Origin of the sequence: Spirosoma aureum, from assembly GCF_011604685.1 — a bacterium.
GTDB lineage: Bacteria > Bacteroidota > Bacteroidia > Cytophagales > Spirosomataceae > Spirosoma > Spirosoma aureum.
In genome coordinates this window covers 6,055,001-6,112,671 of the sequence record NZ_CP050063.1, presented here as the reverse complement: position 1 = coordinate 6,112,671, position 57,671 = coordinate 6,055,001, and the positions used below count along the sequence as shown (strand labels likewise).

Annotated in this window: 37 protein-coding genes (2 of these 37 running past the window's edge); 14 read left to right on the top strand and 23 right to left on the bottom strand. The window is 48.5% G+C overall.

The features are described 5' to 3' along the window. Positions 1 to 1,334: the beginning of a SusC/RagA family TonB-linked outer membrane protein gene (locus G8759_RS24270; RefSeq protein ID WP_167213892.1), read on the bottom strand. It extends 1,822 nt beyond the left edge of the window; 1,334 of the gene's 3,156 nt are visible here — the first part of the coding sequence; its start codon is at positions 1,332 to 1,334; the stop codon falls past the left edge of the window. Positions 1,335 to 1,731: 397 nt separating this feature from the next. Between G8759_RS24270 and G8759_RS24265 the strand changes: the two genes are divergently transcribed. From G8759_RS24265 to G8759_RS24250, 4 genes are all read left to right on the top strand, one after another. Next, complete coding sequence (locus tag G8759_RS24265; RefSeq protein WP_167213889.1) at positions 1,732 to 2,889, top strand: alginate lyase family protein; 1,158 nt, start codon at positions 1,732 to 1,734, stop codon at positions 2,887 to 2,889. A 45-nt stretch (positions 2,890 to 2,934) separates the two neighbouring features. After that, positions 2,935 to 5,409, top strand: a complete 2,475-nt coding sequence (locus G8759_RS24260) for a glycoside hydrolase family 2 protein (protein ID WP_167213886.1) — start codon at positions 2,935 to 2,937, stop codon at positions 5,407 to 5,409. Positions 5,410 to 5,479: 70 nt separating this feature from the next. Further along, positions 5,480 to 6,652, top strand: coding sequence for an alginate lyase family protein (locus tag G8759_RS24255; protein WP_167213881.1), 1,173 nt, complete (start codon positions 5,480 to 5,482; stop codon positions 6,650 to 6,652). Between the two features lie 79 nt (positions 6,653 to 6,731). Next, positions 6,732 to 7,937 (top strand): glycoside hydrolase family 88 protein, encoded by a 1,206-nt coding sequence (locus G8759_RS24250; protein WP_167213878.1) that lies wholly within the window; start codon positions 6,732 to 6,734, stop codon positions 7,935 to 7,937. A gap of 31 nt (positions 7,938 to 7,968) precedes the next feature. Here the strand turns inward: G8759_RS24250 and G8759_RS24245 are convergent, their stop codons facing one another. The 14 genes from G8759_RS24245 to G8759_RS24180 all read right to left on the bottom strand — a co-directional run bounded on the left by G8759_RS24245 (position 7,969) and on the right by G8759_RS24180 (position 33,470). Further along, on the bottom strand, positions 7,969 to 12,153 hold the full coding sequence (locus G8759_RS24245; protein WP_167213874.1) for a hybrid sensor histidine kinase/response regulator transcription factor: 4,185 nt from the start codon (positions 12,151 to 12,153) through the stop codon (positions 7,969 to 7,971). A gap of 143 nt (positions 12,154 to 12,296) precedes the next feature. After that, positions 12,297 to 13,601 (bottom strand): MFS transporter, encoded by a 1,305-nt coding sequence (locus G8759_RS24240; RefSeq protein WP_167213871.1) that lies wholly within the window; start codon positions 13,599 to 13,601, stop codon positions 12,297 to 12,299. Between the two features lie 52 nt (positions 13,602 to 13,653). Then, positions 13,654 to 14,316, bottom strand: coding sequence for a bifunctional 4-hydroxy-2-oxoglutarate aldolase/2-dehydro-3-deoxy-phosphogluconate aldolase (locus G8759_RS24235; protein WP_167213867.1), 663 nt, complete (start codon positions 14,314 to 14,316; stop codon positions 13,654 to 13,656). Then, positions 14,313 to 15,320 carry a 2-dehydro-3-deoxygalactonokinase gene (locus G8759_RS24230; RefSeq protein ID WP_167213863.1) on the bottom strand — a complete coding sequence of 336 codons (1,008 nt, stop codon included), beginning with the start codon at positions 15,318 to 15,320 and terminating at the stop codon, positions 14,313 to 14,315. Before G8759_RS24230 ends, G8759_RS24235 begins: the two co-directional genes overlap by 4 nt. Positions 15,321 to 15,343: 23 nt before the next feature. Continuing rightward, positions 15,344 to 17,572: an outer membrane protein assembly factor BamB family protein gene (locus G8759_RS24225; protein WP_167213860.1), complete on the bottom strand. Its 2,229-nt coding sequence runs from the start codon at positions 17,570 to 17,572 to the stop codon at positions 15,344 to 15,346. Between the two features lie 84 nt (positions 17,573 to 17,656). Beyond that, a complete protein-coding gene (locus tag G8759_RS24220; protein WP_167213856.1) occupies positions 17,657 to 18,631 on the bottom strand; it encodes a hypothetical protein in 975 nt (324 codons plus the stop codon). Between the two features lie 70 nt (positions 18,632 to 18,701). Continuing rightward, positions 18,702 to 20,174: a RagB/SusD family nutrient uptake outer membrane protein gene (locus tag G8759_RS24215; RefSeq protein ID WP_167213852.1), complete on the bottom strand. Its 1,473-nt coding sequence runs from the start codon at positions 20,172 to 20,174 to the stop codon at positions 18,702 to 18,704. 15 nt (positions 20,175 to 20,189) lie between these two features. Then, entirely contained in the window at positions 20,190 to 23,180 is a 2,991-nt protein-coding gene (locus G8759_RS24210; RefSeq protein ID WP_167213849.1) for a SusC/RagA family TonB-linked outer membrane protein, read from the bottom strand. 94 nt (positions 23,181 to 23,274) lie between these two features. Then, positions 23,275 to 24,522: a galactonate dehydratase gene (gene dgoD, locus G8759_RS24205; RefSeq protein ID WP_167213846.1), complete on the bottom strand. Its 1,248-nt coding sequence runs from the start codon at positions 24,520 to 24,522 to the stop codon at positions 23,275 to 23,277. Positions 24,523 to 24,654: 132 nt separating this feature from the next. Next, on the bottom strand, positions 24,655 to 26,010 hold the full coding sequence (locus G8759_RS24200; protein ID WP_167213841.1) for an enolase C-terminal domain-like protein: 1,356 nt from the start codon (positions 26,008 to 26,010) through the stop codon (positions 24,655 to 24,657). Between the two features lie 161 nt (positions 26,011 to 26,171). Continuing rightward, positions 26,172 to 27,707, bottom strand: a complete 1,536-nt coding sequence (locus tag G8759_RS24195) for a SusD/RagB family nutrient-binding outer membrane lipoprotein (RefSeq protein ID WP_167213838.1) — start codon at positions 27,705 to 27,707, stop codon at positions 26,172 to 26,174. Between the two features lie 96 nt (positions 27,708 to 27,803). Continuing rightward, positions 27,804 to 30,950 carry a SusC/RagA family TonB-linked outer membrane protein gene (locus G8759_RS24190; RefSeq protein ID WP_167213833.1) on the bottom strand — a complete coding sequence of 1,049 codons (3,147 nt, stop codon included), beginning with the start codon at positions 30,948 to 30,950 and terminating at the stop codon, positions 27,804 to 27,806. Positions 30,951 to 31,131: 181 nt separating this feature from the next. Then, the gene (locus G8759_RS24185; protein ID WP_167213830.1) at positions 31,132 to 32,373 is read right to left on the bottom strand and encodes a mandelate racemase/muconate lactonizing enzyme family protein; all 1,242 of its coding nucleotides are present in this window, start codon (positions 32,371 to 32,373) and stop codon (positions 31,132 to 31,134) included. A 56-nt stretch (positions 32,374 to 32,429) separates the two neighbouring features. Beyond that, on the bottom strand, positions 32,430 to 33,470 hold the full coding sequence (locus G8759_RS24180; RefSeq protein WP_167213827.1) for a LacI family DNA-binding transcriptional regulator: 1,041 nt from the start codon (positions 33,468 to 33,470) through the stop codon (positions 32,430 to 32,432). Positions 33,471 to 33,765: 295 nt separating this feature from the next. Between G8759_RS24180 and G8759_RS24175 the strand changes: the two genes are divergently transcribed. Further along, positions 33,766 to 34,641 (top strand): SDR family oxidoreductase, encoded by an 876-nt coding sequence (locus G8759_RS24175; protein ID WP_167213822.1) that lies wholly within the window; start codon positions 33,766 to 33,768, stop codon positions 34,639 to 34,641. A gap of 142 nt (positions 34,642 to 34,783) precedes the next feature. Here the strand turns inward: G8759_RS24175 and G8759_RS24170 are convergent, their stop codons facing one another. Further along, the gene (locus tag G8759_RS24170) at positions 34,784 to 36,484 is read right to left on the bottom strand and encodes a DUF6909 family protein (protein WP_167213819.1); all 1,701 of its coding nucleotides are present in this window, start codon (positions 36,482 to 36,484) and stop codon (positions 34,784 to 34,786) included. A gap of 463 nt (positions 36,485 to 36,947) precedes the next feature. Here G8759_RS24170 and mtgA point away from each other — a divergent pair, with 463 nt between their 5' ends. After that, a complete protein-coding gene (mtgA, locus tag G8759_RS24165) occupies positions 36,948 to 37,781 on the top strand; it encodes a monofunctional biosynthetic peptidoglycan transglycosylase (protein ID WP_167213815.1) in 834 nt (277 codons plus the stop codon). A gap of 92 nt (positions 37,782 to 37,873) precedes the next feature. Here the strand turns inward: mtgA and G8759_RS24160 are convergent, their stop codons facing one another. Then, positions 37,874 to 38,809 carry a carbohydrate kinase family protein gene (locus tag G8759_RS24160; RefSeq protein WP_167213812.1) on the bottom strand — a complete coding sequence of 312 codons (936 nt, stop codon included), beginning with the start codon at positions 38,807 to 38,809 and terminating at the stop codon, positions 37,874 to 37,876. Positions 38,810 to 38,915: 106 nt separating this feature from the next. Continuing rightward, the gene (locus G8759_RS24155; RefSeq protein WP_167213809.1) at positions 38,916 to 40,292 is read right to left on the bottom strand and encodes an MFS transporter; all 1,377 of its coding nucleotides are present in this window, start codon (positions 40,290 to 40,292) and stop codon (positions 38,916 to 38,918) included. Between the two features lie 119 nt (positions 40,293 to 40,411). Here G8759_RS24155 and G8759_RS24150 point away from each other — a divergent pair, with 119 nt between their 5' ends. Both G8759_RS24150 and G8759_RS24145 read left to right on the top strand, forming a co-directional pair. Further along, positions 40,412 to 41,848: a BamA/TamA family outer membrane protein gene (locus G8759_RS24150; protein ID WP_167213805.1), complete on the top strand. Its 1,437-nt coding sequence runs from the start codon at positions 40,412 to 40,414 to the stop codon at positions 41,846 to 41,848. A gap of 262 nt (positions 41,849 to 42,110) precedes the next feature. Beyond that, a complete protein-coding gene (locus tag G8759_RS24145; protein ID WP_167213802.1) occupies positions 42,111 to 44,060 on the top strand; it encodes an SPFH domain-containing protein in 1,950 nt (649 codons plus the stop codon). Positions 44,061 to 44,136: 76 nt separating this feature from the next. Here the strand turns inward: G8759_RS24145 and G8759_RS24140 are convergent, their stop codons facing one another. Further along, positions 44,137 to 45,456 carry an MFS transporter gene (locus G8759_RS24140; RefSeq protein WP_167213797.1) on the bottom strand — a complete coding sequence of 440 codons (1,320 nt, stop codon included), beginning with the start codon at positions 45,454 to 45,456 and terminating at the stop codon, positions 44,137 to 44,139. Positions 45,457 to 45,984: 528 nt separating this feature from the next. Between G8759_RS24140 and G8759_RS24135 the strand changes: the two genes are divergently transcribed. Both G8759_RS24135 and G8759_RS24130 read left to right on the top strand, forming a co-directional pair. Beyond that, positions 45,985 to 47,739, top strand: a complete 1,755-nt coding sequence (locus tag G8759_RS24135) for an ABC transporter ATP-binding protein (RefSeq protein ID WP_167213793.1) — start codon at positions 45,985 to 45,987, stop codon at positions 47,737 to 47,739. Continuing rightward, positions 47,723 to 49,486 (top strand): ABC transporter ATP-binding protein, encoded by a 1,764-nt coding sequence (locus G8759_RS24130; protein ID WP_167213789.1) that lies wholly within the window; start codon positions 47,723 to 47,725, stop codon positions 49,484 to 49,486. The genes G8759_RS24135 and G8759_RS24130 overlap by 17 nt, the downstream gene beginning before the upstream one ends. 22 nt (positions 49,487 to 49,508) lie before the next feature. On the opposite strand, the gene G8759_RS24125 is transcribed toward G8759_RS24130, so the two are convergent. Then, positions 49,509 to 50,441, bottom strand: coding sequence for a sterol desaturase family protein (locus G8759_RS24125; RefSeq protein WP_167213786.1), 933 nt, complete (start codon positions 50,439 to 50,441; stop codon positions 49,509 to 49,511). Between the two features lie 216 nt (positions 50,442 to 50,657). Here G8759_RS24125 and G8759_RS24120 point away from each other — a divergent pair, with 216 nt between their 5' ends. Then, entirely contained in the window at positions 50,658 to 51,242 is a 585-nt protein-coding gene (locus G8759_RS24120) for a hypothetical protein (RefSeq protein WP_167213783.1), read from the top strand. 19 nt (positions 51,243 to 51,261) lie between these two features. On the opposite strand, the gene G8759_RS24115 is transcribed toward G8759_RS24120, so the two are convergent. The 3 genes from G8759_RS24115 to G8759_RS24105 form a co-directional block, all read right to left on the bottom strand. Next, positions 51,262 to 52,410, bottom strand: a complete 1,149-nt coding sequence (locus tag G8759_RS24115) for an energy transducer TonB (RefSeq protein WP_167213780.1) — start codon at positions 52,408 to 52,410, stop codon at positions 51,262 to 51,264. A 251-nt stretch (positions 52,411 to 52,661) separates the two neighbouring features. Further along, entirely contained in the window at positions 52,662 to 53,732 is a 1,071-nt protein-coding gene (locus G8759_RS24110; RefSeq protein WP_167213777.1) for a branched-chain amino acid aminotransferase, read from the bottom strand. Between the two features lie 116 nt (positions 53,733 to 53,848). Next, positions 53,849 to 54,400, bottom strand: coding sequence for a cob(I)yrinic acid a,c-diamide adenosyltransferase (locus tag G8759_RS24105; protein WP_167213774.1), 552 nt, complete (start codon positions 54,398 to 54,400; stop codon positions 53,849 to 53,851). 226 nt (positions 54,401 to 54,626) lie between these two features. On the opposite strand from G8759_RS24105, the gene G8759_RS24100 reads away from it, so the two are divergent. The 3 genes from G8759_RS24100 to tyrS form a co-directional block, all read left to right on the top strand. Next, the gene (locus G8759_RS24100; protein WP_162390238.1) at positions 54,627 to 55,136 is read left to right on the top strand and encodes a hypothetical protein; all 510 of its coding nucleotides are present in this window, start codon (positions 54,627 to 54,629) and stop codon (positions 55,134 to 55,136) included. Then, complete coding sequence (locus G8759_RS24095) at positions 55,129 to 56,358, top strand: S-adenosylmethionine:tRNA ribosyltransferase-isomerase (RefSeq protein WP_167213770.1); 1,230 nt, start codon at positions 55,129 to 55,131, stop codon at positions 56,356 to 56,358. The genes G8759_RS24100 and G8759_RS24095 overlap by 8 nt, the downstream gene beginning before the upstream one ends. Positions 56,359 to 56,471: 113 nt before the next feature. After that, on the top strand, positions 56,472 to 57,671 hold the 5' portion of the coding sequence (gene tyrS, locus G8759_RS24090) for a tyrosine--tRNA ligase (RefSeq protein WP_167213767.1). 102 nt of this gene lie beyond the right edge of the window; 1,200 of the gene's 1,302 nt are visible here — the first part of the coding sequence; the start codon lies at positions 56,472 to 56,474; the stop codon falls past the right edge of the window.

Sequence of the window (57,671 nt, the reverse complement as noted above, 5' to 3'; positions counted from 1 at the left end):
GCCATAATACCCCCGTATTGACCGGTTGTGGGGCTTTGCGGAAGAATTCCGGCAATGGCGTAGCGAATATCATAGCCGTCGGTTCCACTGTAATTGATGAATCCTTCCTGATTGGCGTATTTTTGTTTTGACCATTGGCCATCCATCCGAATGCCCACTTTGATCGCATCCCGCACTTTATAATCGAGGTTAAAGCGCGTATTGTAACGTTTATAATCGTGATTGATCAGGACGCCTAATTCGTCATAAAGGCCCGCCGACAGGTAGAAATTCATACGATCGGTACCACCCGAAGCAGACAGGTTATGGGTTTGAATACGGCCCTGATCGCGCAGGATGACATCCCACCAGTTCGTATTCGGATAATTAGTCGGGTCGATCAACCCTTTGGATAACCAGTCTTCTACGGTTCCATAGCGGAACGTAGTTGACGATGCGCCCGCTCCCGACGCCCGCATATGCATTGTCAGAGCGCGAGGGTAATCTGCGAAATAGTTGTAGAAGTTGGTGGGTTTCGATAAGCCGTAGGTGCCGGTATAACTGATCTGGGCTTTTTTGTTCTGCGATCCATTTTTGGTCGTTATTAACACAACTCCATTGGCAGCCCGTGACCCGTAGATGGACGCTGACGCGGCATCTTTCAAGACCGAAATGCTGGCCACGTCGTTCATGTCGATGCGGTTGATATCGACGTCCGGCATCCCATCGACCACAATCAGTGGTCCCGAATTATTCACTGTTCCGAGGCCGCGAATGATCAGAGCAGCACCACTCCGGCCGGCCTGTCCGGTCGATTGCTGAACGGATAAGCCAGGCACCAGCCCTGATAGCCCCGACGAAACGTTGGCCAGCGACCGGCTCGAAATTTTCTCATCGATCGTTATGGCCGCTACCGATCCGGTCAGGTTTTCTTTTTTCTGAGTGCCATAACCCACAACGACAACCTCGTTCAGGGTTTTGATATCGGGCGCCAGGGTTACGTCGAGGGTTGTTTCGCTGGTAACGGTGGCTTCCTTGGTCAAATAACCAATGGCCGATACGACAAGTGTACCGCCACCGGTAGGAATATTGACTGTGAATTTACCGTCAGCGTCGGAAGTGGTTCCGGTCTTGTCATTGCCCTTTAACACGACAGTCGCACCGGGCAAGCCCGTATTTTTTTCGTCGAGAACCCGACCGCTGAACTTATAGGTAGCGACCTGCCTTGCCGGAACCGCCGACTGGCTATTCCCTGGCGGGATGGCCTGACCAATCAGATCGCCACAGGCCAGCAGGGAGGCTAAACCGCCATGTATCGCCAGGACCAGAAGTCTGGAAGATAAAGGTTTGTACATATCAATATAGGGTTTGATAAAATTGTTTTTGCCGGAAAATTGAATTGATCATTGACAGACAACCTCTTGTGCTGTCTACGCTTATTAATGCATAAGGCCCGCTGCCACACATTCCTGTTCACTACGTTAGGTCAACGGGGAAATGAGCCATTGACTGCTTTTTCGCCCCATCTGACTGTAAGTTGATAGGGCAATATTAGTAGTGATGTGAATAAAAAATAATGGAATAATCTAAAAAGAACGGTTTGTCCACCTCTTTGAACGCTTTTGGAACGCACCGAACGGTTTGTCCACCTTATTGATCTATACGCATAACTAGACAAAAGGCATACTCCCCTAAACTTGCATGGTCTAAACGAGGCTATTCCTAATCAATAAATTCCTAAACACGAAACGTATGAATCGCACTGGAAATGGTACAACACAATTGCTTGGTAGTTTCCTGATAACCGCCTTCCTTCTGCCGGGATGTATGAATGATCAGGGCATAAGCACTGACAGGAAAGTGATCGATAAAACCAGCGGTGCCCGAATCGATAATAATCAGTTCGTTCACCCTGGTGTGCTGAACAGTAGAGCCAGTCTGGATTTGATCCGTTCGCAGGCGAATAGTGGGGATGCGGCTCGCCTGGATGGGTATTCGAAAGTGACCGAATTTGTCGATGCGAACTCCGTACCGACTTCATTTCCGGCAACAGTTTATGTGAAAGGATCGGGGAGTACACCAACCGAAAATCAGATCAAAACGGACGCTATTCTCTCGTATGCGCTGGCGCTGCGCTGGGCCAAAACGGGGAATGCAACCTATGCGACGCAGGCCATCAGCATTTTGAATGGCTGGGCAACTAATTTCCAGCGATTGCTGCCCGATGCCGGTACCGATACCCGACAGACGTATCTGGAAGCATCCTGGTTTACCCCAACATTTGTAGCTGCCGCGGAAATCGTCCGGTATTACACCGTAAACGGAAATTCGGCCGGATGGAGCAACACAGGCATCAGCAAATTCCAGGATTTTCTGAATAATCTGAAGGATAATTACATCAACAGGCTGATTAACGAAGTCAATTATGACAATAACTGGGAAGTGTCAGCAGGTTACGCAAAAATGGCCGTTGGTGTTTTTCTGAATAGCAGCAATGTTTACAACGGCGGTTATGACTATCTGATGCAGAACATTCCCGTGATTATCAGTTCGTCTGGTGAAGTAAAAGAACATTGTTCGCGCGATTGCTGGCATCCGCAATACAGCCTGACGGGCTTCGCCTATGCCGCCGAAATTGCCCGGATTCAGGGCGATAATACCGTATTCCCGGCTTACTCCAGCCGGATCGCTAAGGGCTTTGAGTACATGGAAGATTCGTTTCAGGGAGCAATTGGCTGTCGGAGTTGCGCGGGACAGGCCGTTTTTCCAGGGGCCGAAGTCGCGTCGAACTACTACAATACATCTGCCAAAATTACCAGCCTTCGAAACCGTCAGGACCCCTATGGAGCCACTGGTGATAAAACATTTCTGGGCTTTACAACCTACACGCACCGAACTATCGGGCGGTAGTCTACTCCTTGCTTTTACTTGCCAATTTTTACCGTTTGTTGACTCATGCTTCGACTAGTCATTTCCTTTTTTATTGTTCTATTTTTAGCCATCCCCGCACTGTTTGCCCAGAAAAGTGTCCGACTGTTAGCGAACTGGCAGTATATGCAAAGTGATTTGGGGGGCAGTTGGGAAGCCGTACGGCCAGTCGGAGAAGGAAGCCCGGAAAGCGTTCCGGTGTGGCAGGATGTAACCCTGCCACACTGCTTCAACGCCCGCGACGCCGTTGATCCGGCAGGTAATTATTATCGGGGACCGGGCTGGTATCGTACCCAGCTGACCATCCAGAATCCGTACCGTCAGGGACGAACATTACTACACTTCGAAGGGGCGGGCCAGAAGACTGACGTATATGTATATACGACGAAGGTTGGTTCACACGTAGGCGGCTATGATGAGTGGACAGTAGACATTACTGCGGCTGTTGAGGACTTTAAAAAGACGGATGTTTTTACGAAACAGTTTAAAGGAAAAGTGCCAGTCGTTATTCGGTGCGACAATTCGCGCGATCTGGAAATGATTCCTTCCGGTATGTCTGATTTCAACGTTTACGGTGGTTTGTACCGATACGTGAATCTGACTTACGTGCCAACGGTTTCGCTCGATAAAGTCTTTGTCAATGCCGACGTTGATCCGGCGGGGCAGGCTGGTAAACTAACCGTCGGTGGTCGTTTTCGTCATGCTGCCGAACAATCGGTGGCTACCGTTTCTATTCGTCTGCTTGATCCGCAAGGTAAACCGGTTGATCAGACGATAAAACCACTGAATGATCTGACAGGTGATGTATCCTTGTGGCAGACTAATCTTCGAAAGCCCCGGTTGTGGTCGCCTGATTCACCCGAACGATACACGGTCGTCATAAAAGTGATGACTGCCACCGACACAACATCCTATACCGAAAAAGTAGGTTTTCAAAATTTTGAATTTGCTGAAAATGGGCCGTTTAAGCTTAATGGGAAGCGATTGCTGCTCAACGGAACGCACCGCCACGAAGATCATGCGGGCGTTGGCGCGGCCATGACCGAATCCATGATTCGTAGGGAGATGATCATGATGAAAGAAATGGGCGTCAATTTCATTCGGCTTGGCCATTACCAGCAATCCCGAATCGTACTGGATCTGTGCGACAGCCTGGGTATTCTTGTCTGGGAAGAAATTCCCTGGTGTCGGGGTGGTCTGGGCGGGGATCTTTACAAAGAACAGGCCCGCCGAATGCTGACCAGCATGATCGAACAGCATTACAATCATCCGGCGGTTATTATCTGGGGGTTGGGTAATGAAAACGACTGGCCCGGTGATTTTCAGGAATTCGACAAAGAAAAGATCCGGTTGTTCATGCGCGAGTTAAATGACCTGTCGCACCGGCTTGATCCCCGGCGCAAAACGGCTATCCGCCGGTGTGATTTCTGCAAAGATATAGTCGATGTGTATTCGCCGTCGATCTGGGCCGGTTGGTATCGGGGGCGTTATACCGAATATAAATCCGTCAGTGAACAGGAGTTTGGCAAAGTAAACCACTTTCTGCATGTAGAGTGGGGGGGCGACAGCCACGCCCGTCGTCATGCTGAGGAGCCTGATCAGGCCGTGGCAAATGTCACAACCGGAAAAGGCGTCGATGAGCGAACCGGGGACGCTTCGCTCCACGGTGGTTCGACCCGTATGTCGAAAGACGGCGACTGGAGCGAATCCTATATCGTGAATCTAATCGACTGGCATTTGAAAGAGCAGGAAACAATGCCGTGGCTCACGGGAACGGCTTATTGGCCATTTAAAGATTTCTCTACGCCCCTTCGCCCAGAAAACCCAGTTCCTTTCGTCAATCAGAAAGGTGTGGTTGAGCGTGATTTGACGCCCAAAGAATCGTACTACGTTTTTCAGTCGTATTGGGCCGAAAAGCCAATGGTACATATATATGGGCATTCATGGCCGGTTCGGTGGGGAACTGCGGGAGCACAGAAACTTGTGAAAGTGTATTCCAACTGTGCCGAAGCGGAGTTGTTTGTCAATGGCAAAAGCCAGGGCGTTCGTAAGCGGAATAGTCAGGATTTTCCGGCCGCTGGATTGCGGTGGCAGGTACCGTTCAACGCAGGCAGCAATCAGATCCGGGTGGTGGCCCGGCAAGGAAGCAAGACGGTCTTGGATGAAGTAACGATGCAGTACCAAACTGAAAAATGGGACAAACCAGCTCAACTCATTCTGGAAAAAATAGGCGAAGAGAATGGCGTCTCTACGATTCAGGCCCGACTGGTGGACGATCGGGGAATTGCCTGCCTCGATGCTGCCAATTACATCAGTTTTAGCCTGGCTGGCGATGGTCGTCTGCTGGATAACCTGGGGACATCGACCGGATCGCGTACTGTTCAGGCTTACAATGGCCGGGCACTCATTCGGGTCGAATCGGGAGCTGGCAAAGCCGTTGTGGGCGTGCAGTCGCCCGGTTTGCCAACGGCATTATTGACCATTCAGCCCCTGAAGCAATGAGTTCTGGCGTGACACGACTAATGGTGCCGATCTTCACACAAACCATAAAGGCAAATCAGTTTTTATACGTATGCAAAGACAAGTAGTGTTCGTTGTAGCAATAGTGGGCCAATTTTTAGCCGGGATTTCCTATGGACAGTCGGCTGAGCGGACTACTGTTATCGCTACGTTAAAGCCACACATTCTGTCTGAAGCCCGCTGGGCTATGCAACAGCAGCCGGTTACCGTTACGGCGCAGACATCACCCCGAAGTGCAGGAAGCAAACACGATTTCTTTTCAGAAGGTGATTACTGGTGGCCAGATTCGGCTAACCCACAGGGGCCCTATATTCAGCGGGATGGAATGACCAATCCCGACAACTTTGTCGCACACCGACAGGCGATGATTCGATTTAGTCGGATTGTCGGTGCCTTAGCCTCCGCGTATGTACTGACTCAGGATGAGATGTACGTTCGGCAGGCATTTCGGCATCTGAACGCGTGGTTCGTGGATTCGGATACCCGAATGAATCCGTCGCTGTTGTATGCGCAGGCAATCAAAGGACGTGCGACGGGGCGAGGCATCGGCATTATCGATACCATTCACTTTATGGAAGTTGCTCAGGGGCTGCGTGTTATGGAAAAGGCGAGAGTTGCCGATAAGCAGGCCGTAGCATCCATTCGACGGTGGTTTGCGGATTACCTCAACTGGCTGACAACGCATTCATACGGCACCGATGAGATGAACGCCAAAAATAATCATGGCACCTGCTGGGTGATGCAGGTTGCCGCTTTTGCCCGGCTGACAAACAACGACTCGCTGATGAACGCCTGTCGGAACCGCTACAAAACGGTGTTGTTGCCCGATCAGATGGCTACCGATGGCAGTTTTCCACTGGAACTTCGTCGAACCAAACCTTACGGTTATTCGCTGTTCAATCTGGATGCAATGGCGACCATTTGCCAGATTTTATCCACGCCTGCCAACAACTTATGGACCTATCAAACGGCGGATGGTCGCAGCATCCGGAAGGGTATTGCGTATCTGTATCCGTTTGTTGCCGACAAATCGAGCTGGCCTTTGAAGCCCGACGTGATGTACTGGAACGACTGGCCCGTAGCTCAACCTTTCCTGGTATTTGGTGCTCTGCAATTTAACCAGAACGAATGGCTCTCTACCTGGAAAAAACTGGATCATGACCCGCAGGTGGAGGAGGTGCTGCGCAATTTACCGATTCGTAATCCGGTCATCTGGCTGGATTGATGACGGTACTTTTCGCGCCAACAGCAAGACAATAAATGAATATGTCTACAGACAAATTTGACCTTGTATAAACGAACGAATGCAAACGACTAAACTACTCACTGCATCGCTGGCAACCGCAGTACTTCTGACAGCCTTTGTCCCCGATACGCTTATCAAAACGGCGTTCAAACAGGCGGAGCAACAGGCGCAACTGATGCTTAGCGACGTGGCGCTTGCCGCTACCAAACCGGCTGGCAATAAACCCGCATTAGTGTCGCCACGTACGCTTGATAAGAGTGGCGATTTACAACTGGTGCCTGCCCGCGACTGGACCAGCGGCTTTTTTCCCGGTGAACTTTGGTATCTCTTTGAATACACCGACAAGCCTGAGTGGAAGAAACAGGCACAACTGTTGACTGCTAAGCTGGAAAATGAAAAGATGAATGCCGGAACGCACGATATGGGATTTAAGATCTATTGTAGCTACGGGAACGGCTATCGGCTGACGCGTGATCCGGCCTATCGTGACGTACTCATTCAGGCAGCCCGAACGTTAACGAAACGCTTTAAACCCGCTGCGGGAATCATTCGGTCGTGGGATCACCATAAGGAGGTTTGGCAATGTCCGGTCATTATCGACAACATGATGAACCTGGAATTGCTGTTTGCCGCTACCCGGCTGACGGGTGATTCGACTTTCTACAGAATTGCCTTTACACACGCCCGCACGACGATGAAAAACCATTATCGGCCCGATTACAGCTCGTACCACGTTGTTGATTACGATACGCTGACGGGAAAAGTGCTGAAGAAAAACACGCATCAGGGATTCAGTGACGAATCGGCCTGGGCGCGCGGACAGGCGTGGGGTTTGTATGGCTATACTTTGTGCTATCGCGAAACGAAAGACCCTCAATTTCTGAAGCAGGCCGAAGCAATAGCCCACTTTATGCTCAACCATCCACACATGCCTGCTGATCTGGTGCCGTATTACGATTTCGATGCACCGGGCATCCCCAATGAACCCCGTGATGTTTCGGCGGCTGCGGTCATGGCGTCGGCACTGTATGAACTAAGCACTTACAAGTCGGATTCGCCATACCGCGCCAAAGCCGACCACATAATTACTAGTCTGGCTAAACAGTATGCATCGCCAGTTGGGAAAAATCATGGATTTCTCCTGCTGCACAGTACAGGGGCAAAAACCACAGAGATCGATATGCCACTTATTTATGCGGACTATTATTATCTGGAAGCCCTGCTACGATCGAAAAAGCTGAATGAGAAGAAATCGTTGTTTTAAAGGATGGTCATGGTAGAAATTGTTTTTTTAATCATGACATTAGTTCTGCTGCATGTTCGGCGGGCTGATTGCTGTATTCAGTTGGGGTTACACCAAACTGGGCACGGAAGGCCCGGCTGAAATACTTCGGATCACTGAAGCCGACGGCAAATGCAACTTCTGATACGCTTGCCTTTTTCTGCCTGAGCAATAGTTCTGCTTTTTTTAGACGAGTGGTTCGCAGCAGATCGATAACAGATAAACCCGTCAGCATTTTCACCTTGCGGAACAAGACCGGGCGACTCATACCTATTTCGTTGACCAGACTGGTTACGTTGAAGTCGGCTTCGTTAAGGTGCGTATCCAATACTGTCATTAAGTGATTGAGAAATTTAGCATCGGGATGATCAAGCTCCTGCGCCTGTGGCTGAAGCGTAACAATTCTGTGGTATTTCGTTTTCAATTGATCCCGTAAGAGGAGCAGATTACGAACGCGTGCCTGAAGCAGCAGCGGGTGAAAAGGCTTGGTCAGATAATCGTCGGCACCGGTCTGTAGCCCTGTCAGCTGATAGTCCATTGTATCTTTGGCCGTGAGCATAATGACTGGAATATGGTTGGTTCGCAGATCCGATTTGACGCGGTGCGTGAGGGCAAACCCATCCATAACCGGCATCGCCACATCCGTTATGATCAGATCGGGTAATAGATGAGCCGCTTTCTCCCAGGCAACTGAGCCGTTAGCCGCTTCAATCACCTGATGGGTCGCTGCAAACAAATCCCGAATGTATTCCCGAATATCGTCCTGATCTTCGACAACCAGAATAAGCGGTTTTCCTGAATTTGACAGTTCTTCTTCACTAATCGACATTTCAGCCGAATAGGTCAATTCGATTGGCTCCAGCCGAAGTGATGTAAGTTCCTGTTTAGGTGAATGATCGTCCGAAATCAGTTCTGCCGATTCGGGAACGTTCAAGGGAAGAGTGATTGTAAACCGGGTGAAGCCAGCCCGATGAGGCTCCGCTTCCCGACTTTCGACGGAGATTTGTCCATTGTGCTGATCGATAATGCTTTTACTGAGTGCTAAACCCAGTCCAAATCCAGAATCTCGGGTTTTAAATTGACCCGCCTGATAAAACCGGTCGAAAATATGGTCCAGGTCGCTGGCCGGAATACCGCTGCCCGTATCCTCGACAATAAGAACGGCATTATCGGTAGCGACATCTGTCGTGAAATCACGTTGTAGGCGGACAAAAATGGACCCACCTGCCGGAGTAAACTTAAATGCATTCAGCAAGAGGTTATAGACCACTTTCTCGATTTCTCCGGCGTCGATCCAGGCTGGCAACGCATCTATTTCCGACTCATTAATCAGCGTTACCTGACACGACCGGGCATGTTCCAGAAACGAGTCAGTTACAGTATGTAAAAACGTCACCAGGTCTGTTTCTCGTAATTCAAGCTGAATATTGCCGGTTTCGTGCTTTCTAAAATCCAAAAGCTGGTTAAGCAACCGCAGTAGCCGGTCCGTACTGCCCCGCATAATGGATAGCTGTTTGCGGATAAACGGGTCCTCTACATAATGATTGGTTAAGACTTCGATTGGGCCAATTACCAACGTAAGCGGAGTTCTGATCTCATGGGCAATCTCGGTAAAGAAATTCAGTTTTGTCTGATGAAGCTCCTGTTGCCTGGTTTTTTCGAGATGTTCAACCCGTAGGTCATGAGCGAGTTGCAGCCGATTGCGATTGAACCGAGACCAAAGCCGTAACAAACCAAGAAAAACTAGCGCATAGAACAGATATGCCCAGTATGTTTTCCAGAAAGGAGGCAACACTGTGATAGTCAACGCAAGCGGTTTCAGATTCCAGACATCGTCGTTGTTTGTGCCTTTCACCTGGAGCACATAATCGCCCGGATCGAGATTTGTATACATCGCTCGGGGTTCATCGACGTATGTCCAGGTATCATCGAAACCCAGCAACTTATAGGCATACCGGTTCTTGGCGGAGTTGATGTAATTGAAAGCTGCAAAATCGACCGAAAACACATTCTGCCGATGTGTGAATGTAAGCCCTTTTGAGTAATCGATGCCCTGATCGTCGTTGGGCGAAAGTCGCGTTACGGGATGATTAAACAGGCGTAACTGGCTGAAAGCCAGTTGAGGAGGTATATTGTTTTGGCGGATACTGTCTGGATGAAACCGAACAATGCCGTTGTAGCCGCCAAAGTATAGGTATCCATGTGAATCCTGATAGGTGGCATTGGGTGTAAATTCCTTGCAAACCAGACCGTCGTGCCGATTATAGGAAATAAACGTCTGCCGGCCCGGTTCAAGCTGTGCCAGACCTTTGTCGGTGCTAATCCACAAACGGCCCCGGTTGTCTTCCTGAATGCCAAAAATCGTATTGCTGGGTAAGCCCTGTGCCGTTGTAAAATGGCGGAATGAGCGCTGATCGGGGAGTAGTAGATTGACCCCGCCGTCGCGTGTGCCAATCCAGAGCCGATGCTGTCGGTCTTCCAGAAGGCAGTTAATGTGATTACTGCTGATCGACGCGGAGTCCTTTACATTGCGAAAAAAGCGGTCGAACGTATCCTGATCCGCTATTTTTCGGTTTAAGCCGCTCGTCGTACCAACCCATAATTGCCCTTGTGAATCGAAAAGTAAACAAGTGGCATTGTTGGTGCTTAAAGTCGTTTCATTATCAGGATCATGACTCACCCGTTCGAATGAATTCGTCTTTGGTATAAACCGACAAAGGCCACCCAGATTTGTTACAATCCAGAGTGTTCCCTGGCGGTCGCGTTTGAGATCATAAATGCGATCATTAGGCAATGAATGCGGATTGTTTGGCTCGTGCAGATAACGGGTAATGGTTTGCCGACGCAAATCCAGATAATTCAGCCCCTTGATGGTTCCGACCCAAAGCCCATTGGTTCCATCAGCCAGCAGGCATTTTACTTTATCGTTGGAAAGCGACTGGCTGTTTTTAGAGTCATGGGCAAAATGCCGGGCAATGGTATTGTCTGGATTGAGCAGAAATAAGCCCCGGTCTTCAGTGCCCAGCCAGAGCCGGTGTGAAGCGCTGGCCGGTAGCATCGGTCCCGCAATTTTAAACGGTACCCCGCCACGATGGTCGAGCGGCCGGAAGGAGCCAAACTGCCGGGCCAACGGGCTGTACATGTCCACTCCTCCGTAGAACGTACCCACCCAGACCGACCCATCCCGGTCGCTAAAGATGGATCGTACCGAGTTATCACTCAGTGAGCCGGGGTCGGTTGGCTGATTAACCAGTGTTCTGAATCGGCTGCCATCCTGGGCGACAATATAAAGGCCCGACATGGTGCCAATCCAGAAATTACCTTTGCTGTCGGGGTGAATCGTTCGGATTATCTGCGTACTCAAATCAAGGTGAGGTACGGCGTTCCACGAAACCACCTTACCCTGCCCTTTGTCGAACAGGGCAATTCCGTTTCGTTCAGTACCGAGCCAGAGCTGCCCTGCCTGATCTTCGGCAATGGTATTGATGCCGTTAGACGAATTGTGGTAGACCGAATCCGTCGGCTCCAGAAAATAATTTGTCAGTTGAAACTTCCCCGATCGCGTTGGTCGAAGCCGCGCCAGGCCGCCTGATGTACCGATCCAGAGATTCCGGTCGTGGTCTTCATAGATTGCCCTGATGTAGTCATTGCTAAGTTTCGTTTGACGTTGAAGCAGATCGGCCAAACGCTCATAACGATGTGGATTCGTCGCTTTTAGTCGATATAAGCCGTGCAGCGTACCCACCCAAATAGCTTGCCGACTATCCTGAAACAGGCTGATTATGGTCGAATCCGGGGCATTCCCCGTCATTGGTTTGTCAAATGAAAATCGCAGGAAATCATCCTGTTGCGGCTGGTGGAGGGCTAGCCCTTTTGTCGTACCAACCCATAGCCGTCCCTGCCTGTCCATCAGCAGGCTATTGATGGTGTTCGATGCGAGGCTATTTTTGTTACCACTCTGGTTCTGGTAAACGACCATATGGCGGGAATCGTAGCGGTTCAGACCGTCGCGGGTGCCGAACCACATGAACCCTTTCGTATCCTGCGTAATGGCATAAACACTGCTCTGTGATAGACCCTCCTCAACGCTTATATGGCTAAACGTTTGCCCATCAGGCTGACAAATAGCTAGCGGCAGGAGCCTGATACAGTAGAATATGCACAGCCATAGAAGATAACACTGTTTGCTATGAATCATTTTAGCCCCTTAACAAACCCGCTAATGGATTGGTCAGATACGGGACTTGAAAATACTACATTATTGGTTTTTTACTCGAAAATACTCGAATTATTCTAGATTGTTCTGCGAAATGAGGTATACAATATTGCTTTTGTACAACATTATAGCAAACGCTCGATCTCAATTTTAGGAGCTTTTCTGGTGAGAAGATGAATGATTGACCAGGCAATCAGGTAGGTAAATGCGCAAATAGTGAACAGGACGTTATAACCTCCGGCCAGATTTCCAGCTGCTTTATATTCGTCGAGCAAACTACCGACCAGAATTGGGAAAAGTATGCCGCCAATCGCGCCCGCTGTCCCGGCAATGCCGACCACTGAGCTGACAGCCTGTTTGGGAAATAGGTCTGAGGCAAGGGTAAATACGTTTGTAGCCCAAGCCTGGTGCACCGCCACGGCCACGCTTAACAAGCCAACCGCTACCCAGACATCGGTAACAAATTGGGCCAGCATAATTGAAATTTCAATGACGGCAAATGCAAACAGCACAGTTTTTCGGGCTTTTACAGTTGCCCAGCCCCGTTTAATCAGGCTGGAGGACAAATACCCGCCACCGATGCTACCAAGCGTAGTGGCCGTATAAATCAGCATCAGTTCCAGGCTTGGTTTCTTCAAATCCAGATTAAAGGTGGACGAAAAGTAGGAGGGGAGCCAGAAGAGGAAAAACCAGTAAATAGGGTCGATCAGCCCTTTGCCCGTAATCATGGCCCAGGTTTGGGGAAACGTGAACAACTTGAACCATTTGATCGAACTCTTGTCGGCGGCTTCATCCGTAACGGCCTCCTGCCCACTGGCAATGTATTGATATTCTTCGGCGGTTAACCGCGACTGTTTTGTCGGGATGTCGTAGAAAATTAACCAGAAAATAAGCCAGACGAATCCCAGCGCTCCCGTAATCCAGAAAACCTCGTGCCAGCCGTAGTTATTTAATATCCAGGGAACTACCAAAACGGCAACGACAACGCCAATACTGGTTCCCGCATTGAACAACCCCGTTGCGAGCCCGCGTTCTTTTTGGGGAAACCACTCGGCTACCGTTTTAACGGCCGCCGGATAGTTTCCCGCTTCGCCAATGCCTAGTCCAATTCGAGCCAGGCTAAAACCGAAAACACTCCGGGCAATGGCGTGAAGCATACCCGCCACACTCCAGATGATGATGGTAATGGAGTAACCTACTTTGGTGCCAATTTTATCGATAATCCAGCCAAAGAGTAACAAACCGACGGCATAGGCAGCCGTAAACGCCATCACAATATGGGCAAAATCAGTTTCGCTCCAGCTAAATTCTTTCTCTAGAATTGGCTTTAATAAACCAATGATTTGCCGGTCAAGGTAATTGATTGTTGTGGCCGTGAATAGCAGAATAACAATGATCCATCGGTAATTTTTCAGTTTACTGGTTGACATAAAAGTGAAGTTTACTCTGGCTGATTTTGGTAAGGTCAACGGTGAAACAGGCTCATTTTCTGCTGGAAGAGGCATTTACTTGTTCGGCAAATTGCTGGAAATGGTTTTTTAAACCGGCCCAGTTTTTTTGCCTGATAAAGGTTTTATCGAAAAGATGACCTCCGACTCCCAGGCCATCGGCTCCTGCCTGAAAATAGGCTGCCATATTCTCCAGATTAATGCCGCCGGTTGGCACTAATTTTAGTTGATTGAGCGGTGCTTTCACATCTTTAATATAATCCGGACCCAATGATGTTGCCGGATAGACTTTAACCATGGAGGCTCCTAATGACCAGGCCGTATAAATTTCGGATGGTGTGAATGCACCGGGAAAAATGGGAACCCCATGCTTTACACACGCTTTAATGACTTTCTTGTTGATGATGGGAGTTACAATAAATTGCGCCCCTGCGTCCAGCGCTTTGTCCAGGTCGTCTTTCGTGCATACGGTTCCGGCTCCAATATTGAGGCCATCGCTGTATGTTTCCAAAGCGTACCGGATCATATCCTCTGCACCGGGCGTATTCATAGTGATCTCTATAGTAGTAAGCCCTGCCTCCCGGTAAATGGGTAGTATCTGGCTGATTTCCTCAAAGGATAAGCCTCGAATGATGCCAATTAATGGCGCTTTTGCGAATAAATCCCAGGAGAACATACGTTGACTTGAACTGTTCATTTGTTTAAGGGTAATAGCTGGTTCTGAACTATTTTTACTTGTCCGGCAATGGTAGCCTTGTCGATCAGATCGGCAGAAATCGTAATGGTCCGTTCAGACAGATGGAGCTCTTCAATAGCGAGTTTATACAACTCATATAGATTTGTGCCACTGCATAGGATCAATTGCCAGTTTTTCTGATCAATCAGCGCTTTTAGTTCAGCCCCGATCAGCAATCCACTTAAATAAAGGGTATTTTGTTGTTTTGTTAATTGCTCAAATAGCTGATTCGTTCGTACCCGAAATAAGCTATTTAGGGTCGATGAAGAATTTGACGCTTTAATGCCTGCTTTGAATCCCTCCAATTCAATTTCAGAAAACGTAATTAGTTCTATGGCTTCTACTGAGTCTTTTAAAATGCTATACTGCGACATGAGATTGAATACTTCTCCTGTCATAAAAGTTTGAAAATCAATAACCTGCTGATTCTGGATGTAGATATGTTTGGAGTGTGTACCGGGAAAGATAAGAATAGCATCGTTGACGGTTTGGTGTAACGTGTCCAGTAAAGCCAGAAGGCCAATTAGCTGCGTTTCTTCGCCCCGCATCACATCATGGGTTGTCCGAACACCGGAAATCAGCATAATATCGTGCGGAAAATCGGGTTGTGCATCGATGCGCCTGATACTGGCCAGACTGCCATCTACGGGGAAGGGCAATGTGGCATAGGGCACCTCATCCATGCCAATGGATGAAGACGCCATTCCTGAAATCACAACCGAAATCGTGTTCAGATTCAAGGCCACTTTTTTGGCCAGAATATCAATCTGTCGTTTGAGTTGCTGTCGAAAAAAATGCTCCCGGGATACGCGGTTCGTTTCGATATGGGTCTTCCAGGCAGTAAATGTACTGGCAACACCTTCCTGCGAAGTAATCTCGCCAATAACTTGAAGTTCAGGTACATTTATTAGCCGTAGCCGGAAAGAAGACGTTCCCCAGTCACAACCTAATAGATAGTTTCTCATAAATTCTAGGTTTTAGTATTATCTTACGGCAATGCAAATGCGACATACGATCCTCCAGGTTTTAAGCCATATCGGGTGCCACCTGCGGCAATGGCGATATATTGCTTTCCATTGACCATATACGTTATCGGCGTAGCAAAACCGCCGGCTGGCAACTTATATTCCCACACAATCTTGCCCGTCTTTTTGTCGAAGGCGCGCAACTTTTCGTCGTATGTCGCAGCTATGAACACCAGGCCCCCCGCCGTTACAATGGGGCCACCGTGATTTTCCGTACCCGTGGGCGGAACACCTTTCTTGCTTAATTCAGGGAATTCGCCCAGCGGAACCTGCCAGAGGTAGTCACCCGTATTTAGATCGATAGCGTTGAGCGTTCCCCAGGGCGGTTTGATGGCTGGGTAATTATCCTGATCCCGGAACTGTGTGTTGCCGTTATTCAAATAAGGCGGAATGTAAGGGAAATCAGCCCCTTCGGGAACGGGCGTCGTTACAACCGAACTATGCTGATCATTGGTTGCCATACTTGCTGAAGCCGGTTTCGCATCCAGTTTTAGCAAATAATTGACCAGCGCATCGCGATCATCTTTGGCCAGGTGGCCGAATGAGGGCATGCGCCCGCGCCCAGTCGATAAAATACTGTTGATCTGCTCTTTTGACAATCGCTTACCCACATCGGTGAGATCAGGATAAGCCTGAGCCGTTTTACTCGCATCGGTGGTTTTGCCGCTTGTTGCATGACAAACCGCACAGTTGGCCGCAAACAATGTGCCTCCCCGCGTAAGAGCTGCTCCGTTTGCCTGTGCACGGAGGTCACGCATTTTCAGCCACCAGAGCATTGTGTTGGCATTCTGATACAGGATTCCATCAGGATCGGCTGCATTGCCGCCCCATTCGGCTCCTCCGCCAAAGCCAAAAAACAACGATCCTTCTTCGCTAGGTGGCATATATTTGCTCCCATGTCGGCTGTTTTTAAAACGATCCAGTACAAAGGCATGTGCTTCGGGAGTGCGGACCGTAATCTCATCCTCGGTTAATTCCTGCCGCACAAACGGAGCGGGTTTTGTCGGAATGGGTTGCGTAGGCCACGGCTGTTCTCCCGGTAGTGCGGGTGAGGTTGGAACGGGTACTTCATTGACCGGGAAAAGGGGTTTCCCGGTATCACGATCGAACACAAAAACGTATCCATCTTTAGTGGCCTGCGCTACGGCGTCGATCATTTTGCCGTTGTGCTTAACCGTTATGAGGTTAGGTTGGCAGGGGAGGTCACGGTCCCACAAATCATGATGTACGGTCTGATAATGCCAGATGCGTTTTCCTGTCTGGGCATTGATGGCAATCACGCAGTTGGCAAACAGGTTTTGACCAGGCCGGGCTCCGCCGTAAAAATCGACCGAAGGCGAACCGGTTCCTGCGTACACGACTCCTCGTTTTTCATCGATGACCATACCGGCCCAGCAGTTAGCACCGCCTAGCCTTTTGTATGAATCTTTGCCCCATGTTTCATAGCCATATTCGCCGGGTAAGGGAATTGTGCGGAACACCCAGGCCAGTTTGCCGGTACGTACGTTGAACGCACGAATGTAGCCCGGAGGAGCGTCGCCCCCTTCCGAAACAGCCGATCCGGTTATGAGTAAGTCTTTGTAGATGACACCCGGTGTTGTGGATCGGATGGAAAAATTTGCCACATCATAGCCCAGCGTTTCCTTGTCGCCAAGCCCTTCGTGCAGATCGACAGCGCCGTTCTGGCCGAAACTGTCAATCAACTTGCCCGTTGTTGCATTAACGGCATACAGAAAGGCTCCAACGGAATATAAAATCCGTTTATCCGATCCGTCAGCCCAGTACACAACACCCCGAACCGGATGGAACCGGGGCTTCTTATCGGGGTCGGCAAAGGGATTAAACTGCCAGAGCTGCTTACCCGTTGCGGCATCAACCGCAAACAGTTTTAGCCGTGGAGACGTACCATACAGTACACCATCCACCACAATCGGCTGACACTGGATGTCCATGCCGCGCTGACTGGCATTGGTATTATCGCCGGTTTCGTACGACCAGGCCAGTCGCAGATTTTTTACATTTTCTTTATTGATCTGGGTTAACGGAGAATATCGGTTGCCTGCACTATTTCCGCCGTAGGTTGGCCAGTCGTTACTTGAAGGCTGTAGGCTCTCTGCCTGTTTTTCCCAGCACAAGGGTAACGTACCTCCCAGAATCAGCATTCCGAAGAAGGATTTAAGCACTAAATTCATTGGTTGGTTGAGTCAGTTAAAGAGTAGTTATTTTTAGTCTACAGCAGGCAGTTTACAGTGGGCAGTCTGCTGTAGACTAAAAACCTATTTCGTTTTTTCGTAGAATTCGTACGCAATTTTCCACTTTATTTCCTGACCGGGAGCCGCTTCGAGCCGGATGTATGGCTCTGGGCAGGAAGTGGTGGCGCAGGCCCAATAAACTAATTTTTCCATGGGCTGATCGCTGGTAATGTGCACACCTGCTCCTGTTTTTAGGTTCTCGATCCGAATGTCATACGCACTGGAAGTAGAAGTAAAGCCTTGTAAACCAGCACTGTAGACTTGTTCTTTTTTCTCCAGATCGCGGGCGTAATTCAGTTGTTTACCCTGGGCCAGAATAACGCTCCCAAAGCCCTTTCCCTCTGCTTTTACATCAAATGGAAACTGAACCTGGATTTCAGGACCCGTCGGTTGTTTATCCATTACAAAAAAGTTGTGGTCATACACGCTCGTCTTTATCGGGTTTTTACCCGTGTTTTTGAGACTATGCTCCAGCACCAGTTCCGGCTTTCCCTGAACGAGCCTGACCGTTTTCCGGTAGACATAACCGTAGCCTGCTTGATCCGTCAGTTCGTGTGTAAACTCAACCCGATCTTTCTGTCGGTTGACCTTCCAGTTCCCATAATCGGCTACGTCATAATACCTGGCAAAAGCATAGGGTTTTTCATCGGCTTTTCGGAGTAATCCCACGCCTATTTTTACAAACGTTTCACCGGGTTTGGCTTCAGCGTAGTTCAGGGGAGTAAATTCCTCAACGGGCCCGTTTATAGCATCATGCAGTTTGGGGTCATAGGTTTCAAACCACTGATCAACGAAACTATGGCCTTTGTAAGTGAGCGTTTTGAAGGCCCCTGACCAATCGAATCGAGTACCCTGATAATAGCCCTGTTGTTTATCGGGTAGGTACAGAGTCGTTTGAATGACGCCATTCGACAGCTCAGCCTGTGGCCATTCTGCCTGTGGTAGGGTGCTACCACACAAACTGAAAAATACAAGTGAAGCGATAGCTACCTTTTTCAACGTCGTTCGCGTTTTGAAGACCTGAAGACCTATAAGGTTTTGAAGCCTTATAGGTCTAGATTACAGACTATTACAAATTCGGGTTGATCGATGTATCCGTATAAGGCAGCGTAAACCAGTAATTTGCCTTGGTGATTGGCTTGATCGGTTGCAGATCGTCGGGGCTTTTGGCGGCATTGGCTTCCTCCACTTTTTCAAGCCGGATCAGGTCAAACCAACGGGTACGCTCGCAGGCAAATTCCCAGGCTCGTTCCTGCACTACCGCATCGGCAAATTGAGCGGCAGTAAGCCCATCGCCGGGTGAAAGTGCTTTAGCTCCTGCTGGTAAACCCCGTAGACGAACCTGATTCAGTGCATCATAGGCAGCCTGGTCAGGTCCACCCGTACCACGCGCTTTGGCTTCTGCATAGATGGTTAACACATGAGGGTAGCGCATCATGACAGATGGCAGCGAGATACTTGACGTAACGACATTGCCTTTGATGTACCATTTTTTGTAGTACGGATGTTTCGTCAGGCTTTGCTCCCAGGGAATTGTGGTAGCACCCAAACCGAACTGAGTCCGGAACGTAGCATCTTTGCGTGGACCTGCTGGGAAGTTTTTGAAGAAATTAAGCTCGGCAAACATATCGTCCCAGCCACCTTCTTCGCCCGGCATTGTGGTGTTGCCATAGGTTGCGTTGGCCGTACCGCTGCCACCCGTAAATCCATTGATCTGAAACACCGATTCCGGAATAATGGCCACCGCCGGATCATTGTCGAAAACAGCCGCGAACGTCGGCATCAACTGAAATCCGTATTTAGTCCGATTGTCGATTACCTCTTTGGCTTTAGCCGCAGCCAGATCGTATTTATCAGCTTGTTTCAGTGGCCAGCCCGCCATGGTCAGATACACATCCGCCAGGAAAGCCTTGGCAGCTCCAGCATTGGGCCGACCTGGATCGCGACGGGTGTCGGGTAGCATCGTTTCGGCTTTTTTAAGGTCCTCAACGATCAGAGCGTATACCTCGGCTGGTGTCGATTTTTTGATGGTGAGCAGATCCGCCGAATATTCACCCGCCAGCACCAGCGGAATGTTGCCATAAAAGCGGGTTAACCAGTAGTAGGAAAACCCACGAATGAAAAAAGCTTCACCTGCAATAATGTCGATCGTTGCTTTGGTTCCGACTGTTTTTGCGTAGTTATTGATTACGTTGTTTGCACCCTGAATCGCTTTATAACAACCATTATAGACCGCACCCGACCGCTGATTCGTGGTTGATACGTTAAACTGATCGAATTCGCGCCAGTCGGCTTTATTACTGGCTGGGTGCGTCGTTACGTCGTCGCTGCCAATGGTAGCGGCATTGGCCGATGGGTGCAGGAACCCGTAGGTCCATTGGTTACCCAGGCCCCGGTAGGCTCCGGTCAGGGCCGATTCCAGTCCGTCCTGGGTCGAAAGAACGTTTCCACCGTATAATAGCCCCGTAGTATCTTCTTCGAGGTAACCTTTACAGCCTGCCGTGAGCATGGCCGCCATTCCAATTATTAATAATTTTTTCATGATTCATCAAAGAGTTTAGAAGCCCAGGTTGATACCGAGAGTATATTGTTTGGCGTTTGGATAAGAGCCATAGTCAATACCGATGGCGGTATCGGTGTTCGAACCTACCCGAGCCGATTCTGGATCTGGACCTTTGTATTTTGTGATCGTAAACAGGTTCGTGGCGCTGGCAAATACCCGGATGTTGGCTTTGTTTTTAAGGAAACCCGTTGGTAAATTGTACGACAGACTTACGTTTTTCAGGCGAACGAAGCTACCATCTTCCAGGAACCGGCTCGACTGCGTGAAGGGCTGATACGTTTTGGTAAACGCTGGTACGTTCGACGTTTCATTGCCTGGCCGGTAGTAATCCCGGATCTCCGACAGAATGAACTGCCGTGCATCGCCAGAACCCGACAGGGCAGCCGCCCGGGTGTAGTTAAGCTTATCGACACCAAATACGCCGTTGAAGAATACGTTCAGGGTCAGTCCTTTATACGTAAACGTGTTGTTCCATCCGCCCGTTGCTTTCGGGAAAGCCCGGCCAATAATCTGAAAGTCATCCGTAGTAATTGCGTTGTCGCCATTGAGATCCTGGTAATGCGGATCACCCGGTACGCGCCCCTGCTTGGCTGCAGCATCGGCTTCGTTTGGCTTCCAGGTTCCCAGATAATTCAGGCCCCAATAGGAACCCAGTGGCTCACCCGGTATAAGCATAAACTCGTTGGTCGTAGACATACCCGCGCCGACGCCCGTACCCTGACCTAGTCGTGGCAGACCACCTAAACTGATCACCTGATTTTTTAAGGTAGAGAAATTCAGATTTGTCTCCCAACGGAAGCTACCAGCTGCCAGTGGCGTGCCACCGATCGAAAATTCAAATCCCTGGTTCTCAACTTCACCTACGTTCCGGGCTTGCGTACCACCACCGGCATAGCTTGGAATCGCTACGTTCAGGAGCAGATCAGTTGTGTTCTTCTTGAAGTAATCGGCTTCAATACGTAGTCGACCATTCAGGAATTCCATTTCCAGACCAACATCGACCTGCTTGGTTGTTTCCCATTTGAGATCCGGGTTACCGGGGTTACCCAGCAGTACCCCGGCCGTAGCCGCCGAGTTGTTGAATGCTGAAACTGCTGTACTATACGTTGAAATAGTAGCGTAGGGGTTAATGGCCTGGCTACCCGTCATACCCCAGCTTCCCCGTAGTTTCAGGTTATTGAATACGTTAAGTTTTTTGATAAACTCTTCTTCGGATAACCGCCATCCCAAAGCTACCGACGGGAAAACACTGTACTTATTATCCTTACCAAACTTGGATGATCCATCGCGCCGGACAGCCGCTGATACCAGGTATTTGTCTTTGTATCCGTAGTTTACACGCCCCAGCAACGACAGCAATGTCCATTTCTGGTAACTCGAAGCCACGGTTGCAGCTGTATTACCGCCGATGTTGTCATAACCTAATTGCGGAAACCGCAGCCCTGACGCACTGGCAGTAAAGTCTCTATTGGTGAATTGCTGTGTCTCCAGAACGGCAACGGCGTTAATCGAGTGATTGCCGATTTTGACGTCGTAATTCAAATTGTTCGTGTTTTGGAGTGTCACCTGCTCCGCCGAATACCGGCTTGCCGTCGGTACGTTGTTCGAGAGCCGCTTACCGTTTAAATTCAGGTTTTGCGCATTCAGGTAATTGACGGCGTACTGCAAATCGATCGTCAGACCTTTGATGGGAAGTTTATAGTTTAACCCACCATTGATGTTGATACCACTACGGTTCGCATCGACTGATTGATCATAGAGGTAATCCAGCGGATTACGATAAACGGAGCCAATTGGGTCCGTAAACGTCGGCTGACCATCGGCACCGTAGGCCGGTGTTGTCGGTGCCCAGGCCAGTGCCTGAACAATGGCGCCACCGTCGAGCGTGTTGTGATTTTGCGACCGCGTACCCCACAGATTCAAGCGAAACGAAAGCTTATCGTTGATCTGCGTATTTATGTTGGTCCGCAGGTTATACCGCTTAAACCCACTGTTATTGACGATACCATTTTGATTCAAATAGTTTCCCGATACCAGAAAGGTTGTTTTATCACTACCACCCGACAGTGTAATCTGGTGTTGCTGGCCACTCCCATTCCGAAACACAAGGCTCTGCCAGTCGGTGCCGCCATTTTGTTTGAACTGGGCGATCTGATCGCTTGTGAATGGCAGGTTGGAGCCAGTAGCCGTAGCCCGGGCATTAACGATTTCGGCAAATTCACCGGCCGGTAATACATCGTATTTTTTGATGACCTCCGACGTACTGAACTGACCTTCATAGTTGACTTTGAGACCTTTCGATCCTTTTTTGGTCGTAATGATCACGACGCCATTCGCCCCGCGACTACCATAAATGGACGTCGATGCGGCATCTTTCAATATCTGAATGGTTTCAATGTCATTGGGGTTGACGAAGTTAAAATCAGCACCAACGAACCCGTCGACGACATAGAGTGGATTGTTACTACCCAATACCGAATTGGCTCCCCTGATTCTGATTCGGGCATCGCCACCCGGAGCCCCATTGGTCTGACTGACCTGCACACCCGCAGCCCGCCCCTGCAACACCTGATCCAGACGGGTAACGGGTTGCTGGGCAAATTCTTTGGTTGAAATAGCCGTCAATGCGCCCGTTACATCGGTTTTGCGCTGTGTACCATAACCAACGACAACCACTTCGTTGAGTGTTTTTAAATCTTCGGCCAACTGGACGTTGATTGCAGTGCGGCCGTTTACCGGAACCGTTTGGCTCACATAGCCAATATTTGAAAAGACCAGGGAGGCATTTCCCGCTGCATTCAGCGAAAAGTTGCCCGAGGCATCGGTGGCTGTACCGAGTGAGGTACCACTAACCTGCACGTTTACGCCCGGTAGCCCCTGATTGTCGGGGCCGGTGACTTTACCAGTCACTCTGGTATTCTGGGCAAAAGCATAGCTCTGGCTCAGAAGCAGCAGAAAAACGAAAAATTTTAGAGTTCTTTCCATGGTAAGGAATTCATTGAATACTGGGAAATAAAGGTTTAACTGTGTTTAAAAAAAGAATAGGTTTTATGGTAAGAGGCTTGTAATCAGGGTAATATTACCAATCCACTACTGATCCGTCGAGGGCATTGTATGTTTCGGGATTTTTCCAGTCGTGGCCGATTTTGTCTTTCATCAGCGCTTCGTCCAGTTCGACGCCCAGACCCGGTCCTTTCGGAATGAGAACTGTGCCGTCGCTTTGTAATTTGAAGGGATTCTTGAGATAGCCTTCACCCAGGGAGACCTGCTCCTGTACCAGAAAATTGGGTACACTGGCTGCCAGATTCAACCCAACTGCCAGAGAAATTGGCCCCATCGGGTTATGCGGAGCAATGGGAACGTAGTATGCTTCGGCCATACCCGCGATCAGGCGTCCTTCCGTAATACCACCGGCATGGCAGAGGTCAGGCTGTACGATGCTAGCAGCTCCTTTTTCCAGAATTTCGCGGAATCCCCATTTCGTGAAAATGCGTTCGCCGGTAGCGATTGGCAAATGCGTCCCTCTGGCAATGTCGACCATCGTGTCTACGTTCTGGGCCTGACAGGGTTCCTCAACGAACATAGGTTGGAACGGCTCCAGCTGTTTGATGAGCACTTTTGCCGTTTGGGGCGAAATGGACCCGTGAAAGTCAATGGCTATGTCCATTTCGGGGCCACCCGCTTCGCGTAATGATGCAAAATTGTCGACAGCGTATTTAATGAATTGCGGATTTTCGACAATGTTGGCGGGGTTCTTTTTGGCAACACCTGTCTTAATCACCGTGTATCCTTCGGCCTTCCGCTTCTTCATGTCTTCAGCATTGCTGGCCCGGCCATAAACCCGAACTCGGTCGCGGGTGGGACCCCCAAGCAGTTCATAAACAGGTACGTTCAACAGTTTGCCTTTAATATCCCAGAGCGCGTGGTCGATGCCACTCAGGGCACTCGTCAGGATGGGGCCACCGCGGTAGAATGCATGACGATAGATAGCCTGCCAATGGTGAACAACCTGCCGGGGGTCTTTGCCGATCAAATAAGGTTCGACTTCCTTAATGGCGGTCTGGATGGTTAGTGCCCGGCCTTCCAGAAGCGGTTCGCCTAACCCATAAACGCCAACATCGGTATGGATTTTCAGGAAAATCCAACGGGGTTTGACCAGAAAGGTCTCAAGTTTTGTAATCTTTACTTTGCTGTAATCGACAAAGTGTCCGGGACTGGCGGCATATGACGTCTGAGGAAGTACCATCGACCCCATACCTGCTACACCCAGTACCGACTGTATGGCCGAACGGCGGGATATGCCTGATTTCTTGTTTGGTGATTTCATTGTTTATTGGGTAAAGGTGTAGCTCATTTAATCGTTTAAGCAAATAGTCAAAACTGAAGGGCTAATAGGAGTAATGTGAAGTGGATTCACTTTGGGCTGAAATCACAGCCCAAAGTGAATCCCGGAAATAAGTTACGGTCTGATAATAGTGCCATCCATCTTGCGCACCTGCCAGTTCGACTTGGTGCTGATGGGATACTTGGCAGCCTCCTTCTCGTTGATGTCCACCCCCAAACCCGGCACCTCATTGACCGACATGTACCCCTTGTTCATCGTCGGACAGCCACTGAAGACCGACTGCGTCTTCTCCGAAAACTGCACCGCTTCCTGAATCCCAAAATTCCACACCGCCAGATCGATGTGCGCATGGGCCGCATGACCCACCGGCGAAACATCCCCCGGTCCATGCCAGGCCGTGCGGATGTTGAACCATTCCCCCAACCGGGCTACCTTCATGGCCGGGCTGATGCCCCCGATCTGGGAAACGTGGATCCGGATGAAATCAAACCATTGATTGACCATCGGCTCCTTGAACTCGTTGATGTTGTTGAACAATTCCCCCATAGCAATGGGCACCGAGGTGGCCTGCCGCAACTGGGCAAACCACTTCATGTTCTCGGGCGAGAAGGGATCTTCGATGAAGAACGGCCGGAACTCCTCTACCCGCTTGATCATATTGATGGCATCGATGGGCTGCACCCGCTCGTGGATGTCATGCAACAGCTCGATCTCCTCGCCACACTCCTTACGAACCACCTCAAACATCTTGGGCACCGATTTCAGGTAGAGCCGCTCATTCATGTAGTTGTCGGTCTCGCCCCCGAAGTTGGCCACTTTGAAATCGGGTTTATCGGCCGTAGCGCCGACGGCACCATAGCCACCCTGCTGGATGCGGATGTATTTGAAGCCATCGGCCATGAATTTTTTGACGCTGTCGGCGGCTGCTTCGGGGGTATTGCCTCCGGCATGGGTGTAACAGGGGATGGCGAACCGGACTTTACCCCCCAGGAGCTGGTAGACGGGCATACCGGCTCGTTTTCCTTTGATGTCCCACAGGGCCTGATCGAGTCCGGAGAGGGCATTGTTGAGGACGGGTCCGTTTCGCCAGTAGGAGCTGACGTAGGCCGCCTGCCACATATCCTCGATGTTATCGACGTCTTTACCGACGCAGAATTCGTTGAGGTAGGTGTTGATGGCGACGATGACGGTAGCGGCTCGTTGGGTGAAGGTGGCGCAACCGAGCCCATAGAGACCGGGTTCGGTGGTTTCGACCTTAACGACGATGAGGTTGGAGCCTTGTGGGGCGGTGGCGATGGCTTTGACGGCTTTGATTTTGACGGGTGCTGCCCCCACGGCGTATCGTGGGGTGGCTAGTTGTTCGCGAGCCTGGGCCGTGGAGAGTCCACCGAACAGGCTGAGGAGTCCGGCGGAGGAGCCCATACCCAACATTTTCAGCGTATCCCGGCGACTTTGATCAAGTTGATTCATAAAGAGAAAAGTAAGAGTTAAAGACTGTGTTCTTGCCGTAGAATTCCGCCCGGAGGTACACCGACGACAAAGGTTCTCTACAGAATTAGTTATCGGTGGGTGTCTACGATGTGTAAGCGCACCCCCAGGCAGCCTTCTGCGGCAAGAAGTTAAAGAGCTGTTTATTTTTTATCCCACCATACGCGCGTATCGAGTGTATTGGGCCCCTGCCGTGTAATCGCTTCGTTCAGGCTGCCCGAGTTAACGACAATCTCACTGTCGGGGTAAGGCATGCGTCGAATGAAATCACCTTTCACTTCAGAGCCGGGATAAGGGTTTTTCTTCAACGCGGGAAAGCCACTGCGCCGGAAATTGGCAAAGGCTTCATTGCCATCTAAGAAACTGGCCACCCAGTATTGAGTATTAATAAGGTCGAGGGCTTTGGCCATATCCAGCGGGTGAGCATCTAAATACGCTTTTATAGTTGCTTCCGGTATGGTTGACCCATAGGACGCCATTTGCTCAAGATTGGCACGAACGCCCTTCGCAAAATAGTCGGCAGCGGTTCCCGACACCCATCCCCGAACAGCCGCTTCTGCCAGCAACAGTTGAACCTGTGCGTAGGTGATATGAAATTCAGGAGCATCGAGCTTCAATACTGTGGTGAGGTTAACCTGCGAGAAATCCCAGAGACTGGCCACGCCATTCTGGGCCAGTACCGTTGTAATCGATACGTCGTTATAGCCCATCGGCATCCCGATCTGTTGCTTCGGATCGGAGGTAGCGCGTGCGTCGACTTGTTCCTGGCCCCCTTTGGCACCTACGTAGCGCACGGCGAAAATAGGCAGTCGGGGGTCGTTGTTTTCTTTCAGGTAATTCACAAAGGGAGCTGCGAGGTAGAAATTGGTTTTTTCGCGGGCGGCTAAGTGATTGGCAATGTAGTTGTTATAGATTGCCGTATGCCGAAGGGTCGAATTGTCGGCGTTGGATTGAAATACGCCACCTGCCACGGCTTTTTTGACATAACTTTCTGCCGTTGCCGGATCAACTTTCGTCAGGCGCATACCTGCCCGTAGCATAAAAGAATATCCTAGTTTTTTCCACTTTGCTACGTCGCCACCGTACAGAATATCGGTAACTACCGGAGTTTGTGTAGTGGTCAGAGCCGCCGAAGCTTCATCGAGTTCCTTCAGAATGTCTTTATAAATATCCTGCTGAGCATCGTATTTAGGCGTGATAATCTCTGTCGTGTAACCCTGTCCTGCCTGAAAGTAGGGGATATCGCCATAGGTATCGGTCAGAATCATGAACACATAGGCTTTCCAGATACGAGCCGCGTTGTAAGTATTCGACTGGAGCGGTTCACCCTTGGTTTGCTCCAGTACAGCCACGAGTTGCTTAAGCACATTGCGGTAAAAATTGGTCCAGACTAAAGGTGTATTGCTACCGTTTACCTGATCGTAATTGGCACCCGACAGCGAGCTGCCATAGGGCGTAATGATCTGCTGAACAATGCCGAAGTTGTAGGTCAGCATACCCAGCGTACCAAACCCATCGAGGTAGTTGGTATTGATAATGGCCTTATTGAGAACCATAGACGGGGCCAGAAATGTAGGGTCTACCTTATTGGTATTTACCTCATCAAAGCCATTATCGCAGCCTGTAAGCAGGCTCAGCGAGAAGACCAGTGCGAGTGTATATTTCAGATATGGTTTCATGATTTGTATCGTTTTTTGTCTTTGTCATTCCGGTGTAGGATAACTATTGAGGGTTGGCCTGCTTTACGATTCCTACCTGAACGGCCTGATAAAAAATTAAAATCTGACATTTAAGTTAAAACCAATGCTGCGGGTAGGTGGCAGACCCGGCCAGAAGTCCAGTCCTACGGCATTGTCTGACGAAACCAGCGCTTCTTCGGGGTCCATATTTTCAGTCCATTTCTTGATAACCAGGACATTATTGGCCACCGCATTAAGTTTCAGCCCTTTGATGAAAAGACGCTGGGGAAGCAGTTTGCTGAAATCATAGCCCAGTGAAATCTGCCGCAGTTTCCAGAATCCGGCATTGAACACAAAATCTTCATTGATACCCAGTGGGTTAATGGATTCGTAGAAAGGCTGTACTGCAGCTTTGGTCTGATTAATTTCCCCATTCGGATTGACCCCGTTGCCAATTACATAACCCACATCCCGGCCGGGCAGCGTCCGTTTCGACAAACCATGACGCATGTAGTTTATGTTACGACCGGCAATCATTTTATGACCCAGCTTGAAGTCAATCAGGGCCGATAGTGATAGCCCACGATAGGTGAACGTATTGGTAATACCGCCGAAGTAAGTTGGGAGGGCATTCCCTACGTTTACCAGGTTGTTGTTGCGGAGCGGCATACCGCTATTCTGGTCAAACACCTGCCGTCCCTGCGCATCCCGCAGATAAGTGAAAGTGTAGAGTTGACCGATAGGCTTGCCAACTACCTGATTCAGTGTCCGGCCACCACCACTGCTTACCGTAATGACGGTATCATTGGGCGACAGACCTAAACGCAGAACTTTCGAGGTATTGTAGGAAACGTTGGCGCTCACATCCCACCGAAAAGCGGGTGTGTTTACGGGCGAAAAGGTCAGCAACATCTCAAGGCCCTGATTCATACTCCTGCCCACGTTGATCAGTTTGCTGGTATACGATGAAGCATCTGAAATCTGAGCGGCCAGTATCTGATCGTCGGTCGTTTTGTGGTAATATGTGAAATCAAAGCCGACCCTGTTGTCAAACAGCTTCAATTCCAGGCCAACTTCGGCTTCCTGAATACGAAGCGGGCGTAGGTTTTTATTTGGAACGACCGTTGCGTTTATACCACCCACCGGCACGAGTTGACCAGCGGGATTGGGGAATGAATTGTTGTCGACAGCGTAGTAGAGCGCGTTTGAATAAGGATCAACGTTATCGGAACCCACCTGTGCGTAGGCTGCCCGTAACTTACCAAACGACAGCCAGGCGGGTAGTTTTTCAAACGCCTGCGAGAACACAAAGCTACCTGTAACGGATGGGTACAGAATGCTCCGGTTAGAGGGGGCCAGCGTCGAAAACCAGTCATTGCGGGCCGTTACGTTCAGGAACAGATAATCCCGGTAAGAGAAGGTTGCGGCTCCAAACAGGGAATTGATTTTTTTCTCGGAAAGGGCATAGATTGGATTTTTGATCCGGCCATTAGCAACCGTATATAGACCCGGATTTACGAAATCCTGCACCGTTACGCTGTTGTAGTCATTACGGGCATAGCGTGCGTTACCCCCTAAGGTTATATCCACGCCAAACTTTCCGAACGTTTTATTGCCACCAAGAATAAAGTCTAAATTTCGTTCGGTATTCTGACGTACATCCTGTGTATATGAGCCATTTACGAAGCCAACCGGGGCTTTGGCAATTGGAGCGTATCCATTGGGAATATTATAATCCTGATTGCGGATGAAAAAATCCTGGGCAACCCTTGCCTGTAGATACAGCCAGTCGGTAAACTGGTATTTCAGGGCCACATTGCCGAACAGACGGTCGCGCCGGATGTTCTCAAAGTGGCGGCTCATGGAATAGTACGGGTTATTGCGTACCAGAAAGCGCGAAAACACAAACTCATCGCCGTTGGCCTCGGTCTGATTATCCCGCAGGGCCTGGAAAGGCATGGAGTTGGCCAGTGTGAAAACCACCGTCGATACTGAAAAGTCCTGCGTATTCAGCTGGGGTGGGTTGATGTTATTCTCCTTTGAGTAATTAATGTTTCCAGAAGCGGTCAGCTTACTCGTGATATTCTGGCTGAAGCCCAGATTGATCACTTTGCGGTTGAAGGTATTGTTCTCCATAATCCCCCGGTTGTCGGTGTTACCAAACGAGAGGCTGAAACCACCGTTTTGGCCGTTATTTGCCACGGTTACGGTGTTGGTGAAGTTGGTGCCTACACGGTAGAACTGCTTCACCCGATTGTATACCGGCTCATAGGGATAGGTTTTGTTATCGAACAGCACCTGCGTCATGCCCGGTTGAAACTTCTCCCCAAAACTCCACACGCCCGATGTTGGCCTGGTGGTGGTTGGCCGTTTCCCTCCTTCGCCCTGACCGTATTCGTACTGAAAATCAGTAAAATCCAATGGCGTATCGGTGGTGAAGTTCGTGTTGTATGTTACACCAAATCCTTTACCAGCCCCCCGGCTTTTGGTCGTAATCATGACAACGCCGTCTTTGGCGCGTGATCCATAAAGGGCTGCGGCCGTGGCTCCTTTCAACACGGTCATGGTTTCAATATCATCGGGATTAATGCTGGAAAGGCCGTCGCCCCCATCTGAACTGTTGTTGGGGAGGCCCGTTGTGGTACGAGGCCCAAAATCACCACCAAGGGAAGAGTTGGAATTGTCGATCGGAACGCCGTTCACAACGATAAGCGGATTGTTCTGGCCGCTAAAGGACGACTGACCGCGAATCCGGATCTTGGCCGTTCCGGCTGGCCCCGTTCCCATGGTAGTGATGTTTACACCCGCCATTTTCCCTTGTAGACCGCTCACGAAATTGGGTGTTCGGTTGACGGAAATCTGTTCGGCATTGACAGTGGCTGTTGCATAACCCAGTGTTTTGGCCTCTCTCTTGATACCTAATGCCGTAACGACTACTTCATCAATGGCTTTTGAATCCTCGGCCAGTTGCACATTAACTATCGATCGATTATTGATCGGAATGGTCTGTGTTACATAGCTGATGTACGAAAAAACCAATGAGCCAGTGCCAGGGGCATTAATTGAATAACTTCCTGTTGCATCTGTTGCCGTACCTACAGCCGTACCTTCCACCAGGACGTTAACACCTGGTAGCCCCTGACTGTCGGGACCAGTCACTTTGCCGGTTATTCTGTTTGTCTGAGCCAGGGCAATGCCACTGCTCAGAAGCAGAAAAAAAAGAAATACTAGAGCTTTGTTCATGTGTAGTAGAGATTGAGGTTAAAGGAAAAGGGTAAAAATCATCCACTTATATCAATGATAAATATTGATATAGTTCAAAATTTTAAAGGCTCTAAAAACAGCTACCTGGCCCAACTAAGGCGTTGGGTTTCAGTAGCTATTTACTTTTCTTTTTCAGGTTGTCGTTAAGCGTACTATACGGTTACCAATTGTGGATGGCTCCGTCGGGGCTTTTTAGAACAGGATGGGGGAACTGAGTTTTGGCAGTAACCTCCATAACAAACGTTGCTTTCTTGGGGTCGAACTTGACACCCAGTCCTGGTTCTGGATTCAGGTATAATTTACCGTTTTTGAAGTTGACGAAATCCTCGTTGAAGTAGGCAGGACGTTCTGGTTCTCCGCCACCCAGTTCCATCAGACAGCGGGTTGGGCTGCTGGAACCAAGTACATGCACCAGCGTGGCCGTTGAGAGCGGGCCGGTAAAGTGCGGAATCATGCCAACGTAGTGCGTTTCGCACATAGACGCCAGTTTCTTAAATTCAGATATACCGCCCGTATTGGGAATCGTGAAGCGAGTATAATCGATTAAGCGTTGCTCAATGAAGGTATTACTGTCCCATCGATCGCCGAATTGTTCACCAACGGCAATGGGTACTGTGGTCATCTGCCGGACGGTTTTGTAAACGTCCGGATTTTCGGAGCGTACAATGTCTTCGACGAAATAAGGCTCCAGATTCTCGAGGGCTTTGCAGATTTTTATGCCTTCGGTGGTGTCAAACCGGGTGTGCAGATCAATAGCCCATTTACCACCTCCCCCAACAGCCGCATCGATTCGTTTGCATAGCTCAATGGTCTTTTTAGCATTATCGTAGAAATCGAACGGGGTTTCGCCGTTTCCGCCCGTTGGTCCGATCCGGTAGGCTCGCAACCCTGCTTCTATACAATCTCTTGCCCGTTCTTCTTCCGTTTTTGCTTTCGATGCCCGAAAACCAGTCGCGTAGCATTCGACATAGTCTCGTGTGGCTCCTCCCAGTAGTTCATAGACCGGAACTCCTAAGGCTTTACCTTTAATGTCCCACAAAGCCATTTCCAGCGCACCGAGTGCATGTAATTTCTCACGGCCCGGTGGGTAAAACATACCCCGATAGACACTCTGCCAGATATGCTCGATGCGGAATGGATCTTCGCCAATGATCATTTGAGCGCATTGCTCGATCATATCTTTTGAGCCACCTTCGCCAATACCGATGATGCCGCCATCGGTTTGAATCTCAACAATGCCACGTGCCTGATTGAAAAGCGGTTTGTTATAACCCGGTGCACTGTAGTACCGAATCTTGGTAATTTTTAATTTGGGTGCACTCTGAGCCAAACTTGCTGGCAGACCAGCCCACACGGCAGTTGAGCCTACTAAAGCAGATTTAAGAAAAGATCTTCGTTGCATAGGAGGGATTAGGAATTTATTGTCAATGGCTTAATCGTTTAAGCAAATGGGTAAATTTAAGTCGAGACAACAGGTTTAGCCGTTGAAGACGCGCGTTCTACTAATTCGGCTTTCATTAGTATTTGTGCGGGTTCGTTTAGGTTGTTTTTCAATTTTTTGACCAATAGTTCAACGGCTGTCTGGCCCAGCAAGACAATTGGCTGTTTGAGGTAAGTGATCGGGCAATAGTATAATTCAAATACTTCTGCCTGCCCAAAACTGACAATAGCCAAATCGGCTGGTACGTTCAAACGCAATTCGTTAATATATTTTAATCCATTGATTGCCAGGCTATAAGTGGCAAATAGGATCGCATCAACCGGGCGATCTGTTGCCAGCATTTCATCAATGGCTGCTTTTACTCCATTTTCAATTGTATTGATTCGAACTTCCTTTAACCAGGACTTTTGAAAGTGTCGGTTATTATCTCTCAGCGAATCCTTATAGCCCCGTATCCGTTCCTGCATGTGGAACATCTGCGAGTCGTAGGCAATCATTCCGATGCGTTGATAGCCATTCCGAATCAAATGGGAACACGCTTCATACGACGCTTTATAATGATCCGTAGATACAAAATCAGTGGGTATCTCCGGGAAATATCGATCTAAAAGAACAAATGGTATATTCTTGTCTTTGAGGTAATGAATCTGTTCCTCAGAATTTTCGGCGGAAACTATAATAAAGCCATCAACCTGTCTATTGATCAACACATTCAATAAATCCCGCGATTTACCTGCGTTTTCGTCGGAACTACCAATAATGACCGTATAGCCATTGTGCTTTGCTTCATCTTCAACCACCCTGGCTATGTTGGCGAAGAAGGGGTTCGATATATCGGCGATAATGAGGCCGATGGTATGCGTTTTCCCGCTTCGTAAACTTTTGGCAAGGTGATTAGGCTGGTAATTCAATTCGGCCGCGATCTTCTTGATCTTTTGGGCAATTTCATGACCAACCCGGCTCTCTTTCTCCTTTCCATTCAGAACATAGGACACTAGAGCGGTAGAAACCCCTGCTTTTTGTGCTATATCCTTTAACGAAGTTTTTTTAGTACTCATTTAGTTTTTACGGCTTTCAAATCTATGCTTAATCCTTTAAACAAAAAAGAAATGAGTGGAATTTTTTAATATATATTTAATTAATAGCACTATTAGTATTCGTCTGACGATGAACCTGACGACTAGAGAAAGTCAGTTGCTCCTGACTTTTGGTGCGTAACGTTTCACGAGCTGTTCCTGACGCTTCCCGATTGTTTTTAGCAGCCTCACGATTTCTGCCCTTTCGATCAGGGGTTGTAGCACCCCAATTTTGGCCTGTTGAACCAAAAATCTTTTTTAATCAGGAACAGTCTGTATGAAAACTTTAGTAATTGGAGGAACAGGAACCGTAGGGAGCCAGGTAGTAGCAGAACTTGTACGTAAACAGGTATCTGTGCGGGTATTAATTACTTCACCCGAAAAAGCAGCTTTATTGCCGGAAGGGGTCGAATTTGTGGTTGGGAACATGGATGAGCCCGGTACGTTGCCCAAAGCGTTTGCCGACATTGAAACCGTATTTTTATTGAACCGTCAGAGCAATACAGAAGCCGCTCAGGGCCAATATGCTATAGCCTCGGCCAAGCGGGCAGGGGTGCGCAAGGTCGTTTATCAGAGTATCCACGATGTTCGTAGAGCACCGCACGTACCGCATTTTCAGCCTAAAATAACCATCGAAAATGTACTGAAGCAATCGGGACTACAGTACGTGTTCGTTAGTCCCAATAATTTTTATCAGAACGATTTTTGGTTTAGCAAGGCCATTTCCGACTACGGAATCTACCCACAACCCATCGGTGATCGGGGGTTGAGCCGGGTCGATGTACGTGACATCGCCGAAGCTGCGGCAAACGTTTTACTGACTGATGCGTATGACGGACAAACCATTCCGCTGGTAGGGCCAACGGTGTTGACGAGTGCCGAAACCGTCAATATCCTGAGCGAGCAGCTTGGTTATGAAATTCGCTATGCCGGTAATAATCTTGATAGCTGGGCAGCGGAAGCCAGAAAGTCTTTGCCTGCCTGGATAGTTGAGGACTGGAAAAAAATGTATCAGTTCTTTCAGGATGAAGGCCTGGCCGCTTCTGCTGAAGATATTGCATTGATTACCCGTGTTTTAGGTAGATCACCGCGTAGTTACGAAGATTTTATTGCCGAACACGCCAGTGTGTTCGCACAACCGGTTGTTGCCTGACAGTCAGGAATATCGCATCTCCGGTCAGTGAGGTAAGTTGTATTGTTTTCAACTTGTCTCACTGACCGGAGTACTTTATTTTTTTAAGTAGATCAAGGTAATGCCATAGTGGAGTAGCGATCTGTACAAAAGATCGCCTAGGCTATGTCAGCACTTTTTCTAGACACTTCACCGTGATGAGGTAGGTTGGCTTTACGCCTAAGGTGCCCAGACTGCCAGATGCCAGCGTCGCCCCTGTAAGCAACGGATTATCAGATGCATAGTAAGCGTAGCGAACTTTAACATTCGTCGGAACACTATCTCGTATCTGTGACTGTGCCTGAATGGCTTTCTGATAATGAGCGCCTTCCATTTCAAGGCCGATCGCTTTCCAGGAGGAGTTTTTAAAGTAACTAAGCACGTCTTTATTCTGCAAGGATGTGCCCAGTACGGTAATCATTGCTCCTTCATACACACCCAAACCGTGACCTTCAAAATCCTCTTTGCAAAAATCATTTTTTAACGGATAGTTGTCGGCGGTACCTTCAAAAATGTGTGCGGTTGGAATCATCAGATCTCCTTTTTCGCCAGTCAGAATTCCGGCCTTCCCAATAATGGAAATCGAGGCCACATTCAACGGAAACGTTTCATCTCCTCGCTCAAAGGGTTTTAGTAATTCGTCCATTGTTTCAAACGCCTGCTCGCCGAAGGCATAATCCATAACCAGCAATAGTGGCTGTGTCTTCCGGATATGCTCCGGATCATGGGTAAGCTCCGATGAAAGCGTTGAGGTATTCAGCTGTGCTGTGTCAATGATCTGTACCAGCAGGCTGGTTCCGGCAATATCTTCCAGCAAGTGCATCCCATGTTCAGCGGCATAGCTAACGACCTGTTTTCGCAGTTCCCGCTGGGTTGGCTGACTTAATTTCAGCGCCAGATCGTATAGATTATCCCAGGTGGTAACATCAGCCAATGCGCCGGGTGCATACAGGCAATTCATGACACTGTGTGGATTGGCACTTATGATATGAATGGGGCGCTCCTGGAGGTTATGTTCCCAGATGTATTGTTTAATGCGCGTTGCCCAGCGTTCGCCATAGAGGTGCTGGCCAATCCGCTCGCGGAGCATAGGCGTAAAGTTGATCTCACGGGCTGTATTCGACTCGCGAATTTCCCGTACCGACACGCTGCCTAAGCCATAGACGATCTGGAACAGACCGTTGTTGGTACCGCTGTTTTCGGCAAACCGCTGATAGGCATGCTGTGTTTCCTCAAACGTTCTGCCAAGAATGGAGCTGAGGTACATTAAGGCCAGCTCGCGCTCATCGTCATTAACCGTTCCGCCCGACTGTATAATGGCTTCCAGTTTCTCCCATTCCCGTGTTCGGCTTCCCCGTTCCTGAAAAGCATTCCGCCTGATTTTATCGGCTTCCATGAACATGAATGTCAGGTGCGTCAGAATGTCATAGATTTCGCTGCGACCATTGGTAACTTCAATGACCATCTGCTCACTGTCGATCCGGTAACAATTGCGACGACGCTTGGCGGGAACCAGCACCGGGAAATGAGAATGTTCAAATCCCTCTCTGGAGGCTAGTGAAATAACCCGGCAGGATTCGATGCCTTTAGGGAGCCGATCCATGACATAAACAAGACCGTCTAATTCAACCCGTTGCGGGTCGCCAACCAATCCATAAATTTCGGGTTGAAGGATCAATAAAGCCCGACGAATTTCCTCGCCGGATACACCCGATGGCTTATAAAACCCCCGGTTAAACAAATGACGCATGGTAATGTACAACCGCTCAATGGCAACGCGCGACTCCTGAGCGCGGGTAAGTGGGGGAGAAGGAATTAGATCCATGAAAATGTGGCTAACGTAAGTTGGTTGCAAGTTACAGCGACTGCTTGGGTCATCCTGCATTATAGTTGAGAGGAGTAACAGGATTGACCGGATTTAAGTTGGCCTATTAATCATTCCGCTTATAGTTGGCCGTTTGCTAGAAGCTTTGATCGATTGAAAAGACGAGTTACACTGGCTAATTGGAAGCCGGTTCCCAAAACGACGATCAACCATTTAAACGGGCATGAACTCCGGTGATGCCTGCCAAAAGTTGGTTTGATGACCGAGTCAGTTACCGTACTAAAACAATTAGTAAACTGAGTGTCAATTAATAAAATGTCAAAGGCCTATTTCACGTTAAACCGGAGCAGGGCAGCGGAGTCTAAACAAGACTTGATGAATTAGGGGGCTTGATGAATAAAAGCACAATAATTCATCCACGCTACTGGAAAAATCTTCATTTTCGCGTAACAGACTCGCTTTTATGAATCCTCCTCAGCGCCCTGCTAATACATTCAGGACGGCTACTCAGCAACCCCGGCCAAAATTGGGCCATTCATCGGCACAACGTCTCCAGAAAGGTGGACGCTGGCAGCAGGCGCGTCGTTTTATTCGTGATCGACCCTTGCTGGAACGCGCTTACCTGTTCTGTATCAGAGTTTTACTCTGGTTATTTTTCGGTTCGCTTGGTTACGTGATCGCACTGAAATACGTGCCTGTTTTGATCACGCCTTTGGTGATTTCGCGCTGGATGGATACGATCGGAACGGATGAAAGTAGCCATGTTTATAAAAAATGGCGGTCTTACGATGAGATCAACAAAGAGGTTGCGCTCGCTGTCGTTTCGTCCGAAGACCAGGCTTTTCCCACACATTGGGGATTCGACTTCGATGAGATCCAGGATGCGATCAAAGAAAATCAGACTCGTAAACGTCCGCGCGGAGCCAGTACTATTTCACAGCAGGTTGCCAAAAATGTTTTTCTATGGAATGGTCGCAGCTACATTCGGAAAGGATTGGAAGTGTATTTTACGGCGCTTATTGAGTTGATATGGGGCAAAAAACGCATACTGGAAGTTTATCTGAACGTGGCAGAAACAGGCCCGATGACCTTTGGCGTAGAAGCTGCCTCAGAACGATTTTATGGGCACTCAGCCGCAACGCTCTCGCGCAATGAAGCCGCCCGAATTGCTGCGGTATTACCGAATCCGCGCCTGTTCTCCATAAAAAATCCATCGAATTACGTCCAGCGTCGAACGAAGCAGATTGCCCGGCAGATGCGCTACCTGGGCGGTCAGAAATATATCCGAAATTTGTAGTGGGTTTATCCTAGTCGGTTCGCTAACATATGAAGGGTAGTTGAAACGGAAAACCTCAACTACTCAACGGCAAATCGGACACTATAAACTGCCTATCGGTAAAGCAGCTTTCGGTCAATCTGACCGGGGAGTGGCCCCTGGCGAGTTAGTTTCATCTGGGCCAACGCAGCTCCCGACCGGGCGCACTGTTCAGGATCGAGACCATCGATAAACGCGGTCAGAAAGCCCGCCCAGTAGGCATCTCCAGCCCCCGTAACATCAACAACATCGACTTTTTTGCCCGGTACTCTGGCCTGTTGAGAACCGTTATCATAAGATACCAGACTACCATTTGGCCCCATTGTGAAACAGATGGTTGATGCACCCATTTTATGGAAATCACTCAGTATGCGTTCCGTTGGCTGTGTTTCACCATACAGCCGGACTGCATCATCTTCACTGAGTTTAACTAAAGCACCAGCCGAGCAGTAATCTGTTAGAACCCGCCATGCCTGTTCACGATCTGGCCAGATGCTGGGGGCATAGTTCGCGTCGATAGTAACCTGACAGCCAGCAGCCTGAGCGCGTTTGGCCGCATCTACAATGGCATCCTGAGCTGGTTGCCGGCTTAAAGCGAAGCAGGTTGTATGAAATAGTTGTGCCTGTGCCAGCAGGGAGTCGGGTATCTGTTCAGGTGTGATCTGGCAATCTGCATGACGATAGGCAACAAAATCGGGTGTGCCGGCCGTTCGTGAAACCAATACGATGGTTGTTGGTTCCAGTGGGTCACGAGTAATGAATTGAACGTCAACTCCAGCTTCGGCAACCTCGCGGGTGAGAAATCGTCCTATATTATCGTTCCCAACACAGGCGACCATGGCCGTTTTATTCCCAAGACGGGCCATGTTGGCGGCCATGTTTGCCGGACTTCCACCCTGATACCGCCTAAAGTCCAGGGAGTCGAGAAGGCTGGATGAAACATGATGGCCGATAAAATCGGCTAACAATTCGCCAACGGCGAGGAGCGTATAGGGGCGGGGAGTCGTCATAACGTGTTCTTAATAGGCAGTAGGCAGTAGACAGTCTTCAGTTAGCAGTTAACTTGTGTTACGACATTCTGTACTGTCTGCCAACTGAAGACTACCTACTGCCAAGTTAATTTCCCCCTGGATGAATTGGAAGAGCCGCTTCCTCACTCAGTTTATTTTCTTTGACCAGAAAACAGGCAACTGCCGCAAGGATCAGGCAAATACCACAAAGAATCAGAGCGTTGAGCGGATCGCTACCCAGTAAGTTTTTGTAGAGGAAGGGGATCGTGATCATGTTAATGATCTGGGGCACTACGATAAAACCGTTGAAAATACCCATGTACACACCCATTCGTTCTTTAGGAACCGATGACGACAGCAGTACATAAGGCATCGACAAAATTGACCCCCAGGCCAGCCCGACCATCGTCATACCGATCAGAAAAGCACTTTTATCGCTCGAAATCAGCATCGACAGAAAACCCAGCCCGCCGATCGTCAGGAAGGTAGCATGAGTAGCCCGGCGACCGATGCGGGCGGCAATGGCGGGCAAGAAAAACGAAATACCAAAGCAACCCACATTAAAGAGCGCAAAGCAGTCATTCCCTACTTCAATTCCTTTTTCGAATCCCGGCGATTCGGGTGATGGGGCATTAAAGGCATGTCGCGCAATGGCTAAGGAAAGGTACTGCCACATGAGGGGCAAGCCGTACCAGGTAAAAAATTTGACCCACCAAAGTTGACGCATGGTCGTTGGCATTTCTCGTAGTGCCACACCTACTTCGGTGAAAATACGCAACAGGCCACCACTCTCGCGTTTTTCACGCTCAAACGCGACCATGTCTTCGGGCGGGTATTCTTTAGTTGTATAAACGGTCCATAATACGGCACCCAGTACGGCCACCGCACCAACATAAAAAGCATACTTTACAAAGTCAGGAATACCGTTGGCTCCGGCCGCCACCATCGTTATACCAAACAGCGGCAATATGCGGGGCATCAGATTCGCCAGTGTTTGTCCGAAACCCACGAAGAAGCTTTGTACGGCAAACCCTAAGTCGCGTTGTTTATCATTTAATTTATCGCCAATGAACGCGCGAAATGGCTCCATCGATACATTAAGACCCGCATCCAGCATCCACATGAGACTGGCGGCCATCCAGAGCGACGTAGAATTAGGCATCAGTACCAGTGCAATGCTGGTGATCAGGGCGCCGATCAGGAAAAAGGGTTTCCGACGCCCCCACCGCTCTGACCATGTACGATCGCTCATGGCTCCAATAATGGGTTGCACCAGCAGACCTGTCATCGGCCCGGCCAGCCACAACGCCGGAATAGCTGATTCATCGGCATGCAGATACCGAAAAATGGGACTCATGTTGGCCTGTTGCAGACCAAATCCGTACTGGATGCCCAGAAATCCGAAACTCATATTCCAGATCTGCCAGAAACTCAACTGAGGTTTTGGTAAGGTTGTTGGTTTCTGAATTTTTTCGGTCTGCATGTACTGTATATTTTAAAGAGTAGCCGTAGCTTTATAGAATGCAGAACAATAATACACAGACGTTTGCAGGATACAGAGAAAAAGTTGTCTTATTTTTCTGAAAAGCCGTATTTTTAAGCATGATTCCGAACTGTCGGCTGTCCGTCGCTCTACTGCTCACGGCTTTTCTAGTAACTCTTCAAACCGCATGGGCGAATACGCCTGTAGACTCATCGCGGTCGGTTATTGTGCGGTCGGTTACGCTCAAAGGAAATTATCGTACCCGCGACCGGATCATTCTGCGCGAAATGACGCTGCATGTCGGTGATACGGTTCGGCTGGGCGATTTGGCCGGGCGGGTTGCCTGGGACCAGCGGAATATCAATAATACCAACCTGTTTGTGACGGTTGATGTCTCCACAGCACAGGTAACTCCCAATGATTCTACAGAACTTGGCTTGTTTGACCTGACCGTTACGATGAAAGAGCGGTGGTATCTGATCGCTTACCCGGTGTTCGATCTGGCCGACCGGAATTTCAACGAATGGTGGTATGATCGGGGCCGTGATTTTCGACGGGTAATTTATGGCGGCCGACTCAGTTATAAGAATGTGACGGGCAATAACGACCAGCTTCAGGTCATTTTTGAGCGGGGTTTTTCGCAGCGAACCGTTGTATCGTATGCGATGCCGTATATTGATAAGGCGCAACGGTTCGGGCTTCGGCTGGATCTGGCCTATATCACAAACAAAGAAATTCCGTATCGAACCCAGGCTGACAAGTGGGTTTATGTTAAAGACGAGCAGGTATTGCGGGAGCGCGCTTATGCTGGCCTGATACTGACGCATCGGCGTGGACTTTATCACTACCATGTTCTCGAAACGCGTTACACCCGCAATACCATTGCCGATACCATTGCCCGGCTAAATCCGGATTATTTTCTTGACGGCCGGACCCGTCAACAATACGTGGCCATGAACTACAGCTACCGATACGATCGACGGGATAATGTGTCCTATCCACTTCGTGGAACCGTATTGACCGGATTCGTTGGCGTCTCGGGCCTGTTACCGAAAGATGATTTTCATTATCTGGAATTGTCGGCCTCTATGACCCGCTACTGGTCGTTAGGTGGTCGTTTTTATGCTGCCAGCAGTGTGCGTGGTCGTTCCAGCTGGCCGACGCGCCAGCCTTATTTCAACCTGCGTGGGCTGGGCAGCTCCAGCGAAATGGTGCGGGGATATGAGCTTTATGTCATCGACGGGCAACGATCGGGTATCTGGCGAAATAGTTTTCGTTATCAACTCTTTAACACCCGAAAACAGCTGAACTGGCTTCATGTCAGGCAGTTTAATACAGTACCGATTTCTGCCTATATTACGGTATATGGCGATGCGGGTTATGTGAGAAGTACCGTGGCCGAGCAATACCAAAGCCAACTGGCGAACCGCTTACTCCTGGGAACGGGTATGAGCCTGGACGTGGTAACGTTCTATAATTTTGTGGTGCGATTGAGTGGTTCCATCAATCGGGAAGGCAAGGGCGGCTTCTTCTTTAATCTTGCTCAGGAATTTTAAGTAGGCCACTCATCAACACCCCTGCACATTTTGACCTTTGGGTAACCAATCATCCAAATTTGGGACCCTGTAATTTGCTCGTGCCCTACATTTGACGCGTCAATCTGACCAACTAGTATCTACCCCAATGTAGGCACCCTGTTTCCTTCGCTACCTCTTTCTCCGACTTCAATAGCTCGTGTGATGAGTAAGAATGTGCATTCCCTTTCATTTGTTCGCATATCAATTTATTGTCTCTTAACCAGTTAAACCTTGTTTATTCATGGAACTACTTCCACTTATTTCGACCTGGAGCTGGGCAATCCTGCTCTTTCTTGCCGTTGTGCTCTATAAATGGGTACTTCGTTTTTTGTTCGGGATGGTCATTGTACCCGAAGACCGGATTGGTCTGGTGACCAAAAAATACGTGCTTGTTGGCAATGATCGTGGCCTGCCTGATGGACGGATTATTGCTACAAAAGGAGAGGCCGGTTATCAGGCTCAGACGCTTGCACCGGGTCTTTACTGGTGGTTATGGCCCTGGCAGTATGGTATTACCATGCAACCCTTTACGGTTGTGCCAGAAGGAAAAATTGGCCTTGTACTTTCTAACGATGGAACTGAGCTGCCAACCGGTAATATTCTGGCCCGTCGGGTAGATTCCGATAATTTTCAGGATACTGAACGCTTCTTATCGAGCGGAGGGCAAAAAGGGCGCCAGACTGCTATGCTTACGCCAGGTACTTACCGTATCAATACGTTCGCCTTTACGATCACCATTGCCGATATGACCGTTATCAAGGAGAATATGGTTGGCATTATTACTACTCTGGATGGTGCACCCTTGCAGCCTGGTCAGATTGCCGGTAAAAATATAGAGGGCCATAATAACTTCCAGGACGCTGATTCTTTCCTGAAAAATGGCGGTAATCGGGGTCTCCAGCCACAGGTTGTTCTGGCGGGTTCCTACTACATAAATCCCTGGGCAGTGCAGATCGAAGAGATTCCGATGACTGAAGTACCAATCGGTCACGTTGGTGTCGTCATCTCCTACATTGGCGAAGACGGTGAGGATCTAACGGGCGAGGCCTTCAAACACGGCAACATTGTTCGACGGGGTTTCAGGGGTGTATGGATGGAACCACTTGGGCCAGGTAAATACCCGATTAACACCTTTACGATGAAAGTTGAAGGAGTGCCGACAACGAACCTAGTGCTGAACTGGGCCAACGCCCGCACTGAAGCCCACGCACTCGACCGTAATCTCTCGACCATTACGGTGCGTTCAAAAGACGGTTTCCCGTTCAATCTGGACGTAGCGCAGATTATTCACATTCCATCGGCAGAAGCGCCAAAAGTCATTGCGCGTTTTGGGAGTATGACTAACCTGGTTTCGCAGGTGCTCGAACCGACCATTGGTAACTATTTCCGGAACTCAGCGCAGGATTCTGATGTGATAGCCTTCCTGAGTACCCGTAAAGAACGGCAGGAAGCCGCTCGGGAACACATCAGGGCAGTTTTGGAGGTCTATAATGTGAATGCCGTCGATACCCTCATCGGTGATATCGTACCGCCAGACAGTCTGATGAAAACGTTGACCGATCGGAAAATAGCCCAGGAAGAAGAGAAGACCTACGAAACCCAGCGAATGGCGCAGGAAAAACGGCAGGGTATGGAACGCGAAACGGCTTTGGCCGATATTCAGCGGGAGGTTGTAAAAGCACAGCAAAGTGTTGAAATCGCTCAGCGAACTGCCGATGCCGCCGTGAAAAAATCGGAAGGGGAGGCTCGTAGCCTGAAACTTCAGGTTGGGGCTGAATCAGAAGCAACCAAAGTTCGTGCCGAGGCCAACGCCGAAGCCCGTCGTCGGCAGGCGGCTGCTGATGCCGAAGCCACCAAGCTGACGGCCGATGCTGAAGCCGAGCGGATTGCCAAAACAGGCGCTGCTGAAGCCGAGAAGATACTGGCCATTGGTCGCTCGACGGCCGAAGCCTATGAACTACAGGTAAAGGCGATGGGCGATGAGAACTTTACGCGCTTCAAGATTACGGAAGAAATTGGTAAAGGCCATATTCGCGTCATCCCCGACATTGTCATAAATGGCACCGGCAATGGATCTGAAGGTTCGCTGAACGGGTTAATGGGTTTAAAACTTCTGGAGCAGATCGAAGAACGAAAAAGCGGTCAGGCTACCAAAATTGTAGATGTGACCTTGCCGATGGAGGGTAAATAGTGATAAGATCAAACAAGAAGCCCGACGCGCAAACGTCGGGCTTCTTGTTTGATCTTACGCATTTTAAAAAATGCTATTACGATACCACTTCGGGTTTTGGGGATTCTGTTGGCTCATCAAGATTTACCATCTCCATGCGTGGCGTAAAGAAGTGCATGATTGCCCACGCGATCAGATACGCACTGCCACAAATAATGAAGATCAGGTTATAACCGCCATTCAAATTACCAGCTGCTTTGTACGTGTCTAATAACCAGCCAACAAGCAATGGGAACAAGATACCGCCTACTGAGCCAGCCATACCCCCGATACCAATTACAGAGCTCAATGCTTTCTTTGGAAAAACATCGGAGGCCGTTGTATAAATATTGGCGCTCCATGCTTGGTGCGCGGCTGCTGCCAGACTAATCAGCGCTACGGCCTGCCAGATATCAGTAGCATACCGGGCCGCCATAATCGGTACAACAGCCACGGCAAACAACAACATAGCCGTCTTCCGGGCTCTGAATACACCCCAGCCCCGCCGAATTAAATAGGATGATAGATAACCCCCGCCAATACTACCAATGGTTGTGGCTGTGTAGACGATCACAAGAGGCAGGCTTGGTTTTTTGAGATCCAGATTGAAGGTTGTCGAGAAATAGGAGGGAAGCCAGAATAAGAAAAACCACCAGATCGGGTCGGTCAGCATTTTGCCAAAGACAAATGCCCAGGTTTGCCGGATACCAAATAGCTTGCCCCACTGAACGGGCTTGGCATTTACGGATTCTACCTCATTATCACTATGGATATAAGCCAGTTCAGCCTGTGTTACACGTTTTTGGCGAGCAGGCACTTCGTAATAAATGATCCAGAAAATTAACCAGATAAAACCGATGGCACCCGTAATGATAAAGGCTTCTTCCCAGCCATAAGCGCCCAGAATCCAGGGGACCATAACGGGGGCGACTACAGCGCCGATGTTGGCTCCGGAGTTAAAAATACCCGTTGCGAAGGCTCGCTCTTTTTTGGGAAACCATTCGGCCACGGCCTTGATCGCTGCCGGGAAGTTACCCGATTCGCCCAGGCCGAGGGCAGCCCGTGCAACACCAAACCCGAATGTGCTAGTGGCAAAGGCGTGAGCAATGGCGGCAAAACTCCAGGCAATTAACGAAATGGTGTACCCTAATTTAGTGCCGATGCGGTCAATAACTCGGCCAAAGAGCAGTAAGCCAATGGCATAAGCCGTTGCAAAGGCCATTACGATCCGGCTATAATCGGTTTCGGTCCAACTAAATTCGCTTTCAAGAGAAGGCTTAAGCAGACCAATTACCTGCCGGTCGAGGTAATTAATGGTGGTGGCAAAAAACAGTAGAGTAACTACCGTCCAGCGAAAGTTTCCGGGCTTGTTTTCCATCAGTTGTATTCTGTAAGTGGGGTGATGAAGGCGATTACGTTAGTCAAATCGGAAAATAATTACGGTCAAACGCTCTATCCTCAAAAGGTATTTTTGCTGATTAGCTTAGGTTATCTGGCCAGCCTGACCCTTCAGCATTCCTATGCTGGTTTTAAGAAAAGCTATTCTTACCCGAAACCTACTTTAGTTTCAGTTAATTCTAATCAATTGTTAAGCACAAATAAGGAGTTCAAGATGGTGGAATTGACGGGTTAATTCCCCAGGAATTGTTGAATTATTTTCCATCTTCTTGATTATCAATAATTTGTATTTGATTTGGTTCGCTTAAATAAAATAGATATGTAATCGGTAAGGGTATCAAAAAAGCGGAGCTGATTGCCGGTTTGCCTTAAAGTACCGATTTGCTCCTACATGTATTTGGCTAACTAAAAACAAATTGCTTTAATCCACAAACTAGTTTATCTGACTACCTTTGGGCAGCCGTTGATTCGCAGCCAACGACTCCTATTTTCGGAGAATACAACCATCATGGACAAAGCTACAATAAAACCGGAAGCGCCTAAAAAGGCTCCTTCTCCTTTACTGAGCCTGCTAAAGCCGTATTCCAGAATGATCATTTTGTTGATCCTGTTTGCACTGATCAGCAACGGGGTGAACTTGTTATTACCAATGATCATCTCGCATGGAATTGATGATTACACCGCCGGGAAATTTGTGCTTAAAACCATAGTTATTGAGTTTCTGGCGGCTGCTCTATTCATTTTTGTTTTTACCTACCTGCAAAGTATCATTCAAACCTATGCTTCTGAGCGGGTGGCGAAGGATTTACGAACCCAACTGGCCGATAAAATTTCGCGCCAGAGCTTTGCGTATATCCAGCAGGCTAATCCATCTCGTTTACTGACAAACCTGACCTCCGACATTGACTCGGTCAAGACGTTTGTTTCACAAGCCGTTGTCTCGATCGTTTCCTCGTTATGCATCATCATCGGAGCAAGTATTCTGCTCCTGAGCATCAATTGGAAACTCGGGTTAACCGTGCTGGCTATCGTGCCCATTGTGGGTATTACATTTTACGTGTTGATGCGTAAAGTGCGAACACTGTTTAAACGGAGCCGCGAGGTTGTCGACTGGCTGAATAAAGTCATTAACGAAAGCGTTCTGGGTTCAGCCCTGATCCGGGTTATCAATTCGCAACAGCTTGAATACGATAAATTCCTGGCGGCTAATACAGATGCCAAAGATCTGGGATTAGCCATTTTACGTCTGTTTGCGGCCCTGATTCCAGTTATTAGTTTCACCGCTAACATGGCAGCATTGAGCATTCTGGTGATGGGTGGTCATTTTGTCATTACAGGCAGTATGTCGCTGGGCGATTTTGCTGCTTTCAGTAGTTATCTGTCACTGCTGATTTTTCCGATTATTATGCTTGGCTTTATGAGTAACGTCATTGCACAGGCGTCGGCTTCGTATGAACGGGTCAATCAGGTTTTACAAGCACCTGAAACGATGAAAACTGGGACAATTGACCGTGCACTTGCCGGTGATATTGATGTACGAGACGTTTCGGTTAACTATGACGGGAAGCCTGCTCTTAAAGACGTTTCGTTTTCAGTGAAAGCAGGTACCCAAACGGCTATTGTTGGCCCAACGGCAGCTGGCAAGAGCCAACTACTATATCTCTTAACAGGCCTTATTAACACGTCGGAGGGTAGCGTTGAATACGACGGTCAGCCGATCGACCAGTATAATGAGGATACATTTCACCAGCAAGTCGGCTTCGTCTTTCAGGACAGTATTATCTTCAATATGAGCCTTCGCGAAAACATTGCGTTTAGCGATACAGTCACGGATGAGTCGCTCGATAAAGCAATTGATACGGCCGAACTACGCGGGTTTATCGACTCGTTGCCACAGAAATTACAAACTGTTGTTTCTGAGCGCGGAGCCAGCCTTTCGGGTGGTCAGAAACAACGGATAATGCTGGCACGTGCTTTGGCACTTAATCCTAAAGTATTGCTGCTCGACGATTTTACCGCTCGTGTCGATACGAATACGGAACAGAAAATTGTGCAGAATATTCAGAAGAACTACCCCGGATTAACGCTGATTTCAGTAACGCAAAAGATTGCTTCCATTGAAGATTATGAGCAGATTATTTTACTGATGGAAGGTGAAATCATCGCCAAAGGCACTCATCCTGAATTGATGAGCAGTAGTCCCGAATACGTTCAGATTTACCAGTCGCAACGCAGTACAAGTCAGTATGAACTACGATCTTAATCAGTTTGTCGGACAGAAAGAAGAAAAAAACGCCACTTACAAAGCCCTTCGGAAATTACTGGCGCTCATTGACGATGAACAGCGGACGTTGATACTGGCGTTTGGTGCGATCCTGATCAATTCGAGCCTGATCCTGCTTGGGCCTGTAATCATTGGACGAACCATTGACCAGTATGTTGTCACCAAACAATATGCCGGGGTTCTGACCAATGCGGCCATTCTGCTTGGGATCTATATAGTCGCATTCGGGACAGGGTACATGCAAACCCGGTTAATGGGCGGAGTAGGACAGCGAACGTTATTTAAGCTTCGCAATGCCGTGTTTACAAAATTGCAGGAACTTCCCGTCGCATTTTTTAACCAAAATAAAGCGGGCGATCTGATTTCACGCGTCAACAACGACACCGATAAACTAAATCTGTTTTTTTCGCAGGCACTCATGCAGTTTGTCAGTAGTATTTTCCTGATGACGGGGGCCGGATTGTTTTTGTTGTTTATCAATTTACCACTCGGAGCCGCAGCCTTATCGCCTGCATTGCTCCTATGGGTATTTACGAAGGCAACCTCAGCTTGGGTGAAGCGGAAGAATGCACTCAATTTGAAAAGCGTTGGCGATATGAGCGCCGAGATTCAGGAAAGCCTGAATAACTTCAAAGTGATCATTGCTTTTAATCGACGCGACTACTTCCGGAAACGGTTTGATGAGGCCAATCAGACTAATTACAAAACGGCGGTTGGCGCTGGTTTAGCCAACAACGTTTACATGCCGATTTATGGGATTTCGGCAAACCTCGGCCAACTCGTTGTGCTTACATTCGGAATCTACCTGATTGCAACCGGCTATTTTACAATCGGTTTGCTGATCAGCTTTCTGGGTTACATCACTAATTTCTATAATCCGCTTCGGCAACTGGCTACCTTATGGGCAAGCTTTCAGGTTGCATTGGCCGGATGGGACCGTATTGCCCACCTTCTGTCGCTACAAACGAATCTAACAACGATTGAGAATCCATTAACCGTACCGACGTCTTCGTTATTATCATTTCAGGGCGTTTCATTCAGTTATCCAAATGGTCAGGAAGTTCTTCATAACATCAGTTTTGATCTGGAACGTGGGAAAACCTACGCCCTGGTTGGCCCGACTGGTGGTGGTAAAACCACGACTGCCTCGTTGATTGCCCGGCTCTATGACCCAACTACCGGAACCGTACTGCTTGACGGAAAGGACATTCGGGCCTATAGTGCCAAAGAGCGTACTCAGAAGATCGGCTTTATTTTGCAGGAGCCCTTTTTGTTTACGGGTACGGTTCGTGACAATATTCTGTATGGCAATGAGCAGTATCAGCAATATTCAAATACGCAACTGACTGAGGCTATCCATAATGCTAATCTGGAAGAACTGCTGGAACGCTTTGAGGAAGGACTTGAGACAAAAGTCCAGACGAGTGGTGATGCCATTAGTCTGGGGCAGAAACAGCTCATTGCGTTCATGCGGGCCGTATTACGTAACCCTGATCTGCTGATTCTGGATGAAGCTACGGCGAATATCGACACGATTACCGAAAAGCTTTTAGATGAAATCCTGCAGAAATTGCCCGAAAAAACAACCCGCATCATTATCGCCCATCGCCTGAATACCATTGAAAGTGCCGATGAAATATTTTTCATCAATGCAGGCCAGGTCACAAAGGCGGGATCACTCAACGACGCGGTCGATATGTTACTGCATGGAAAGCGAGTGAGCTAGGAAACAAATCATAACCTGCTTATTAGGCTGCCATGCGTTCTTCAGCTAACTCCTGTTCAGTCAACCGTTTTTTCTCTTCTGCAATTTTTACGGGGCTACCAAAAATATAGAATAGTTTCTTACGAAATCCTCGGGCGTTCCGAACGTCGTTAACCATATCGGTAAGCTCGTGAAAATTGATAAAGAATGGATTGGCCTTGTTCGGAATATTCGTTGTAATGCCGTAAATAACGGGTTCTTCTTCGGGTTGAAAAGTGCCGAATATTCGATCCCAGAAAATAAAGGTAGCGCCGAAGTTTTTGTCAATGTATTTCTCCTGCGAGCCATGATGGACCCGATGGTTCGATGGCGTCGCGAAAATGTACTCGACCCAGGCAGGCATACGCCGGATGTATTCAGTATGCACCCAAAACTGAAACAAGACAGCAAGCTGGTTCGTCACAAAGAAAATAACAGGATGAAATCCCATGAACGCGACCGGTAAAAAGAAGATAATTTTCAGGTGCTGAATCCAGCTCAGTCGGTAGGAAACCGTCAGGTTGTAATGCTCACTGGAATGATGAACCACATGGGTAGCCCACCAGAATCGTTGCTCATGCGAAACGCGGTGAGCCCAGTAACTGAAAAAATCATAGATGATGTAGCAGGGAACAAGTGTCCACCATTGCAACTCCATGCGCCAGGGTAACAGGTTGTAAACCCAGATACACAAATACAACAGCCCCAACTTGAGGGCTGCACTAACAACTAAATTGCCAAGACCCACCAGAATGGAGCCAATGGTTTCTTTCTTTTCGTAAAAATCTCGTTCCTGGTAATAGGTAACCGCCATTTCAATAGCCGTAAAGAGCAACATGACCGGCACTGCCCATACGATTATATTCGGTATATTTTTTTCTAGATTATGTATGCTGTCAAATGGGATTTTATCTGCACCAAACAAAGAAAAAGGCATAACGATAAGTATTTATTAAAATCAGGGATACTGATAAGAACCCATATTAAGTTTTTGAGTTCGATTTTGAGTTCGATTGCCCGGATTAGTAAAATATAAAATTGATATAATACTGTTTCAGGCCGACTTGGTCCAACAGGACAATATCACCTTTGAAAGGACAACCTTCAACATGTTGAGCCAATGCGCTAACTTTGCGAAATCAATCTCAATAGCATGAATAGATATTTTACTGTCGTTGTCTCGTTCGTTCTACTATTTTCTTTCGATAGCTGCCAAAACCAGCAAAAAGCTGACAGTCAGAAAGGTGATTCTACTACTGTTACTTCCTCCGTTACCGAAACGGCAACAGATATCGTAACAACAGGTCGCCTGGCCGATCTTGGCCTCACAACCAGTAGCGATTGGCGTGGTATTAACCTCGGTGATGATTTTGGTAAGGTTAAAGCCACTGAAAAAGGGGAAGCATTTGAGAGTGATGCAACACACAGTGGCTACACGGTTGAATTTAAAAACCTGGAATCTGCCGATATGCTCTATTATCAGGCAAATCAGAAAGTGTCGGCGATCAATGTTGATCTGTTTCTAAATAGTCGTCAGTCGGTCACTGATTATCAGAAGGATTTAGCTCCTTATTTTACGGCCAGGTATGGTGCCTCGAAACCGGGCAACGGCGGTACTGTCTGGACTGGTCCAAAAGGAGAAACAATTATCCTGAAAGATGTCTCAAAAGGCAAAGATTTTGGCTTGAAGATAAAGATACTTCCTGCGGGTGGGGCCGTAACGGCTTCGGCGAAATAATGGTTGTCACGCGCTGATTTTACCGGTAATAGCCCCATACCTCTTTGCTGGTAATGCCTTTCTTTGAAATAGCATAAGGCACCACAAATTCATCTAAAACAATGCGGTTGCCAACCCGGTCGGTAGACAATCGATTAATTGGAATATGAGGGCCAGCCTGTTCGTAGGAATTGGTGAAGGTGAATGTAACTGGGAGCACATAGTTCCCGATATAGGTTGGATCCAGATTGGGCAGTTTTTCAAGCGCATTTTGCACGAGTTGGGCAAATCCAAATCCGACATTGTCTGGACTAAGGATTGTAACCCGGCTAACTTTGCCCAGTGAGTCTATGTCGAATCCCGCATAAACGCGCCCATAAATTCCCTGATTACCAACCCAGTTTGGATAAATGATCTTGGAATGGAGTAGTTGATTAAATAATGGATTCTGACTCAACGGATACGTTGCTGTCCGTGCTACGGCCATCAGGGAATCGTAATAGTTGATGATATCGACTACCTCGAACAAAGTCAGGTTCTTATCAGGAATTTTTGCCGCTATTTTTTCCGATTGCTCATAGAATATATCCAGAAGCGAATTTTTAGATAAGCTTATCAGGTCGGGCCGGGCGCCTGCTTTCTGAATGTAATAATTAGTTTGGGTTCGGTAAATGCTGGAGTTAAGAATATCCTTATTGTGTTTATTGTTTATAATTTCAGAACTATTCATTGGCTCAAGCCGCTTGGTTAAGCTTTTAAGGAATTTAGTCGGCCCGTTGTGAACGATCGATGCATACTGGTAATAATTGATCCCAACCAGACTACTCTGCTGGCGAACAAACTCAATTCCATTGATTGTGAATAGTTCCGGTGTAATAATCTTGACAGCAGAGTCCCCGGCAAACTGACACAAAATTTCACTGGTTACCAGGTTATAAGCTAACCGGCAATTAATTTCTTTCCCCGACCTGTCCAGTAGGACTTTACCTTCCTGCCAAACGGGATAAGTCAGGAAGGGACTTCCCAGAACCGTTACTTTATTATAAGCCGTTGAATTTATCCTTGCGGAACCATATACATCCATCGTCGTCATTACCTGGCCTTTTTCATCCTGATAGACAGTATATTGACCATACGTTTTAAGAGAAAAGACTGATAAGAGGCAGAAAAGAAAGGTAAGCCGGATCATACAAATTGAGCAAATGCAATTATGTGAATAGATATAGGCGCGCTAAATAGGAGTTTTGTGATAAAAATATAAAATATAGTAAGAAAATTATAGTGTATGGTATTGATCCCATGACTTTCGCTTCGAGCCGTGCCACGGTTATTCTATATCATCACGAGTAACCGTGGCACGGCTCGAAGTGAAAGTCCTGCCTACAATGCAGAAGCCCCGACCAACTGGCCGGGGCTTCTGCATTGTAGTGAAATCAGGAATTATACTGTGTGCATCCAGTTAAAGGTATCTTCAACTTTGCCAGTACGAAGGTCGGCCAGATAGTTTCTGACGCGAACGGCAAACGACTCTTCCGGGGCAAATTCTGGTAGCATGTAATCCTTGCCATTATAGCCAATCAGAGAATAGGGCGACGAACCCACCGCTGTTCCGGCACCGAAGGCTTCGGTTAACCGACCGGTTTCAATACCGCTGATTACCTCTTCGATCGATACCAACCGCTCTTCCACGTCAATACCCCAACTGCGGGCAATCTGCAAAATCGAATCGCGGGTAACACCTTTCAGAATGGAATCAGATGTGGCTGGGGTCACTAATTTACCGTCGAGCATGAACATGATGTTCATCGTGCCTGATTCTTCAATGTATTTGTGCTCACGGGCGTCGGTCCAGATCAACTGATCATAACCCTGTTGCTGAGCCAGCAAAGTTGGGTACATCGATCCGGCGTAGTTACCCGCGCATTTCGCATAACCTACACCACCTGGAGCCGAGCGAATGTACTCCGTTTCTACTTTCAGTTTCGGCGGATTCGAATAATAAGCACCAACCGGACAGGTGAAAATGCAGAAACGATAGGTCTTCGACGGAGCAACGCCCAGGTAGGTGTCCGTTGCGAACATATACGGGCGAACATACAGCGAGCTGTCGGGCGTAGTAGGAACCCAGTCCGCATCGACGCGTAGCAAAGCCTCCAGACCACCCATAAATACTTCTTCGGGCAACGTGGCCATGCACATACGCTTGGCTGACTCGTTCATGCGCTCAAAGTTCATGTAAGGCCGAAACATCATTACCTCACCTGATTCATTTTTGAACGCTTTCATGCCTTCAAAAATAGACTGACCGTAATGGAGCGACGATAGAGCCGGACTTAGCGTGAAATTGTCGAATGGTACAATCATTTGATTCAGCCATTGACCATCAATAAAATCGGCCACAAACATGTGGTCCGAGAAATGTTTTCCGAAAGGCAGATGATTAAAATCTACCTCCTGAATCCGGGAGCGTTCCGCTTTCCGCAATTCAATTTGCAAGACGTCCGTCGTCATAATCAGGGTATTGGTTAATGAGTTAGGCGGGATAAGCACCACCTGAGGCAAAGCTAAAAAAATAGATTGAGTTAATTTAGTTGTCAAGACAACTTTTTTTTAGAGGTCCTTAACAATCATGTTCTGGGTTTCCAGACAACCTCTTCAGCCTCCAATTCCTGTGCCATTTTGCGGCTGAGCACAAACAGATAGTCAGACAGTCGGTTAAGGTATTGCAATACCAAATCATCTACTGGCGATTCGTCATTTAACGCAATAACCAATCGTTCGGCCCGACGGCAAACGGTTCGGGCCAGGTGGCAGAACGACACCGATTCATGCCCGCCCGGTAAAACGAACGCCCGTAGTTCCGGCAATTCAGCATCCATCAAATCCATTGCCTGCTCAAGCACAGCAACATCGTCAGCAATAATGGCAGGCATGGCTCGCTTTACTGCTTTTTCCGGATCTGTAGCCAGTTCGGCTCCAACCGTAAAAAGCCGGTCCTGAATTTCTTTCAATAAATCTTTTTGGCTGATATTGACCGGCTGATCGCGTACCAGGCCAATCCAGGAGTTCAGTTCATCGACTGTGCCGTACGCATCAATGCGTAAATCGGCCTTGCTCACCCGACGCCCTCCAATCAGGCCGGTCTGACCTTTATCGCCCGTTTTTGTGTAAATCTTCATCTTGACAGAATGAATGCCACAACGAACGTTGAACGAGCAACGCTGCCAGTGGAGCAGGAATCGTGTTCAATGAGCGCATCGTGTAATTCATATAATATACTGAGTGAGGTAGCTAAACTAAGAGATTTTCCCGTTCGGGCCGTACCTTTGCGCCCTGATTTTAACGAGCTGATTGCAAGGAATGAGTTATGGCTTGTTCATTTGTTCGCTCTATTACTCTTTTTAGATGAAAGCAAGTATCTTTTTTGTCCGGACCTGGCGTATTATGTCCATTCTCGGATTATTGTTCGCACTTTTTAACAGCTATATCTCGTATCCCGGCGAAGTTGTCGTTCGTTTCGATGATTCAAACCAGCCGCTTCAAACCATTGACCGCGAGACGATCTTTTACATTGCCGTTGCCATCTTTCTGATCAACAACACAATGATTAGAGCAATTTCCCGATTGTTTCTTCGTCTTCCAACAGCTAGTATCCCTGTTCCCAATCAAGCGGTTTGGGCCACACATCGTTCGCAATTAAACGAAGTTTTCAGCAATTGGTTCTATGCACTCATGGCGGCTATCAATACGGTTCTGGCCTTAGAGCTGATTGTTCTGTCGCTGGTTAATCGCTCAGATCGCGCCATTAAAGCCGTTGATTATGCCTGGCTGTTGCCACTCAGTACGGCTATTCTGGTTATTGTATTGGTCGCTTTACCGATTCGTTTGTTCATGAAACCGGGTGACGATGACTGAACACAAAGAACTACTGCTGAGCCAGTTTCAGTACGATCTTCCCGACGATCGTATAGCGCGTTTTCCGTTACCTCAGCGCGATGCATCGAAACTTCTCGTTTATCGTAAAGGGCAGATCAGACACGAACGGTTTGCCAGCCTGCCTGATTTACTACCTGCGGATAGCTTTCTTGTGTTCAATAATACAAAGGTCATTCCGGCGCGGCTGCATTTTACGAAACCCACCGGTGCGCTCATCGAGCTTTTTTTGCTGAACCCATTCGCGAGAAATTCCAAAGAAGGGACACTACCCATTAGTCTGGCAATGGAAGCGACTGGTGAGGCTATCTGGCAGGGAATGGTCGGCAACCGGAAACGCTGGCGACCTGGCGAAGTACTCGAAATGACGCTTGAAACGCCAGGAGAAAGTGTAGTACTTTCTGCCAGTTGGTATGATTACGAGCAGTCGGCTGTTCAACTGCGTTGGCAACCTGTCGAGTTTACATTTGCCCAAATTATTCAGTATGCGGGTGAAATTCCGTTACCACCCTATCTGAAACGCGATGTGACCGACGCTGATCGGGATACATACCAAACCGTATACTCAAAGCAGGAGGGGGCTGTCGCTGCGCCAACCGCCGGATTGCATTTCACGACTGGTGTATTCGACCAACTGACCAAACGCCGTATTGAGCATGACTACCTGACATTGCACGTGGGAGCGGGCACCTTCCAGCCAATCAAAACAGATGATGTTCTTCAGCATCACATGCACACGGAGCAGGTTGTATATTCCCAGACGAATCTACGAAACCTGTTAGGGCATCTCGATTCGGTGATTGCTGTCGGTACGACCTCAATGAGAGCTCTGGAGAGTTTATACTGGATGGGCGCAAAATTGTTGGCCAACGATCCCGAACCGTTTTCCCTAAACCAGCATTATGCTTATCAGCTTACGCCAGGTCAGCAGCCATCCACTGAGCAGGCACTTCAGGAGGTGCTAAACTACCTGACTAATACAGGCCAGGAAACGATTGTTGCCCATACCGGTATCTACATCACCCCTGGCTACAGGTTCAAACTGTGCAAAGGAATCGTCACGAATTTCCATCAGCCGGGCTCGACACTGATTCTGCTTATAGCCGCACTGATTGGGGATGACTGGAAACAGGTATATAAGGAAGCACTTGTCAACGACTATCGATTCCTGAGTTATGGCGACTCGTCGTTGCTTTTGCCGTAAAACACTAATTTTGCAACCTTTAAAGAACGAAAGTGTGAAAGTGCGAAAAATGACGCCCTCTCAAACCGCGCTTTCGCTCTTATATTCCGCTTCGGCGGCCCGATTTCACTCTTATGAACTTTATCGAAGAACTCCGCTGGCGGGGTATGTTGAACGACATGACCCCCGGCACTGAAGAACAACTCCAGAAAGAAATGACGGCAGGCTATATCGGTTTTGATCCAACAGCCACGTCGCTCCATATCGGGAATCTTGCTACCGTAATGCTCCTTGTGCATCTTCAGCGGGCAGGTCACAAACCCTTTGCGCTGGTTGGTGGAGCCACCGGTATGATTGGCGATCCATCGGGTAAAGCTGCCGAACGCGAGTTTTTATCTGAAGAGACGTTACGCCGAAATCAGGAAGGAATACGGGTGCAATTGAGCAAGTTTCTTGATTTCGAAAGCGGAACCAATTCTGCTGAAATGGTTAACAATTACGACTGGTTCAAGGAAATTTCGTTTTTAGGATTCCTCCGCGAAGCAGGAAAACATATTACCGTCAATTACATGATGGCAAAGGACTCGGTTAAGAAGCGGCTCGAAACAGGGATCTCTTTTACTGAATTTTCTTACCAGCTATTACAGGGGTACGATTTTTACTGGTTATATAAGAATAAGAATGTTCGTCTACAAATGGGAGGTTCTGACCAATGGGGAAACATAACCACGGGCACAGAACTAATTCGTAGAAAAGAAGGTGGCACAACAAGTCATTCGGAGGAGCATCTGGCGTATGCATTGACCACACCCTTGGTAACCAAAGCTGATGGTACTAAATTCGGGAAGTCAGAGAGCGGTAATGTCTGGCTTGACCCAGCCTTAACTTCACCTTACCAGTTCTACCAGTTTTGGCTGAATACAACGGATGCCGATTGTCCGCGTCTGATTCGCGTCTTTACGCTTCTCACGCGCGAAGAAATCGAAGAGCTGGAAATTCAGCATGCAGAAGCACCACATTTACGAATCCTGCAAAAAGCGATTGCAAAGGACGTAACCATCCGTATTCATTCGCAGGCTGGATATGATTTGGCCGTGAAGGCCTCCGAAGTGTTGTATGGCAAGGCAACACTCGAAATGCTTCGATCCATCCAGGCCGACGAGTTCGATGTTATTTTTGAAGGTGTTCCTCAGACAGAAATAACTGCTGATGAATTAGCCAATAGTAAAGACATTACCGATTTACTATCAGTTGCCAGTAGAGGAGAAGTATATGCATCAAAAGGTGAAGCACGGCGGGCGATCACACAAAATGCAGTCAGTATCAATAAAACG

Coding starts and splice junctions, on each gene's coding strand:
- G8759_RS24265 (WP_167213889.1), top strand. CDS start 1,732: ATGAATCGCACTGGAAATGGTACAACACAATTGCTTGGTAGTTTCCTG.
- G8759_RS24260 (WP_167213886.1), top strand. CDS start 2,935: ATGCTTCGACTAGTCATTTCCTTTTTTATTGTTCTATTTTTAGCCATC.
- G8759_RS24255 (WP_167213881.1), top strand. CDS start 5,480: ATGCAAAGACAAGTAGTGTTCGTTGTAGCAATAGTGGGCCAATTTTTA.
- G8759_RS24250 (WP_167213878.1), top strand. CDS start 6,732: ATGCAAACGACTAAACTACTCACTGCATCGCTGGCAACCGCAGTACTT.
- G8759_RS24245 (WP_167213874.1), bottom strand. CDS start 12,153: ATGATTCATAGCAAACAGTGTTATCTTCTATGGCTGTGCATATTCTAC.
- G8759_RS24240 (WP_167213871.1), bottom strand. CDS start 13,601: ATGTCAACCAGTAAACTGAAAAATTACCGATGGATCATTGTTATTCTG.
- G8759_RS24235 (WP_167213867.1), bottom strand. CDS start 14,316: ATGAACAGTTCAAGTCAACGTATGTTCTCCTGGGATTTATTCGCAAAA.
- G8759_RS24230 (WP_167213863.1), bottom strand. CDS start 15,320: ATGAGAAACTATCTATTAGGTTGTGACTGGGGAACGTCTTCTTTCCGG.
- G8759_RS24225 (WP_167213860.1), bottom strand. CDS start 17,572: ATGAATTTAGTGCTTAAATCCTTCTTCGGAATGCTGATTCTGGGAGGT.
- G8759_RS24215 (WP_167213852.1), bottom strand. CDS start 20,174: ATGAAAAAATTATTAATAATTGGAATGGCGGCCATGCTCACGGCAGGC.
- G8759_RS24210 (WP_167213849.1), bottom strand. CDS start 23,180: ATGGAAAGAACTCTAAAATTTTTCGTTTTTCTGCTGCTTCTGAGCCAG.
- dgoD (WP_167213846.1), bottom strand. CDS start 24,522: ATGAAATCACCAAACAAGAAATCAGGCATATCCCGCCGTTCGGCCATA.
- G8759_RS24200 (WP_167213841.1), bottom strand. CDS start 26,010: ATGAATCAACTTGATCAAAGTCGCCGGGATACGCTGAAAATGTTGGGT.
- G8759_RS24195 (WP_167213838.1), bottom strand. CDS start 27,707: ATGAAACCATATCTGAAATATACACTCGCACTGGTCTTCTCGCTGAGC.
- G8759_RS24190 (WP_167213833.1), bottom strand. CDS start 30,950: ATGAACAAAGCTCTAGTATTTCTTTTTTTTCTGCTTCTGAGCAGTGGC.
- G8759_RS24185 (WP_167213830.1), bottom strand. CDS start 32,373: ATGCAACGAAGATCTTTTCTTAAATCTGCTTTAGTAGGCTCAACTGCC.
- G8759_RS24180 (WP_167213827.1), bottom strand. CDS start 33,470: ATGAGTACTAAAAAAACTTCGTTAAAGGATATAGCACAAAAAGCAGGG.
- G8759_RS24175 (WP_167213822.1), top strand. CDS start 33,766: ATGAAAACTTTAGTAATTGGAGGAACAGGAACCGTAGGGAGCCAGGTA.
- G8759_RS24170 (WP_167213819.1), bottom strand. CDS start 36,484: ATGGATCTAATTCCTTCTCCCCCACTTACCCGCGCTCAGGAGTCGCGC.
- mtgA (WP_167213815.1), top strand. CDS start 36,948: ATGAATCCTCCTCAGCGCCCTGCTAATACATTCAGGACGGCTACTCAG.
- G8759_RS24160 (WP_167213812.1), bottom strand. CDS start 38,809: ATGACGACTCCCCGCCCCTATACGCTCCTCGCCGTTGGCGAATTGTTA.
- G8759_RS24155 (WP_167213809.1), bottom strand. CDS start 40,292: ATGCAGACCGAAAAAATTCAGAAACCAACAACCTTACCAAAACCTCAG.
- G8759_RS24150 (WP_167213805.1), top strand. CDS start 40,412: ATGATTCCGAACTGTCGGCTGTCCGTCGCTCTACTGCTCACGGCTTTT.
- G8759_RS24145 (WP_167213802.1), top strand. CDS start 42,111: ATGGAACTACTTCCACTTATTTCGACCTGGAGCTGGGCAATCCTGCTC.
- G8759_RS24140 (WP_167213797.1), bottom strand. CDS start 45,456: ATGGAAAACAAGCCCGGAAACTTTCGCTGGACGGTAGTTACTCTACTG.
- G8759_RS24135 (WP_167213793.1), top strand. CDS start 45,985: ATGGACAAAGCTACAATAAAACCGGAAGCGCCTAAAAAGGCTCCTTCT.
- G8759_RS24130 (WP_167213789.1), top strand. CDS start 47,723: ATGAACTACGATCTTAATCAGTTTGTCGGACAGAAAGAAGAAAAAAAC.
- G8759_RS24125 (WP_167213786.1), bottom strand. CDS start 50,441: ATGCCTTTTTCTTTGTTTGGTGCAGATAAAATCCCATTTGACAGCATA.
- G8759_RS24120 (WP_167213783.1), top strand. CDS start 50,658: ATGAATAGATATTTTACTGTCGTTGTCTCGTTCGTTCTACTATTTTCT.
- G8759_RS24115 (WP_167213780.1), bottom strand. CDS start 52,410: ATGATCCGGCTTACCTTTCTTTTCTGCCTCTTATCAGTCTTTTCTCTT.
- G8759_RS24110 (WP_167213777.1), bottom strand. CDS start 53,732: ATGACGACGGACGTCTTGCAAATTGAATTGCGGAAAGCGGAACGCTCC.
- G8759_RS24105 (WP_167213774.1), bottom strand. CDS start 54,400: ATGAAGATTTACACAAAAACGGGCGATAAAGGTCAGACCGGCCTGATT.
- G8759_RS24100 (WP_162390238.1), top strand. CDS start 54,627: ATGAAAGCAAGTATCTTTTTTGTCCGGACCTGGCGTATTATGTCCATT.
- G8759_RS24095 (WP_167213770.1), top strand. CDS start 55,129: ATGACTGAACACAAAGAACTACTGCTGAGCCAGTTTCAGTACGATCTT.